55 protein-coding genes and 1 tRNA gene (2 of these 56 only partly in view) are annotated in these 55,705 nt (G+C 64.8%); 41 read left to right on the top strand and 15 right to left on the bottom strand.

The features are described from left to right. Positions 1–340 carry the 3' portion of a CPBP family intramembrane glutamic endopeptidase gene (locus AB7008_RS29525; RefSeq protein ID WP_028150653.1) on the top strand. 425 nt of this gene lie to the left of the window's left edge, so the window shows 340 of its 765 coding nt (coding positions 426–765); its start codon lies beyond the left edge, outside the window; the stop codon is at positions 338–340. Positions 341–513: 173 nt separating this feature from the next. After that, positions 514–1,176 carry a lysostaphin resistance A-like protein gene (locus AB7008_RS29520; RefSeq protein ID WP_441259931.1) on the top strand — a complete coding sequence of 221 codons (663 nt, stop codon included), beginning with the start codon at positions 514–516 and terminating at the stop codon, positions 1,174–1,176. Here AB7008_RS29520 and AB7008_RS29515 read toward each other — a convergent pair. Together AB7008_RS29515 and ruvX are read right to left on the bottom strand one after the other, a co-directional pair. Further along, positions 1,173–2,102 carry an AEC family transporter gene (locus AB7008_RS29515; protein ID WP_441259930.1) on the bottom strand — a complete coding sequence of 310 codons (930 nt, stop codon included), beginning with the start codon at positions 2,100–2,102 and terminating at the stop codon, positions 1,173–1,175. The two genes, AB7008_RS29520 and AB7008_RS29515, sit on opposite strands and share 4 nt — an antisense overlap. Positions 2,103–2,105: 3 nt before the next feature. Beyond that, positions 2,106–2,591, bottom strand: coding sequence for a Holliday junction resolvase RuvX (gene ruvX / locus AB7008_RS29510; RefSeq protein WP_304490136.1), 486 nt, complete (start codon positions 2,589–2,591; stop codon positions 2,106–2,108). Between the two features lie 46 nt (positions 2,592–2,637). On the opposite strand from ruvX, the gene AB7008_RS29505 reads away from it, so the two are divergent. Next, entirely contained in the window at positions 2,638–2,853 is a 216-nt protein-coding gene (locus tag AB7008_RS29505; protein ID WP_028155062.1) for a hypothetical protein, read from the top strand. Between the two features lie 67 nt (positions 2,854–2,920). On the opposite strand, the gene AB7008_RS29500 is transcribed toward AB7008_RS29505, so the two are convergent. Together AB7008_RS29500 and AB7008_RS29495 are read right to left on the bottom strand one after the other, a co-directional pair. Continuing rightward, positions 2,921–3,856: a cyclase family protein gene (locus AB7008_RS29500; protein ID WP_441259929.1), complete on the bottom strand. Its 936-nt coding sequence runs from the start codon at positions 3,854–3,856 to the stop codon at positions 2,921–2,923. A 187-nt stretch (positions 3,857–4,043) separates the two neighbouring features. Continuing rightward, positions 4,044–4,934: a LysR substrate-binding domain-containing protein gene (locus tag AB7008_RS29495; RefSeq protein ID WP_441259928.1), complete on the bottom strand. Its 891-nt coding sequence runs from the start codon at positions 4,932–4,934 to the stop codon at positions 4,044–4,046. A gap of 100 nt (positions 4,935–5,034) precedes the next feature. Between AB7008_RS29495 and AB7008_RS29490 the strand changes: the two genes are divergently transcribed. From AB7008_RS29490 to AB7008_RS29445, 10 genes are all read left to right on the top strand, one after another. Next, positions 5,035–6,009: an NAD(P)H-dependent flavin oxidoreductase gene (locus tag AB7008_RS29490; RefSeq protein ID WP_441259927.1), complete on the top strand. Its 975-nt coding sequence runs from the start codon at positions 5,035–5,037 to the stop codon at positions 6,007–6,009. 195 nt (positions 6,010–6,204) lie between these two features. Beyond that, on the top strand, positions 6,205–7,281 hold the full coding sequence (locus AB7008_RS29485; RefSeq protein WP_441259926.1) for an NAD(P)H-dependent flavin oxidoreductase: 1,077 nt from the start codon (positions 6,205–6,207) through the stop codon (positions 7,279–7,281). 77 nt (positions 7,282–7,358) lie between these two features. Then, entirely contained in the window at positions 7,359–7,646 is a 288-nt protein-coding gene (gene gatC / locus AB7008_RS29480) for an Asp-tRNA(Asn)/Glu-tRNA(Gln) amidotransferase subunit GatC (RefSeq protein WP_014494727.1), read from the top strand. A 79-nt stretch (positions 7,647–7,725) separates the two neighbouring features. Continuing rightward, entirely contained in the window at positions 7,726–7,941 is a 216-nt protein-coding gene (locus tag AB7008_RS29475; RefSeq protein ID WP_014494728.1) for a hypothetical protein, read from the top strand. Beyond that, positions 7,938–9,413, top strand: coding sequence for an Asp-tRNA(Asn)/Glu-tRNA(Gln) amidotransferase subunit GatA (gatA, locus tag AB7008_RS29470; RefSeq protein ID WP_028155068.1), 1,476 nt, complete (start codon positions 7,938–7,940; stop codon positions 9,411–9,413). Before AB7008_RS29475 ends, gatA begins: the two co-directional genes overlap by 4 nt. Next, positions 9,404–9,706, top strand: coding sequence for a hypothetical protein (locus AB7008_RS29465; RefSeq protein ID WP_028155069.1), 303 nt, complete (start codon positions 9,404–9,406; stop codon positions 9,704–9,706). The genes gatA and AB7008_RS29465 overlap by 10 nt, the downstream gene beginning before the upstream one ends. Continuing rightward, complete coding sequence (gene gatB, locus AB7008_RS29460; RefSeq protein WP_441259925.1) at positions 9,703–11,181, top strand: Asp-tRNA(Asn)/Glu-tRNA(Gln) amidotransferase subunit GatB; 1,479 nt, start codon at positions 9,703–9,705, stop codon at positions 11,179–11,181. Before AB7008_RS29465 ends, gatB begins: the two co-directional genes overlap by 4 nt. 1,500 nt (positions 11,182–12,681) lie before the next feature. Next, positions 12,682–12,948 carry a hypothetical protein gene (locus AB7008_RS29455; protein WP_014494734.1) on the top strand — a complete coding sequence of 89 codons (267 nt, stop codon included), beginning with the start codon at positions 12,682–12,684 and terminating at the stop codon, positions 12,946–12,948. Between the two features lie 444 nt (positions 12,949–13,392). Next, positions 13,393–13,486 (top strand) — tRNA-Ser (locus AB7008_RS29450). Between the two features lie 575 nt (positions 13,487–14,061). Next, positions 14,062–15,633, top strand: a complete 1,572-nt coding sequence (locus AB7008_RS29445) for a porin (protein ID WP_248878254.1) — start codon at positions 14,062–14,064, stop codon at positions 15,631–15,633. Positions 15,634–16,119: 486 nt separating this feature from the next. On the opposite strand, the gene AB7008_RS29440 is transcribed toward AB7008_RS29445, so the two are convergent. After that, a complete protein-coding gene (locus AB7008_RS29440; RefSeq protein WP_304490130.1) occupies positions 16,120–18,501 on the bottom strand; it encodes a lytic transglycosylase domain-containing protein in 2,382 nt (793 codons plus the stop codon). A 281-nt stretch (positions 18,502–18,782) separates the two neighbouring features. On the opposite strand from AB7008_RS29440, the gene dapA reads away from it, so the two are divergent. The 4 genes from dapA to AB7008_RS29420 are packed head-to-tail and all read left to right on the top strand — an operon-like array spanning position 18,783 to position 21,270. Next, complete coding sequence (gene dapA / locus AB7008_RS29435) at positions 18,783–19,673, top strand: 4-hydroxy-tetrahydrodipicolinate synthase (protein ID WP_028155073.1); 891 nt, start codon at positions 18,783–18,785, stop codon at positions 19,671–19,673. A gap of 50 nt (positions 19,674–19,723) precedes the next feature. After that, the gene (mscL, locus tag AB7008_RS29430) at positions 19,724–20,140 is read left to right on the top strand and encodes a large conductance mechanosensitive channel protein MscL (protein WP_028155074.1); all 417 of its coding nucleotides are present in this window, start codon (positions 19,724–19,726) and stop codon (positions 20,138–20,140) included. 57 nt (positions 20,141–20,197) lie between these two features. After that, the gene (gene smpB / locus AB7008_RS29425) at positions 20,198–20,671 is read left to right on the top strand and encodes an SsrA-binding protein SmpB (protein WP_008133025.1); all 474 of its coding nucleotides are present in this window, start codon (positions 20,198–20,200) and stop codon (positions 20,669–20,671) included. A 17-nt stretch (positions 20,672–20,688) separates the two neighbouring features. After that, positions 20,689–21,270, top strand: coding sequence for a peroxiredoxin (locus tag AB7008_RS29420; protein WP_304490129.1), 582 nt, complete (start codon positions 20,689–20,691; stop codon positions 21,268–21,270). On the opposite strand, the gene AB7008_RS29415 is transcribed toward AB7008_RS29420, so the two are convergent. Together AB7008_RS29415 and AB7008_RS29410 are read right to left on the bottom strand one after the other, a co-directional pair. Further along, positions 21,267–21,941: a uracil-DNA glycosylase gene (locus AB7008_RS29415; protein WP_304490128.1), complete on the bottom strand. Its 675-nt coding sequence runs from the start codon at positions 21,939–21,941 to the stop codon at positions 21,267–21,269. The two genes, AB7008_RS29420 and AB7008_RS29415, sit on opposite strands and share 4 nt — an antisense overlap. Further along, entirely contained in the window at positions 21,922–22,569 is a 648-nt protein-coding gene (locus tag AB7008_RS29410) for a LabA-like NYN domain-containing protein (protein WP_014494741.1), read from the bottom strand. The genes AB7008_RS29415 and AB7008_RS29410 overlap by 20 nt, the downstream gene beginning before the upstream one ends. Positions 22,570–22,898: 329 nt before the next feature. Here AB7008_RS29410 and rpoZ point away from each other — a divergent pair, with 329 nt between their 5' ends. The 13 genes from rpoZ (at position 22,899) to AB7008_RS29345 (ending at position 37,431) form a co-directional block, all read left to right on the top strand. Next, entirely contained in the window at positions 22,899–23,291 is a 393-nt protein-coding gene (rpoZ, locus tag AB7008_RS29405) for a DNA-directed RNA polymerase subunit omega (RefSeq protein WP_014494742.1), read from the top strand. A 207-nt stretch (positions 23,292–23,498) separates the two neighbouring features. Continuing rightward, positions 23,499–25,784, top strand: a complete 2,286-nt coding sequence (locus AB7008_RS29400) for a RelA/SpoT family protein (RefSeq protein WP_028170219.1) — start codon at positions 23,499–23,501, stop codon at positions 25,782–25,784. A gap of 45 nt (positions 25,785–25,829) precedes the next feature. Beyond that, positions 25,830–26,582 (top strand): pyridoxine 5'-phosphate synthase, encoded by a 753-nt coding sequence (locus AB7008_RS29395; protein ID WP_041959491.1) that lies wholly within the window; start codon positions 25,830–25,832, stop codon positions 26,580–26,582. Further along, positions 26,579–26,998 (top strand): holo-ACP synthase, encoded by a 420-nt coding sequence (acpS, locus tag AB7008_RS29390; protein ID WP_028155079.1) that lies wholly within the window; start codon positions 26,579–26,581, stop codon positions 26,996–26,998. The genes AB7008_RS29395 and acpS overlap by 4 nt, the downstream gene beginning before the upstream one ends. Before the next feature lie 250 nt (positions 26,999–27,248). Continuing rightward, positions 27,249–28,013 (top strand): signal peptidase I, encoded by a 765-nt coding sequence (lepB, locus tag AB7008_RS29385; RefSeq protein WP_014494746.1) that lies wholly within the window; start codon positions 27,249–27,251, stop codon positions 28,011–28,013. Beyond that, positions 28,010–28,912, top strand: a complete 903-nt coding sequence (gene rnc / locus AB7008_RS29380; RefSeq protein WP_304490126.1) for a ribonuclease III — start codon at positions 28,010–28,012, stop codon at positions 28,910–28,912. Before lepB ends, rnc begins: the two co-directional genes overlap by 4 nt. Further along, entirely contained in the window at positions 28,902–29,828 is a 927-nt protein-coding gene (gene era / locus AB7008_RS29375; protein ID WP_014494748.1) for a GTPase Era, read from the top strand. The genes rnc and era overlap by 11 nt, the downstream gene beginning before the upstream one ends. Before the next feature lie 21 nt (positions 29,829–29,849). Beyond that, the gene (locus AB7008_RS29370) at positions 29,850–30,230 is read left to right on the top strand and encodes a hypothetical protein (protein ID WP_014494749.1); all 381 of its coding nucleotides are present in this window, start codon (positions 29,850–29,852) and stop codon (positions 30,228–30,230) included. Between the two features lie 138 nt (positions 30,231–30,368). Continuing rightward, complete coding sequence (gene recO / locus AB7008_RS29365) at positions 30,369–31,121, top strand: DNA repair protein RecO (protein ID WP_248878245.1); 753 nt, start codon at positions 30,369–30,371, stop codon at positions 31,119–31,121. 101 nt (positions 31,122–31,222) lie between these two features. After that, positions 31,223–31,501 carry a hypothetical protein gene (locus AB7008_RS29360; RefSeq protein WP_441259924.1) on the top strand — a complete coding sequence of 93 codons (279 nt, stop codon included), beginning with the start codon at positions 31,223–31,225 and terminating at the stop codon, positions 31,499–31,501. A gap of 60 nt (positions 31,502–31,561) precedes the next feature. Beyond that, entirely contained in the window at positions 31,562–33,820 is a 2,259-nt protein-coding gene (gene parC / locus AB7008_RS29355; protein WP_248878244.1) for a DNA topoisomerase IV subunit A, read from the top strand. A gap of 511 nt (positions 33,821–34,331) precedes the next feature. Next, positions 34,332–35,882 (top strand): ABC transporter substrate-binding protein, encoded by a 1,551-nt coding sequence (locus AB7008_RS29350; RefSeq protein WP_304490125.1) that lies wholly within the window; start codon positions 34,332–34,334, stop codon positions 35,880–35,882. A 4-nt stretch (positions 35,883–35,886) separates the two neighbouring features. Continuing rightward, entirely contained in the window at positions 35,887–37,431 is a 1,545-nt protein-coding gene (locus tag AB7008_RS29345) for a GMC family oxidoreductase (protein WP_441259923.1), read from the top strand. Positions 37,432–37,569: 138 nt separating this feature from the next. Here the strand turns inward: AB7008_RS29345 and chrA are convergent, their stop codons facing one another. Together chrA and AB7008_RS29335 are read right to left on the bottom strand one after the other, a co-directional pair. Then, positions 37,570–38,955, bottom strand: coding sequence for a chromate efflux transporter (chrA, locus tag AB7008_RS29340; protein WP_441259922.1), 1,386 nt, complete (start codon positions 38,953–38,955; stop codon positions 37,570–37,572). Beyond that, the gene (locus tag AB7008_RS29335; RefSeq protein WP_441259921.1) at positions 38,955–39,773 is read right to left on the bottom strand and encodes a chromate resistance protein ChrB domain-containing protein; all 819 of its coding nucleotides are present in this window, start codon (positions 39,771–39,773) and stop codon (positions 38,955–38,957) included. Before AB7008_RS29335 ends, chrA begins: the two co-directional genes overlap by 1 nt. Positions 39,774–39,969: 196 nt before the next feature. Between AB7008_RS29335 and dmeF the strand changes: the two genes are divergently transcribed. From dmeF to AB7008_RS29320, 3 genes are all read left to right on the top strand, one after another. Then, positions 39,970–40,944, top strand: coding sequence for a CDF family Co(II)/Ni(II) efflux transporter DmeF (dmeF, locus tag AB7008_RS29330; protein ID WP_028155087.1), 975 nt, complete (start codon positions 39,970–39,972; stop codon positions 40,942–40,944). 86 nt (positions 40,945–41,030) lie between these two features. Next, complete coding sequence (locus AB7008_RS29325; RefSeq protein WP_441259920.1) at positions 41,031–41,864, top strand: N-acyl homoserine lactonase family protein; 834 nt, start codon at positions 41,031–41,033, stop codon at positions 41,862–41,864. Positions 41,865–41,945: 81 nt separating this feature from the next. Next, entirely contained in the window at positions 41,946–42,824 is an 879-nt protein-coding gene (locus AB7008_RS29320) for a DMT family transporter (protein WP_441259919.1), read from the top strand. On the opposite strand, the gene AB7008_RS29315 is transcribed toward AB7008_RS29320, so the two are convergent. Next, entirely contained in the window at positions 42,821–43,012 is a 192-nt protein-coding gene (locus AB7008_RS29315) for a hypothetical protein (protein WP_304490118.1), read from the bottom strand. The two genes, AB7008_RS29320 and AB7008_RS29315, sit on opposite strands and share 4 nt — an antisense overlap. A gap of 31 nt (positions 43,013–43,043) precedes the next feature. Continuing rightward, positions 43,044–44,201 carry an MFS transporter gene (locus AB7008_RS29310; RefSeq protein ID WP_304490117.1) on the bottom strand — a complete coding sequence of 386 codons (1,158 nt, stop codon included), beginning with the start codon at positions 44,199–44,201 and terminating at the stop codon, positions 43,044–43,046. A gap of 175 nt (positions 44,202–44,376) precedes the next feature. Here AB7008_RS29310 and AB7008_RS29305 point away from each other — a divergent pair, with 175 nt between their 5' ends. Then, complete coding sequence (locus tag AB7008_RS29305; protein ID WP_248878232.1) at positions 44,377–45,636, top strand: adenylate/guanylate cyclase domain-containing protein; 1,260 nt, start codon at positions 44,377–44,379, stop codon at positions 45,634–45,636. 159 nt (positions 45,637–45,795) lie between these two features. On the opposite strand, the gene AB7008_RS29300 is transcribed toward AB7008_RS29305, so the two are convergent. After that, positions 45,796–47,043 (bottom strand): MFS transporter, encoded by a 1,248-nt coding sequence (locus AB7008_RS29300; protein ID WP_441259918.1) that lies wholly within the window; start codon positions 47,041–47,043, stop codon positions 45,796–45,798. Between the two features lie 166 nt (positions 47,044–47,209). On the opposite strand from AB7008_RS29300, the gene AB7008_RS29295 reads away from it, so the two are divergent. Further along, on the top strand, positions 47,210–48,562 hold the full coding sequence (locus AB7008_RS29295) for an Nramp family divalent metal transporter (RefSeq protein ID WP_304490115.1): 1,353 nt from the start codon (positions 47,210–47,212) through the stop codon (positions 48,560–48,562). A 204-nt stretch (positions 48,563–48,766) separates the two neighbouring features. Here the strand turns inward: AB7008_RS29295 and AB7008_RS29290 are convergent, their stop codons facing one another. From AB7008_RS29290 to hemB, 3 genes are all read right to left on the bottom strand, one after another. Next, the gene (locus tag AB7008_RS29290) at positions 48,767–49,543 is read right to left on the bottom strand and encodes an arginyltransferase (RefSeq protein WP_014494765.1); all 777 of its coding nucleotides are present in this window, start codon (positions 49,541–49,543) and stop codon (positions 48,767–48,769) included. Positions 49,544–49,673: 130 nt separating this feature from the next. Next, the gene (locus AB7008_RS29285; RefSeq protein ID WP_441259917.1) at positions 49,674–50,213 is read right to left on the bottom strand and encodes an RDD family protein; all 540 of its coding nucleotides are present in this window, start codon (positions 50,211–50,213) and stop codon (positions 49,674–49,676) included. Positions 50,214–50,462: 249 nt separating this feature from the next. Next, positions 50,463–51,524 (bottom strand): porphobilinogen synthase, encoded by a 1,062-nt coding sequence (gene hemB / locus AB7008_RS29280; protein WP_041959649.1) that lies wholly within the window; start codon positions 51,522–51,524, stop codon positions 50,463–50,465. A 138-nt stretch (positions 51,525–51,662) separates the two neighbouring features. Between hemB and AB7008_RS29275 the strand changes: the two genes are divergently transcribed. The 6 genes from AB7008_RS29275 to nrdR all read left to right on the top strand — a co-directional run. After that, positions 51,663–52,166, top strand: coding sequence for a DUF6163 family protein (locus AB7008_RS29275; RefSeq protein WP_028155097.1), 504 nt, complete (start codon positions 51,663–51,665; stop codon positions 52,164–52,166). A 527-nt stretch (positions 52,167–52,693) separates the two neighbouring features. Further along, entirely contained in the window at positions 52,694–53,212 is a 519-nt protein-coding gene (ldtR, locus tag AB7008_RS29270; RefSeq protein ID WP_011087797.1) for a transcriptional regulator LdtR, read from the top strand. 198 nt (positions 53,213–53,410) lie between these two features. Further along, positions 53,411–53,647: a hypothetical protein gene (locus AB7008_RS29265; protein WP_028155098.1), complete on the top strand. Its 237-nt coding sequence runs from the start codon at positions 53,411–53,413 to the stop codon at positions 53,645–53,647. Between the two features lie 37 nt (positions 53,648–53,684). Further along, positions 53,685–53,906 carry a hypothetical protein gene (locus tag AB7008_RS29260; RefSeq protein ID WP_028155099.1) on the top strand — a complete coding sequence of 74 codons (222 nt, stop codon included), beginning with the start codon at positions 53,685–53,687 and terminating at the stop codon, positions 53,904–53,906. A gap of 276 nt (positions 53,907–54,182) precedes the next feature. Beyond that, on the top strand, positions 54,183–55,481 hold the full coding sequence (glyA, locus tag AB7008_RS29255; RefSeq protein ID WP_014494772.1) for a serine hydroxymethyltransferase: 1,299 nt from the start codon (positions 54,183–54,185) through the stop codon (positions 55,479–55,481). A gap of 16 nt (positions 55,482–55,497) precedes the next feature. Continuing rightward, positions 55,498–55,705, top strand: partial view of a transcriptional regulator NrdR gene (gene nrdR / locus AB7008_RS29250; protein ID WP_007603426.1) — the beginning only. It continues 275 nt past the right edge of the window; 208 of the gene's 483 nt are visible here — the first part of the coding sequence; it begins with the start codon at positions 55,498–55,500; its stop codon lies off the right edge, out of view.

Raw genomic sequence — 55,705 nt, 5'->3', positions numbered from 1 at the left:
CGATCTGTTGAAATCGGGCCGCGACAAGGGCGCGGCTGTGATGCTGCTGTTCGCGTTCAGTGTCGCTGCGCCGATGTCGGAAGAGGTGTTGGCGCGCGGCTTCCTGTTTCGCGGCTGGTCGGCGAGCTTCCTGCGCGTGCCCGGCGCGATCATCCTGTCGTCACTGGTGTGGACCGTCGTGCACCTGCAATACGACATGTACTTCCTCGCCGAGGTCTTCTCCATCGGCCTGTGGTTCGGCTACATGCGCTATCGCGCCAACTCGCTCTGGCTGACGATCGCGCTGCATGCGCTGAACAATCTGACGGCGGTGGTGCTGACGATGTGGCTGGGGAGCTGAGGCGGAATTCGCTTCGAACGGCCAACGCTGATCAACCGTCTAGTTGTCCTGCCGTATTATATGTTAGGTGGAACAAAATCCGATCGTCACGGATAGGTTGTCCACCAATGTCAGAGCTTCAGCATCATCCGTCGGTCGTGGGTTCGCCTCGGCCACCCCGGACATGGGATTTCATGGAGACGCTGCTCGTTGGTCTCATCGCTTATGCGGTTCATACTCTGACATTGAAACTCGCCCTGAACACGATGTGGGACTTGCGCCATGTCGTGGAGCGATTTTCGTTGGCACAAGTCCGGGTGGGTTTTGCCGTTGTTCTGGCGTGCCCGGCGACAGTGGCGGTGTTCTGGATCGCGACGCGCGTGGCCAACCGAAAGTTCACTGACTATCTCGCTTTGAATTGGCCGAAGATAAGCGAGTTTGTGCTTGCGCTCGTTCTCACGTCGATACTTCTCTTGGTGCAATACTTCGCTTGGCCCATTCTCAGCAGATGGGACTTGTCCGCCGATCATTCTTTCGCCGGCTCACCGGACGGATTGCTGATTTATCTGTTGGGCGGGTGCATTGCAGCGCCGATCTCTGAGGAATTGGCGTTCCGCGGCTTTATGTTTCGCGGCTGGTCGCAGTCATTCCTTCACCCGCCGGGAGCCATTGTGCTGACGGCGGCCGCATGGGCAATGCTCCACAATCAATATAATTGGCTAGGCCAGTTTTCGGTGTTCGCCGGCGGACTCCTTCTTGGGTACATTCGCTGGCGCAGCAATTCGACTTGGTTGACCGTGATGGTTCATTCAGGGGTCAACATCCTCATCTTCTCTGCGAGCGGCACCTACGTCTAGCGCGCCGCCACCAGCGCGATCACGACCGGCATCGTGATCGCCGCCAAGATCGTCTGCAGCGTGATGATCTGCGCCAGCAGCGGCGCATCGCCGCCCATCTGGCGGGCCAGCACGTAGGCGCTGGGGGAGGTCGGCACCGCCGCGCAGATCGCGACGATCGCCAGGCTGTCGCCCGAGAGCCCGAACCAGGCGGCGAGCGCCAGCGCGAGCACGGGCATCAGCGCCAGCTTGAACGCCACGCCGATGGTTGCGCTCACGCTCGGGCGGAGCAGGCCCTTGAGCTGCAGGCCGGCGCCGGTGACGAGCAGGCCGATGGCGAGCGAGGACCGGCCGAGCGCGTCCGCAACCTCGTGCCAGATCTTTGGCAGCGGCAGATGAATGACGTTGATGACGAGGCCGATCACGCAAGCCCAGATCAGGGGATTGCGGACCACCGTCATGACGATGGCGCGCGCGGACTGCTTCTCGGGCGATGCATAGTGCGCGAGCACGGCGACGCTGAATACGTTGACCAGCGGAATGATCGCGACCATCGCCACCGACGCCAGCGCCAGTCCGACATCGCCGAACATGTTGGCGGACACCGAGAGCGCCACATAGGTCTGCCAGCGCGTCGCGCCCTGGAAGATCGAGGTGAAGGCGGGACCGTCGACGTCGAACCGCGCGAGCGCCGGGCGGAGCGCGAGACAGAGCAGCGACATCGCGAGCACCGACAGCAGCAGCGCGCCGCCGACGCCGGCGACCGGCACCCTGGAGAGGTCGGCCTTCACCAGCGTCTGGATCAGCAGCATCGGGAACAGCACGAAATAGGTCAGCCGCTCCAGCCCGTGCCACTGCGTGTCGAGCCGCATCAGGGTGCGCCTGAGCACCACGCCGAGCACGATGAGGATGAAGACCGGCAGCAGCGCCGCGATCACGACGGCCATGGATCAGCCCGGCGCCGTGCGAAGATTGGCGAGGCGGTCGAGCGCGCCTTGCAGGATGAAGATCGCGGCGTGCTCGTCGATCACCTCGGCGCGCTTGGCGCGGCTGACGTCCATGCCGATCAGTTCGCGCTCGACCGCGGCGGTCGACAGACGCTCGTCCCAGAGGCCGATCGGGAGTGTGGTCAGCCCGGCAAGGTTGCGCGCGAAGGCGCGGGTCGATTGCGCCCGCGGGCCCTCGCTGCCGTCCATGTTGATGGGGAGGCCGAGCACGAAGCCGACCGCCTTGCGCTCGGCCGCGATCGCGAGCAGCCGGGCGGCATCCTGCTTGAATGCCTTGCGCTGGATCGTCTCGACGCCCGTCGCGAGGCGCCGGTCCGGATTGGACACGGCAACACCAATGGTCTTGGTGCCGAGGTCAAGGCCGACCAACCCGCCGCGTTCGGGCCAGTGGGTTGCAGCATCGATCAGGGGCAGGATAAGAGCCGGCATGGGACTAGCGCTTATCACGCGTCGCGCTGCGGAGTGAACCCGGAACATGGATGCACTGACACTATTCGGCCTGTTTGCCGTGACGGCGATGCTGGTCTGCTATGCCTTGGAGGATCGCAGCCATTGGTTCGTGCTGCTGTTCGCGGTGTCTTGCGCGCTCGGCTCGGCTTACGGCTTCCTGCAAGGCGCCTGGCCGTTTGGCCTCGTCGAAGCCATCTGGGCCTTCGTTGCATTGCGGCGATGGCATCTGAGGCCGCGATGACGGACAGGTCGGGCGAGGGCGCCTGCCGGGCGGCAGGCCGATCCTCGCCCGCTGGGTACGTGGCCGATCAGCGGATCGCGATCGGGTTGATCATCGCCTGCACGCCGCCGGTCCAGCGCGGCTGTCCGAGCACGAACAGGAATTCGTAGCCCTTGTCGCGAGCGAGCGCGGCGGTGTCCATGTTTTCGAGAATGTAGGTCCCGTTCATCGCGAGCAGGATCTGGTGCACTTCGAATACGTTCTTGGACTCGAACGGCAGCACCTCGAGTGCCCAGGTGTCGGCACCGATGGCGACCACGCCCTTGCCGGTCAGGTACTTCGCGCCTTCGACGCCGAGACCGGGCTCGCCGGCCGAATAGCGCTTGTCGTCCTTGCCGATCAGGCTGAGCCAGCCGGTGTGGAAGATGACGACGTCGCCCTGGCGGATCTCGACGTTCTGCTGCTTGGCGGCCTCCTCGATCTCCTTGACGTTGAAGGCGGTGCCTTCTTTCACGATGTCGGTTTTGAAATAGGCGGCCATGTCGAGCAGCACGCCGCGCGTGACCATCGGTGGGACCTTTTCGATACCGAGCTTCTTCAAGCCATTCGGATCGGCGAAATCGGCGAGCTTGTTGCCGTTGTAATAGACGTGCTCGACGCCGAGATGGCCGAGGCCGTCGAGCTGGCTGCCGATGCCGACCCACGTATCAAGGATGTCGTCGTTATAGGTCGCCTTGTTCGGACCGAGACCCGGGCTGCCGGCCTGTCCGGGCTGTACGATGGTGATCTTGAACGTGCGCGGCGGATAGGCCGGCGTCTGGGGCGTGACGGGAATGCCGAGGGCGTAGGTCTTGCCGCTCTTCACCAGCGATGCCGCTTTGACCACGAGCTCGGGCGTCATGTAGTTGGCGGCACCGATCTCGTCGTTCGGTCCCCATTTCGATTTGGTCCAGTCTTGCGCGCTTGCAGTTCCTGATATCGCCGACAACGCGGCGACACAGCACAACACGAGCGTATTGCGCATCGATAGTCCTCCCGATGTTTTGGCTTCGTTATGTTTTCGCGCTGGCCAGCGGCTCATCCTAACGTAGAACGGATGCGTGCTTCAAAGCATTTCGAGGTGCTGCGCTGCGGCGGCTGAACGCAGCGCAGATTGATTCAAGCGCGATGGATTTGTGACGAATTTCGCCGCGTGGAACGCTGCGCCGGCGTCAGGCCGCGATGACGTCGTTGTCTTTCTTCAGGCAGGATACGAAACCTCGAAGCGCGCTGTATTGATGTCCGCCGCCGCGCTGGATGAAGAGCGTCTCGACGCGCGCATGCGAGGGACTGAGTGTGTGGATCGACACGCTGCCGTTCATCGCGCTGCGTTCGACCACGGCGCGCGGCAGCAGCGTCACGCCCATGCCGGCGGCGACACAGCCGATCATGCCGTCGAGCGTGCCGAGCTCGAAGCGTGCCGCCGACGGCCAGCCGAACTCGACAAAGATCTGTTCGAGACGCTGGCGGTAGGTGCAGCCGGTGCGGAATACCAGCGCGGTCGGACCGGACTCCGGCGTGCCGGCGCGCAGTTCGGCGAGCGAGGCCCAGCGCCGCGCGCTGACCAGCACCAGCTCTTCGCGAAACGCACTCGTCGCAGTGAGGTCGGCATGTGCGATGGGGCCCGCGACGAAGGCGCCGTCGAGCGTGCCTTCGAGCACGCCCGCGACGAGGTCGGCGGTGGTCGCGGTGCGCAGGCTCAGCCGTACGGCAGGGAAGTTGCGGTGGAAATCGGCGAGGAGGGACGGCAAGCGCACGGCTGCCGTCGTCTCCATCGAGCCGATCGCGAGCGGTCCCTTCGGCTCGCCGTCGTCACGCGCGGCGAGCACGGCCTCCCGTGATAGCGCGGCCATCCGCTGTGCGTAGGGCAGGAGGCGTTTGCCGGCGCCGGTCAGCGTCATGCCGCGGCTGTGGCGTTCGAACAGCGGTGTGCCGATCTCCGCTTCCAGCGCCTTCACGCGCTGGGTGACGTTGGATTGCACCGTGTTGAGCTCTTCGGCGGCGCGGGTGATGCCGCCGGTGCGGGCGACCGCGGCAAAGGTCTGGATATCGCTGAGTTCCATGGTGGTGTCGTTTCGCTTTTGTGATGGCAGCGTTCGCAACAATTCATTTTTCGAGAATGCTAGTCGCGCCTAGTCTCCCTGTCCAGATTGGGGAGGAGCCATGCCGATTGCGACTTCGCTGAGCACGCTGCTGGAGATTGAGCATCCCATCTTGCTGGCGCCGATGGATATCGTCGCCGGCAGCCGGCTTGTGACGGCCGTGAGCCGTGCCGGCGGTTTCGGCATTCTGGGCGGCGGCTATGGCGAGAAGGTGTGGCTGGAGCAGGAGACTGCGAAGCTTGCGGGCTTGTCGGCGCCATTCGGGATCGGCTTCATCACCTGGAGCCTCGCCAAGCGGCCCGAGCTTCTCGATGTCGCACTCGCCGCAAAACCGTCTGCGATCATGTTGTCGTTCGGCGATCCCGCGCCATTCGCGCCGAAGATCAAGTCCGCAGGCGCACGCCTGATCTGCCAGGTGCAGGATGAAGCCATGGCGCGGCAGGCGCTCGATGCCAGCGCCGACATCCTGGTCGCGCAGGGCACGGAGGCGGGTCACGGCGCCTCCCGCACCACCGTCGATCTCGTGCCTGCAATCGTCGATCTTGCCGCGGGTCACGTGCCTGTCGTCGCGGCCGGCGGCATCGCTGACGGGCGCGGTCTTGCCGCCATGATGATGCTGGGCGCGAGCGGCGTGCTGCTCGGCACGCGCTTCTATGCGAGCCAGGAGGCTGATGGCGCGGAGGAGGCCAAGCGGCGCATCTGCGCAGCGAACAGCGGCACGACCGTGCGCGGCATCATCTTCGATCTCTCGCGCAACAATGTCTGGCCGGCGCCGTTCACGGGAAGATGTCTGGTCAACGACCACGCCAGGCGCTGGATCGGCCATGAGGTCGAGCTGATGCAGAATGTTGCCGCAGTCGCGGCGGACTATGCCGCGGCAAAGGCCGCCGGCAATTTCGATGTCGCGGCCGTGATCGCGGGCGAGGCGGTCGGATTGATTCATGATATTGCACCGGCGGCCGAGATCGTGGAGCGGATTGCGATTGAAGCGGAGCAGCTTCTTGCCGGGCGACGCAACTCGGTAGTCGCGGCGTAGATTTCTTCACCCTCCCCTGGAGGGGGAGGGTCGCTACGCATGTAGCGAAGCGAAATGCGCAGCGGGGTGGGGTGATCTCTCGACTCGGGCAGTGTCTCAATGGAGAGACTGTCACCCCACCCCGCTCGCGCGTCGCGCGATCGACCCACCCCCTCCAGGGGAGGGTAAGAACGAACTAAACGAGAGAGACACACCATGTGGCCTGACCGTCGACTGATCGATCTCTTCAAGACCGAATTCCCCATCGTGCTGGCGCCGATGGCCGGTGTGATGGATGCCGAACTGGTGATCGCCGTGGCAGAGGGCGGCGGGCTCGGCTCGCTGCCGAGCGCGATGCTGTCGCCGGAGAAGGCGCGCGAGCAGGTCAACATCATTCGCCAGCGGGTGAAGGCGCCGGTGAACATGAACTTCTTCTGCCACACGCCGGTTGACCTCACAGTCGAAGCGGAAGCGCGCTGGAAGGAGCGGCTCACGGGCTATTACACCGAGCATGGCCTCGATCCCGCCGCGCCCATCAACGCCGCGAACCGTGCGCCGTTCGACGCCGCCTTCTGCGAGGTGGTCGAGGAGCTGAAGCCGGAGATCGTCAGCTTTCATTTCGGCCTGCCGGAGCAGGCGCTGCTCAAGCGCGTCAAGGCGGCCGGCTGCCTCGTCATCTCGTCCGCCACGACGGTGAAGGAAGCAGTCTGGCTGGAAGAGCGCGGCGTCGATGCCGTCATTGCGCAAGGCGCCGAGGCGGGTGGGCATCGCGGCATGTTTCTGACCGACAAGATCTCCGAGCAGCCCGGCACCTTTGCGCTGGTGCCGCAGGTCGCCGACGCCGTGAAGGTGCCTGTCATTGCGGCCGGTGGTATCGCCGACGGGCGCGGCATCGCCGCAGCCTTTGCGCTCGGCGCCTCCGGCGTGCAGATCGGCAGCGCCTATCTGCGCTGCCCGGAATCCAAGGTCAGCGCGGGCGGGCGCAAGGCGCTGGCTGAAGCGCGGGACGATTCCACCGTCATCACCAATGTCATGACCGGGCGTCCGGCACGCGGCGTCCAGAACCGCCTGATGCGCGAAGCCGGCCCGATCTCGCCCGAGGCGCCGCCGTTTCCCCATGCCGCGACCGCGCTGGGGCCGCTCAAGGCGGCTGCCGAAAAGCAGGGCAGGGTGGATTTCACCAATCTCTGGGCCGGCCAGGCCGTGGCCCTGGGCCGCGAGGTCCCAGCAGCCGAATTGACCCGGGATTTCGCCAAATCGGCGCTGGCGCGGATGAAAGCGCTGGTTGGATAGGCGGGAAGCGCCGGTTGCGGCGCAAAACCGGCCTCTGCTATACGGCAGTTAGATTTTGCCGTGAGAGGCCTTATATAATGTCCGTCGACGACGCTACCGTCCGCCGCATCGCGCATCTGGCGCGCATTGCGGTTTCCGAGGGCGAGGTTCCGCACCTGCAGGGCGAGCTCAACGCCATGCTCGCCTTTGTCGAGCAGCTCTCGGAGGTCAACGTCGAGGGCGTGGAGCCGATGACCTCGGTCACCCCGATGCAGATGAAGAAGCGGCAGGACGCGGTCAATGACGGCGAGATCGCCGACGATATCGTTGCCAACGCGCCCGCGACCGAAGGTCACTTCTTCCTTGTGCCCAAGGTGGTCGAGTGACGTAGCGTTTTCGAGCGAAGTGGAAGCCGGTTCGCGTAAAGAAAACGCGTCAAACTAAAGAGCCTCAGGACCAAGTCCGATGTGCATGCTTTGCGACGATGAGAAGGCCTATCAGGCCTACATGAACTATCTCGACAAGATGGAGCGGCAGGGCAAGGCTGCCGATCCCAACGTCGCCGTCAATGCCGTGCTCGACGAGATCGAGGCCGCCGCGAACGCCGCCGCCAAGAAAAAAGACGACCCGGCCAACGACAAAACCCTGTCTCCGTTCTTCTGCAGCCCGATCAATAAATGACCGATTTGACATCGCTGACGCTCGCCGAGGCCCGCAAGGGCCTCGCGGCAAAAACTTTCACGTCGCTCGAGCTGACCGACGCGCATCTGAACGCGATCGAAGCCGCACGCGTGCTCAATGCCTTCGTGATGGAGACACCCGATCGCGCGCGCGACATGGCGAAGGCCGTGGACGAGAAGATCGCCAAGGGTGAGGGCGGTCCGCTCGCCGGCATCCCGCTCGGCATCAAGGATCTGTTCGCGACCAAGGGCGTGCGGACCACGGCGTGCTCGAAGATCCTCGGCAATTTCGTGCCGACCTATGAGTCCACCGTGACCTCGCAGCTGTGGCGCGATGGCGCGGTGATGCTCGGCAAGCTCAACAATGACGAGTTCGCGATGGGCTCGGCGAACGAGACCTCCTGCTTCGGTCCCGTCGGCAATCCCTGGCGGCGTGAGGGAAGCAACACGACGCTGGTGCCGGGCGGCTCGTCCGGCGGCTCGGCCTCGGCCGTGGCGGCGCTGCTGTGCATGGGCGCGACCGCGACCGACACCGGCGGCTCGATCCGCCAGCCGGCGGCGTTCACCGCGACGGTCGGCATCAAGCCGACCTACGGCCGCTGCTCGCGCTGGGGCATCGTCGCCTTCGCCTCCTCGCTCGATCAGGCCGGCCCGATCGCGCGCAGCGTGCGCGATAGCGCGATGCTGCTGCGCTCGATGGCCGGGCACGATCCGAAGGACACGACGTCGGTCGACATTGCCGTGCCGGACTATGAGGCCGCGATCGGCAAGTCGGTGAAGGGGATCAGGATCGGCATCCCCAAGGAATATCGCCTCGACGGCATGCCGGCCGAGATCGAGAAACTCTGGAGCGAGGGCGCGGCCTGGCTGAAGGCGGCCGGCGCCGAGCTCGTCGAGGTGTCGCTGCCGCACACCAAATACGCGCTGCCGGCCTATTACATCGTGGCGCCGGCCGAGGCGTCCTCCAACCTCGCGCGCTATGACGGCGTCCGCTACGGACTGCGCGAGCAGGGCAAGAACATCATCGAGCTCTACGAGAACACCCGCGCCGAGGGTTTTGGCGCGGAGGTGAAGCGCCGCGTCATGATCGGCACCTATGTGCTCTCGGCCGGCTATTACGACGCCTATTATCTGCGCGCGCAGAAGGTGCGGACGCTGATCAAGAAGGATTTCGAGGACTGCTTCGCCAAGGGCGTCGACGCGATCCTGACGCCGGCGACGCCGTCGGCGGCCTTCGGCATCGGCGAGAAGGGCGGGGCGGATCCTGTCGAGATGTATCTCAACGACATCTTCACGGTGACCGTGAACATGGCGGGCCTGCCGGGCATCGCCGTGCCCGCCGGCAAGGACGCACAAGGCCTGCCGCTCGGCCTGCAACTGATCGGCCGTCCGTTCGACGAGGAGACGCTGTTCTCGCTCGGCGAGGTGATCGAGCAGGCCGCCGGTCGCTTCACGCCCGCGAGGTGGTGGTGAATGTCGCCGCGTTCATCGCGAGCCTCGACGGCGCGGCGCCTGCGCCGGATCTGAGCGCGCCGCTCGCCGGCCTCTGGTGGGCCGCGAAGGGCGACTGGGATCAGGCGCACAAGATCGTTCAGGACGAGAGCAGCCGCGACGCTGCCTGGGTGCACGCCTATCTGCACCGGGTCGAAGGCGATCTCGGCAATGCCGGCTACTGGTATCGCCAGGCCGGCCAACCCGCGGCAAAGGATTCATTGGAGGCGGAGTGGGAGCGGATCGCTGCCACGCTGCTCGGGAGCAGGACATGAGCACGGCCACGCACAAGCTTCTCAAGGGCGCCACCGGTGACTGGGAGATGGTCATCGGCATGGAGATCCATGCCCAGGTGACCTCGAACTCGAAACTGTTCTCGGGCGCCTCGACTACGTTCGGCGGCGAGCCGAACAGCCACGTGTCGCTGGTCGATGCCGCGATGCCGGGCATGCTGCCCGTGATCAACGAGGAATGCGTCAGACAGGCTGTCCGGACCGGGCTCGGGCTGAACGCGCAGATCAATCTGCGTTCGGTGTTCGACCGCAAGAACTATTTCTATCCGGACTTGCCGCAGGGCTACCAGATCAGCCAGTACAAGTCGCCGATCGTCGGCGAAGGTGAGGTCGTGGTCGAACTCGATGGCGGCAAGAGCGCGACCATCGGCATCGAGCGCCTTCATCTCGAGCAGGACGCCGGCAAGTTGCTGCACGATCAGTCGCCGGCCATGTCCTATGTCGATCTCAACCGTTGCGGCGTGGCGCTGATGGAGATCGTCTCCAAGCCCGACATCCGCGACGCCGAGCAGGCCAAGGCCTATGTGACCAAGCTGCGATCGATCCTGCGCTATCTCGGCACCTGCGACGGCGACATGGAGAAGGGATCGTTGCGCGCCGACGTCAACGTCTCCGTGCGCAAGCCGGGCGCGCCGCTCGGCACCCGCTGCGAGATCAAGAACATGAACTCGATCACCTTCATCGGCCAGGCGATCGAGTACGAGGCGCGGCGCCAGATCGAGATCCTCGAAGACGGCGGGGTGATCGACCAGGAAACGCGGCTCTACGACCCCAACAAGGGCGAGACGCGATCGATGCGGTCCAAGGAAGAGGCGCACGACTACCGCTACTTCCCCGATCCCGACCTGCTGCCGCTCGAATTCTCGCAAAGCTTCGTCGACGAGCTGAAGACAGAGCTGCCGGAGCTGCCGGATCAGAAGAAGGCGCGCTTCGTCGCTGATTTCGGCCTGTCGGCTTACGATGCGAGCGTGCTGGTCGCCGAGCGCGAGAGCGCGGTGTTCTACGAGACGGTGCTGGACACGCTCGGCAACCGTGCCCGCGACGGCAAGATGGCGGCGAACTGGGTGATCAACGAGCTGTTCGGCCGTCTCAACAAGGAAGGCCGGGATATTACGGCCTCTCCCGTCAACGCCGAGCAGTTGGCTGCGATCATCGACCTGATCGGCGAGGGCACGATCTCCGGCAAGATCGCCAAGGATCTGTTCGAGATCGTCTGGCAGGAGGGCGGCGATCCGCGCGCGCTGGTCGAAAGCCGCGGCATGAAGCAGGTCACCGATCTCTCGGCGATCGAGAAGGTGGTCGACGACATCATCGCGGCCAATCCCGACAAGGCCGCGCAGGTCAAGGACAAGCCGCAGTCGCTCGGCTGGTTCGTCGGTCAGGTGATGAAGGCGTCCGGCGGCAAGGCCAACCCGCAGAGCGTCAACGACCTCTTGAAGTCGAAGCTCGGCATCTGACGTCACGCATTCGAACGAGGTGACGGATACGCTTCGTCACCTCGTTTCCGGTTCGCGCTGCGACGCTCGCGCGCACCCTCGGCGGCAAACTCCATCCCGACCGACGGCGATGCGGCGGCCGAATCGCCGCCACGCGATTCGCGCAAAACGGCGGCTTCCACACGCGCTGACGATCGTTTGCGCCGTTAAGCATGAAAATATTTTCGTTGCCAAAACTCGCGACTCAGAGTCCGCGAAGCACCCTTGCGCGGTGATCGCGGGATCGACGATGCACATCATCGCATCGCGCATGCGCGATGCGCGCGTGCAGAAAAATACTTGCTGTGTAGTGTTTTTCTGCAATCGCATCTCGCGTAGACGTCGACGATGCGGGCACTCCCCGCGATCGCAAGCACGCGTCATGCAGTGCGCCCGCATCGTGCTCGCCAAGCGCAGGCGCGTTGTGCCGTCAACACTTCTTTAAGCGAGAAGCTGTTTTTTTCGTCGTGTTGGTGTATTCGGGATGAGTGTGCATTCGATCCCCGACTGCATGCAGCGATTAAAGCCATCTCACACATCGGAGGGCAACATGGCCAAGAAAGCGAAGAAGGCGAAGAAGGCGAAGAGCGCAGTGAAGAAGACTGCGAAGAAGACCCGCAAGGTCGCGAAGAAGAAGAAGTAACTTCGACTTCTGAAGTTGCCGGCTCCTAGAGAGCCGGCACGTCATCAGCGCCTTCTAACAGGTTCTGGTCGGCGATAGAGGGTGTCGGCGAGACATCAGGCCAACGGTCGGATCGTTCTCTTTCGCGGGTTCGCTCGCCAAAGTACGGTCAGGCAGAAGAAACAAGTTTTCTTCGTTCGGTGCGGTTCTCCTTCTCAAGGGCTCCGCAATTTCACAAGCGGCCTTCGGGCCAACGTGGAATCTGGTCCTGACGTGTTCGCCGACGCCCTCGTTCTCTTGAGGCCGGGGTATTGCCGGCATTCCCTTTTCCCACATTGCTGATCTGACCGAGACGTGGCCGCGCTGCCGTGGGGCAGACGAGGGCTGCGGCGCACTGTCTTTTGCCGCGACGGTCGCCGCGCAGGTGCAATGCGAAGCCGTCGCTCCGATTCCTGAGTCGCGCACTTCGCGCTGCGCGGCTCGCCGGCCACGAGGTGGCGCCGCCGCGCGAGTGTGGCCTTGCCAGCGCGCGCCTCCCACAACGCGCCCCTCCCATGAATTGTAACCGCAGGGCGCGCGTCACCGCGCGCGATGGTTATCGTTCTCCCAAAATCTCAGGGTAAACCGAATCTGACGAATCGCAGAAGTGCCTGCAAAATGGGGACTTCTTGCATTCGTCGCGTGCGCCCCGTGCGGGTGCGTTTACGTCTGCTTCATCGCGATACTTAAACTGCCATTCAAATTTGCCCGCCATCATCGCCTCCAACAAGCCGGCAAACGGCATGGGGATGAGTTGAACAGTTCTTTGGACGGGAGCCGCGCTCGGGGGAACGAGGCGGCAGAAAAAAAGGGGATGCGTTATGTTTCAGGGTACTTTCGATCTGGAGACGGCGACGCCGATCGACGCGAGCGCGCTGTCGGACGTGCTGTTCGAGCGCGGGATCTATTGGGCGAGCGGCCGCTCCGGCCTCGTCGACCTCGTCGCCGCCCATAAATGGTTCAACCTCGCCGCCCTGAAGGGCCGCAAGGACGCCGTGGCGCTGCGCCAGGAAGTCGCCGGGCAGATGTCGGACGCCGAGATCTCGGCCGCGCAGCGCGAGGCGAGGGCGTGGGTCTCGGCTCACTGAGCCGAGAATCGCATCCACACCCTTGTCTTCACGGGGGCGGATTGCGCTCAATCAAGTTCCTTCGTCGTGTCGCCACATGGACCCGCGCGGCATGACCGAGCCGCCGCCCGACGATTCCGCTCTGGAACCCGGACGGCCGCACAAGACAGGCCTCTTGCCGGGGATATAGAGGTCTTCGGCCTTCCGTCCCGGCGCAGCTCCGGCGTCTGGTTCAATATCTGAGCTGGCGAGGTGGCGCTGAATGCGCCCTCCGCAGTGGCGGATCCGGCAATCCCGCCGCTGGATGCACACATATATAGAGAGCGCGAATCGGCTGCGCGTGCCGCGCTGATCCTTGCGCCAGGCTTTTGCAGCCGTCCGGCGGTCGCTTTCAGGTGAAAGAACGCACAGACCTTGATTCTGCCGCTTGCGGCTCGCCGCCGTGTCGGGCATACCCGGCATATTGGAGACGTGGCCGAGTGGCTGAAGGCGGCGGTTTGCTAAACCGTTATAGGCTTGTAAAGGCCTATCGAGGGTTCGAATCCCTCCGTCTCCGCCAGCCGAGCTGTCCGCTTCGTTTCAATCATCCCCGCCATCGATAAAGAGCCTTCGCAGCGCGCCTCGAGCGCCGCCGTGACCGTGTCTGCGCCTGGTGGAGAGTCGCGGGAAGACCTGTGCGCCTTCTCCTTGAGTCTCCTTCTGATTCCACGATTCGTGCGCGTCAAAGCCTGTTCAGGCCGAGGTTCCGTCCGCAGTGCCTCAGGTGGGGAATTTTGACGGCAAACGGAACCGTCCTAGAAACATAAGTAAAAACAATATGTTGCGAAGGCGCTTCGATCACATCTGCGTGTTATTTGTGCAACACCCTTCGGAAAACAAACGTCATGGGCTCGCTACGGAGCGTTCTGTTGTTGTGTGTGCAAGGACGTTCGGTAATTGTGACTGAGCGACGGAGGGGGGCATCCCGAGGTCGTCCCGTTTTAGGTGGTTCGCTTAAGTCCCTCGCGTTCAGCGGGTGTGTCCGAAGGCGCGAAGCGACTAAGCGGTGAGTTAAGGGACAAGGGAACCAACCTTAGGGTGTCGTCACCCAGCGGATCCGGAACCTTCCCTATAGAGCAAACTTGGAGGTTTAACATGAAGTTGGTTAAGAGCCTTTTGCTCGGTTCAGCGGCAGGTCTGATTGCCGTTGGCGGAGCGCAGGCAGCCGATCTCCCCGTGAAGGCCAAAGCGGTCGAATACGTGAAGATCTGCTCCCTGTATGGTGCCGGATTCTACTACATCCCGGGCACTGACACCTGCATCAAGCTGGGTGGTTACCTGCGTGCTGAAGTCGCGATCAACGCGACCGATTTCAACGGTAACTTCAGCAGCGTTAACGGTTCTCAGAACCGCCTGACGAACTACTACGTCACTCGCGCCCGTTCAGACCTCAACATCGACACCCGCACCGCGACCGAGTACGGCGTGGTTCGTACCTTTGCTGACGTGGTCATGTCCTGGACGACGGACAACTACACGGGCAACGGCACCGGTAACGGCTCCACCGTTTACTCGCAGCTCGGCGCTTCGGGCGTTGGCGGACCCAACAACTCCAACGCAGGCGCAATCGCCGGCGGTACGCTTGGCGTGTACTACGCTTTCATCCAGTTCGCTGGCTTCACGATGGGTAAGGCGGTTGCCCAGTTCGACGCCCCCTGGACCAACTATCCGGGTAACAACTTCGACGGTCTGACTGGTGGCGGCGGCACGGTCACTGGTGTGAACCAGTTCACCTACACCGCTGACTTCGGTCAGGGCATCACGGCCGCGATTTCGGCTGTGGATCCGACCGCCTACTACCAGAGCAACCTGTACAACACCAGCGCTGGCTTCTCGGTCGCGAACTTTGGTACCGGCGGCTACGGTATCAATGCCTTCGGCGGCACGCGGGCTCCTGACATCCAGGGTATGGTCCGCATTGACCAGGCCTGGGGTCTGTTCCAGTTGTCCGCAGCGGCGCATAACAACCACGCCGCTTACTACGCGACCCCTGGTCTTGTCGGGACTGAAGCGGCCGGTCATCCGGGCGACAAGTGGGGCTGGGCTGTGCAAGCGGCTTTGTCCATCAAGAACATTCCGACTGGCGCGGGCGACGTGATCAACGTCCAGGCGGTCTACACTGACGGTGCGACCCGCTACAACTTCCAGAGCTTGGCTTCGCAGAACTACGCGATGTTCGGCGGTACTGGCGTGGCTGGCGCCTATCAGAGCATTGGCCTTGCCGGCGCTGCTGATGGTGTGTTCGCCAACGGAACTGGCATCAGCACGGTTACGAGCTGGGGCTTCCGTGGCGCCTACACCCATAACTGGGATGCGTACTGGAACACGGCAATCTACGGTTCGTACGCTCAGCTGAAGTACGGCAACGGTGGTGCGGCTCTCATTTGCGGCCAGCTCGCTACGCTGGGTGCCGCCACTGCGGGTATCACCTCTTGCAACCCGGACTTCAACCTCGGCACGATCGGTGTGATCACCCGCTGGACGCCGGTGAAGAACCTGACCTTCTCGGTGGACGTGGCTTACACCATGCTCGACCAGAAGTTCGCGGGCACGATCAGCACGCTCGCCGCTGGCCCTGCGTTTGTTGTGGCCAAGCCGGGTGCCGTGTACGAGCTGAAGGATCAGAACACGGTCAGCATGCTGGTCCGCGCTCAGCGCAACTGGTAAGTTTGGTCTAACGACCTGACAGAGAGCCCCGGCGGGAAACCGCCGGGGCTTTTCTTTTGGCGGCAGGGCAGGGCTGTTCTAACGCCGCGGAATGCTGGCGGAGGGCTGGCGTTGCTCCCGTGCTCCATCGTCCGTGACGATCTGGACGAGGCCGTTATGGAGGAGGGGCCTCTGCGCTGCGGGCGTCCCCGCGCAATGTATGCAACGGGCCGACTGCCGTTGACGGCATGGCCTTGCAGCGCCCCATCGTCCTGACGCTGCAGCCGGCGGCAATCGACGCCTTCATCCTCGAGGAGGTGGAACGGCGAGCTTGCCGATCGGACGGCGACCAGGGAGCGCTCGGGGCTCAGTGTGTCGAGCAAGGCTCGCCTGAAGATCGCGCGCGAGCTTCAGCTCTTCTTCAGCGGCTCACGTCCGGACACGTTGCGACGCTCGCCGCCGATGCTCTCGGCGGTAGATCGGGAGCGCATAGGAAGGAGGATGGCTCTATTCCACGCTGCCGGTGCCGCGGCGCAGGTCCGCCTCGATCTGCAACCGTGTGCCGCCGCCGAAGCGGGCGCGGTAGACCTGAAGATTCTCCATGATCCGCTGCACGTAGTTGCGCGTCTCGGAGAACGGAATCAGCTCGACCCAGTCGACCGCGTCGACCTTGGGATCGCGCGGGTCGCCGTAGCGGTCGACCCATTTCTTCACGCTGCCGCGGCCGGCATTGTAGGCCGCAAAGGTCATGATGTAGGACCCGCGGTAGTCCTCGAGCAGTCCGCCGAGCTCGGCGGAGCCGAGCGTGGCGTTGTAGACCGAATCGTTCTTCAGCCGCCCCAGGTCGTAGGTCGCGCCGTGCCGCTTGCAGACGTAACGCGCTGCGTCCGGCGTCACCTGCATCAGGCCGTAAGCCTGCGCGGGCGAGACCACGGAGGGGTTGAACGCGCTTTCCTGCCGCGCGATCGCATAGACGATGCTGCGCTCGACCTCGGGGCCGATCGGCGTGAACTGCGGAATGCCGTTGACGGGATAGGCGTAGAAGTCGAAGGGGAGGCCGCGGTTGAGCGCGGCCTTGCCGAGCAGCAGCATGCCGCGCGCGTCGCTGTAGCGCTGGGTGAGCTCGCCGAGGCCCGCGAGCGCTTCCGGATCGCCGTTCTCGCCCATGTCGGCGAGAACAGGTATCGCCATCTCGCGCTCGTCGAGCTCATAGAGCAGGTGCGCGGCGCGCACGATCTCCAGCCGTTCGGCGCCGCGGCCGCGCGGCTGGCTGTTGAGCTCGATCTGCGGCAGGCCGAGTTTTGCGCGCGCGAGCTGGCCGTAATAGCTGGTGGACTGCTCGGCCGCCCGGGCGTAGGCGTTGCGCGCCTCCTGCTGGCGGCCCGCCGCTTCCGCCGCGCGGCCCTGCCAATAGCCGGCGCGCGCCAGCGTGGTCGGATTGACGCTGCCGACGCCGATGCGGGCGAAATGCTGGGTGGCGGCGGCGGGGTCGTTGAGGAAGCGCAGCGCGATCCAGCCGGCGGTGAACTCTTGCTCGGTCTTGTAGATGTCGCGCGAGGGTAGGGCCGCATCGCGCGCGATCAGATAGGCGCTGCGGAATTCCTCGGTGTCGATCATCTTGCGCGCCAGCAGGCGCCGCTCGATCCACCATTCGTCGAGATTGTAGAGCCGGTTCGGATCCTTCGGCGCCGACAGCATCAGCTGGGCCGCTTCGGCGAACTTCTCCTCGCGGCGCAGGAGCTGGATCCTGCTGAAGATGAAGCCGGGATCGTTGTGCAGCTCGCGCGGCACCGCGTCGAGCAGCGCGCGCGCATTCGGCGCCTTCTTGACGGAGGCGATGCGGGCCTTGGCCAGCGCGACATAGCCGGCGCCCAGGCGCTTTGCGGCGCGGAGCGCGGCTTCGTTCTCGCTGCCGTAGAGCAAGGTGTCCATCCGCGCCTTCTGGTCGCCCGGCGTCAGCAGGGCGCCGAACTGGTCGAGCGCGTTGTTCTCGGTCTCCTCCGACATCGGATCACTGCGCCAGGCCTCGCGCACCAGCCGCTCGGCATTGGCGCGGTCGCCGCGCGCCAGCATCGCCTTGGCGAGCGTGAAGCGGCCCTTGGCGGACACAGGCGATTCATTCTCGAACCACGACCACGCGACCGAATCGTCGCGCCTGTCGTCCCACATCGCGGCCTCGAGGCGCCGGCGCAGGAAGGTCTGCGACGGCCAGCTCGGATTGGCGGAGAGGAAGGCGCGGTAGCGTTCCACGGTCGCGCCATTGTCCTCGCTGCGCAGGATGATCCATTCGGCGAGCTTTCGTGCGACGGGATCCGAGATCGAGGCAGCGTAATTGGTGGCGTCGGCCGCTTTGCGCTTGCGCACGAGCTCGATGACGTTCTCGAGCGTGTCCTTGTCGGCCTGCGACGTCGAGGAGGTCGCAGCGACCGCGGCCGGCGTGACCGGCTTGCGCGGCGTGGCGTGCTGGCGGGTCGCCGGCGCAAGCAGAGGAGCTGCGACGGGTTTGGCGACGGGCGCCGGGGCGGCGGGCCTGACGGTAGCCGTCACGGCCGGCGCGGGTGCGGTCTTCGGGGGCGAGCCATTGGCGGCCGGCTGTGATTTTGGCGCGGCTGCGGGCTTGGGCTTGTCCTTGGCGGGTTCCTTGCCGGCGCTCTTGCCAGCATCCTTGGCGGCGTCCTTGCCAGGTTTCTTCGCGGCATCCTTGGCCGGGGCGCCAGCCGCTCCCTTGCTCGCGCCCTTCGGTGTTTCTTTGGGGGTTTCCTTGCCGGTTCCCTTGGCTGATCCCTTCGCGGCGTCCTTGGCCGCCGGCTTCGCGGTGTCCTTGGCCCCGTCCGCGGTCGTCTCATTGGACTTGGCCAGGGCGGCGCAGCCGACCGACAGCCCTGCCATGAGGCACACGGCCAGACCGGTGGATCGCCATGCGGAACGAGGAAAGGAGGTCACGGCGTTTTGGTCGCCCCGAATCAGTCAGTTGGCTCAAGACCTAGCTGTATTCGCTTGAATATGCGGACAAAATACCAACAGCTGCTTACCTTTGCCCAGTTTGCACCACCACCGCGGCAAAATCGCGGCCTAAACGGTGCGTCACACGGAAGCGGGTCTTTTACCGGCGGGATAGACCCGATATGAATGCAGCTTGCTCAAGAGATAGCCGCGTACGGAGGAAGTCCATGGCAGCCAAGACGAAATTCCGGGGATCGTTCACCGCCTTGGTTACGCCGTTCAAGAACGGCTCGTTGGACGAGGCGGCGTTCCGCTCGCTGGTCAACTGGCAGATATCGGAAGGCACCAACGGCCTGGTCCCGGTCGGCACCACCGGCGAGAGCCCGACGCTCAGCCATGACGAGCACAAGAAGGTCGTCGAATGGTGCATCGCTGAAGCCAAGGGGCGCGTGCCCGTGGTCGCGGGTGCCGGCTCCAATTCGACGAAAGAGGCGATCGAGCTCGCGCAGCACGCCGAGAAGGCCGGCGCGGACGCCGTGTTGGTCGTGACGCCCTATTACAATAAGCCGACCCAGGAAGGGATGTACCAGCACTTCAAGGCGATCAACGATGCGATCGGCATCCCGATCATCATCTACAACATTCCGCCGCGCTCGGTGATCGACATGTCGGTCGACACCATGAAGCGGCTGTGGGAGCTGAAGAACATCGCCGGCGTCAAGGACGCCACCGCCAGCATGGTCCGCGTCTCGCAGCAGCGCGCGGCGATGGGCGAGGATTTCAACCAGCTCTCCGGCGAGGACGCGACCATCCTCGGCTACATGGCGCATGGCGGCCATGGCTGCATCTCGGTGACCTCGAACGTCGCGCCGCGGCTGTGCGCGGAGTTCCAGGCCGCCTGGGCGAAGGGCGACACCAAGGCGGCGCTCGCGATCCACGACAAGCTGATGCCGCTGCACAACAACCTCTTCATCGAGAGCAACCCGGCGCCGATCAAGTATGCGATGTCGCTGCTCGGCAAGCTGGACGAGACGCTGCGGCTGCCGATGGTTCCGGTCACCGAGCCGACGCGCGTTGCCGTGCGCAATGCCATGGTTCATGCTGGGCTGATCAATTGATTTAGCCAACCGGGGAGCCGTTCATGAGCGTCGACGAGAAGGGCAGGAAGATGCTCACGGAGTTCCGTGAGTTCGCCATGAAAGGCAACGTCGTCGACCTCGCCGTCGGCGTCATCATCGGTGCGGCCTTCGGCGCCATCGTTACGTCGCTGGTCGGTGACATCATCATGCCGATCATCGGCGCCGCGACCGGCGGCCTCGACTTCTCGAACTACTTCGCCCCTTTGTCGAAGGCGGTGACCGCCACCAACTTAGCGGATGCGAAAAAGCAAGGTGCAGTACTTGCTTACGGCAGCTTCCTGACGCTGACGATCAACTTCATCATCGTCGCCTTCGTGTTGTTCCTGGTGATCCGCGCCATGAACACGCTGAAGCGCAAGGAAGAGGCAGCACCCGCCGCTCCGCCGAAGCCGTCGGCCGAGGTCGAATTGCTGACCGAGATCCGCGATCTCCTCAAGAAGTCTTGACGCGGGCGCTTCATCCAAACTGTTAGCGTCCTCACGCATCCGATCAGGTTGTCTTCCATGGCCGACAAGAACGAACGTCCAATCAAGGTCATGGCGGAAAATCGCAAGGCCCGCTTCAACTATGCGATCGAAGACACGATCGAGGCGGGCATTGCGCTCACCGGCACCGAGGTCAAATCGATCCGAAACGGCAAGAGCACGATCGCGGAGTCCTACGCCGATTCCAAGGACGGCGAGATCTGGCTGATCAACGCCACCATTCCCGAATATCTCCAGGGCAACCGCTTCAATCATGAGCCCAAGCGGCCGCGAAAGCTGCTTCTGCATCGCAAGCAGATCAACAAGCTGATGGGCGCGGTCGACCGCGAAGGCATGACGCTGATCCCGCTCAAGCTCTATTTCAACGAGCGTGGGCGGGCCAAGCTGCAGCTGGCGGTTGCAAAGGGCAAGAAGCTGCACGACAAGCGCGAGTCCGAGAAGAAGCGCGACTGGAGCCGGGAGAAGGGCCGGCTGTTGCGGGCGAGGGGATAGCGGCAAGAGGTTGGCGGATGACTCAGAAGAACCTGCTCGAGGTCGATTGGAGTCAGATTCCCGCACCCGCCGACGACGGCGGTGCGGCGCATCTCAAGGGCATGACCTTGCCTCCCGTCAGCCTGCTCGCGACCGACGATACGTCGGTGGATCTGTCCGCGCTCTCCGGCCGGACCGTGGTGTTCGCCTATCCGCGCACTGGCGAGCCCGGCAAGATCGGGCTGGTCGACGATTGGGACATGATCCCGGGCGCGCGCGGTTGTACGCCGCAGACGTGCGCGTTTCGTGATCTGTTTGCCGAGCTGAAAGCTGCCGGTGCCGCGCAGGTGTACGGCCTCTCGACCCAGAGCAACGCCTACCAGACCGAGATGGCGTCGCGGCTGCACCTGCCGTTTCCGGTGCTGTCGGACGAGAAGCTGGCGCTGACGCGCGCCCTCAATCTGCCGACCATGGAGGTTGCTGGCCTGACCTTGATCAAGCGGCTTGCGCTGATCATCGACGATGCCGAGGTCACGCATGTGTTCTATCCGGTGTTTCCGCCCGACCGGAACGCCGGCGATGTCCTGGACTGGCTGAAGGCCAATCCAGCCGCGCCCTAGTCCAGGTCGGCCCTCACCTTCGCGAACACGCTCCGGAACATGTCCGCCGTCAGCACGCCGGTGTTCGTGTTGTAGCGCGAGCAATGATAGCTGTCGTAGAGCCTGAATGCGCCGGCCTGATGCACGGCGCCGTGGCCGAAGGGAGCTTGCGAGGCCTTCAGGTTCAGCGGCTTGAGCACCGTGTCGTGCGCAATCCGTCCAAGCGCGACGATGGCGCGCAGCTTCGGCATCGTCGCGAGATTCGCCGCGAGGAACTGGCGGCAGGTGTTGATCTCGATTGGCAGCGGCTTGTTCTGCGGCGGAACGCAATGCACGGCATTGGCGATCCGGCAGTCGACCAGCTTCAGGCCGTCGTCGGGCCGCGCCTGATAGGCGCCCTTGGCGAAGCCGTATTCGAGCAGCGTGGCGTAGAGCAGGTCGCCGGCATAGTCGCCGGTGAAGGGGCGGCCGGTGCGATTGGCGCCCTGCATGCCTGGCGCAAGGCCAACGATCAGCAGGCGCGCCTTGATGTCGCCGAAGGGGGGGACCGGCGCGTTGTGCCACAACGGCTCGCGCGCGCGGTTCGCCTCGCGAAAGGCGACCAAGCGCGGACAAAGCGGACAGTCACGGTCGGGGACGAGGGTGAGAGGCTGGCGGCTTGACCGGGCCGCCTCACTCCTCGAAGTCGTCATCGCCCCTCGGCGCCATCGTGGTCGCGCGCTGGAGGAACTGCGGGGCGTGATGGCGTCCCTCGCCACGCTCGCCGCGGTCACGCGGGGCAGGGCGTTCGGACGGGTCGCGGCCGAGCTTGGATTGCAGCTCGACGAGGTCGGTGAAGACGTCGGCCTGGCGGCGCAGCTCGTCGGCGATCATCGGCGGCTGGCTCGCGATGGTGGAGATCACGGTGACCCGGACGCCGCGGCGCTGGACGGCTTCGACCAGGGAGCGGAAGTCGCCGTCACCGGAGAACAGCACCATCTGGTCGATGTGCTCGGCGAGCTCCATGGCGTCCACGGCGAGCTCGATGTCCATGTTGCCCTTGACCTTGCGGCGGCCAGAGGCGTCGATGAACTCCTTGGTCGCCTTGGTGACGACCGTGTAGCCGTTGTAGTCGAGCCAGTCGATCAGCGGGCGGATCGAGGAGTATTCCTGATCCTCGATGATCGCGGTGTAGTAGAACGCCCGCAACAGCGTCCCGCGGCTCTGAAACTCCTTCAGCAGGCGCTTGTAGTCGATGTCGAAGCCCAGAGTTTTCGCCGTCGCGTAGAGATTGGCCCCATCGATGAAGAGCGCGATCTTGTTAGTGGCAGAAGGTGACATTCAGTTTGCTCGCGTAGCGTTCGTGATTGATCGTTTATTGTTGGCGCGGCGACAGCAAGCCGCGCAGTCTCATGGTGCCGCCGAAACCCGTCGAAACCGCAAATCCGGAGAAGTCGTGGCAATCAAGGTATAGTTATGGCGGACCTGCGTACGCCCGGCGCCACCCTCAACGGCAGCCCGGCAAACCACCCATCCCAGCCCCAATGTGGGGGTAGCAGAGCCGTTTGGCGAGGCCAAATCACAAATTGGCCTTGCGAAATCGCCCTGTCCCCTATAACTAGCCCCAATCATCCACATATTTCGTCCCACCCACAACGGAGCGATAGTCCATGGCTCGCGTCACCGTAGAAGATTGTATCGACAAGGTCGACAACCGGTTTGACCTGGTCCTGCTGGCCGCCCACCGGGCCCGCATGATTTCGTCCGGTTCACAACTAACGGTTGACCGCGATAACGACAAGAACCCCGTTGTGTCTTTGCGCGAAATTGCGGACGAAACCATCTCGCCGGAGGACCTCCGCGAGGAGCTGGTCCACTCGCTCCAGAAATTCGTCGAGGTCGACGAGCCCGAGCCCGATACGGTCCCGCTGATCGGTTCCGCCGGTGCCAGCGTCGACGCCGACGATACCGAAGTTGCCGTTGAGCGCATGACCGAAGAGGAGCTCCTGAAGGGCCTCGAAGGCCTCGCGCCGCCGGAAGAACAGCCCGAGGAGGACGAGTAATCGTCCCGTCGCAGTCGTCGACTTCTTGTGATCTTATCAAAGGCCCGAACCCGTGTTCGGGCCTTTGCTTTTGTTCGCGTTTTCGTGGTTACCATAGCGTTGCCGCATCGCGTTGCTTGCCTGTCACCGAATTGATCGGACGCACGCGCGATCGGGGCTAAGATGTATGCAACGGGCGGCTCATGGTCCGTTTGAAGGCAGGGTGGCATGGTGTATCGGCGCCGGAGACAAACGCAGATGCTGGCCGCAACCGAATCGGTTGCCGTGGCCCCGACTGCGCCGGTGGGGCGCCCGGCCAAGCCTCGCACGCGCATGATGCGTCAATATGACCTCGTCGAGCGCGTCAGGTCCTACAATCCCAATACCAACGAAGACCTGCTAAACCGTGCCTATGTCTACGCCATGAAGGCGCACGGCTCGCAGACCCGTGCCTCGGGCGATCCGTACTTCTCGCACCCGCTGGAAGTGGCGGCGATTCTCACCGATCTGAAGCTCGACGACGCCACCATCGTGGCTGCCCTGCTGCACGACACGATCGAGGACACCGAGGCGACGCGTGCCGAGATCGACCAGATCTTCGGGCCCGAGATCGGCGCGCTGGTCGAGGGCCTGACCAAGCTGAAGCGGCTGGAGCTGGTGTCGCGCGAGGCCAAGCAGGCCGAGAACCTGCGCAAATTGTTGCTGGCCATTGCCGACGATGTCCGCGTTCTGCTGGTCAAGCTCGCCGACCGCCTGCACAACATGCGTACGCTGGACTTCGTGCCGCCGGAGTCGCGACGGCGCATTGCCGAGGAGACGCTCGACATCTATGCGCCGCTGGCCGGCCGCATGGGCATGCAGGAAATGCGCGAGGAGCTGGAGGATTTGTCCTTCCGCACCCTCGATCCGGAAGCCTATTCGGTTGTGATGCAGCGGCTCGACGCGCTCGCCGAGCGCAACCGCAACCTGATCGGCGAAATCGAGGACCAGCTCTCCAACAATCTGCGCCACCGGGGGCTGGGCGCGCGGGTCTACGGCCGCCGCAAGAAGCCGTTCTCGATCTGGACCAAGATGGAACGCAAGTCGGTCGGCTTCGAGCAATTGTCCGACATCTTCGGCTTCCGCCTCGTCGTCAACGACATCGAGGCCTGCTATCGCGCGCTCGGCATCGTCCACACTAACTGGCCGGTCGTGCCGGGGCGGTTCAAGGACTACATCTCGACGCCGAAGCAGAACGACTACCGCTCGATCCACACCACGGTGATCGGCCCCGGCAACCAGCGCGTCGAGCTCCAGATCCGTACCGAGGCGATGGACCAGATCGCCGAGCGCGGCATCGCCGCTCACGTGTTCTACAAGGAAGACGTTGGCTCGCCGACCGAGTTTCTCAAGCGCGAGTCCAATGCGTTCGCCTGGTTGCGCCACACCATCGGCATCCTCTCGGAGAGCGCCAACCCCGAGGAATTCCTCGAGCACACTAAGCTCGAGCTGTTCCACGACCAGGTGTTCTGCTTCACCCCGAAGGGCAAGCTGATCGCGCTGCCGCGCCATGCCAATGTGATCGACTTCGCCTATGCCGTGCATACCGACGTCGGCAACAGCGCCGTCGGCTGCAAGATCAACGGCCAGTTCGCGCCGCTGTCCTCGGAACTCCAGAACGGCGACGAGGTCGAGGTGCTGACCTCGGAGGCGCAAGCGGCGCCGCCCTCGGCCTGGGAAACGCTCGCGGTCACGGGCAAGGCGCGCGCCGCGATCCGCCGCGCGACCAGGACGGCGGTGCGCGACCAATATGTCGGTCTTGGTCGGCGCATCGTCGAGCGCCTGTTCGAGCGCGCCAAGATCGAATACGCCGACGACAAGCTCAAGGGCGCGCTGCCGCGGCTGGCGCGCACCTCGATCGAGGACGTCATGGCGGCGGTCGGCCGCGGCGAGATCAAGGCCTCCCACGTCGCGCGTGCGATGTATCCCGACTACAAGGAGGAGCGCATCGCGCGCTACGGCGTCAAGAAGGGGCTCGCCGCCAAGCTCAGGGAGAAGTCGTCGGAGCCGCCGCGCAGCCCGGTCGCGATCCCGATCCGCGGCATCAATTCGGACCTGCCGGTGAAGTTCGCGCCGAACGGCGGTGCCGTGCCCGGGGACCGCATCGTCGGCATCGTCACGCCGGGCGAGGGGATCACGATCTACCCGATCCAGGCGCCGGCCCTGAAGGATTTCGAGGAGGAGCCGGAGCGCTGGCTCGACGTGCGCTGGGACATCGAGGATTCCGCCCCGCAGCGCTTCCCGGCCCGCATCAAGGTCGAGAACGTCAACGAGCCCGGCGCGCTGGCGCAGATCGCGACCGTGATCGCCGAGCACGATGGCAACATCGACAACATCAGCATGCAGCGCCGCTCGCCCGACTTCACCGAGACGACGATCGATCTCGAAGTCTACGATCTGAAGCATTTGAGCGCGATCCTCGCCCAGTTGCGCGCGAAGGCGGTCGTCGCCCGCGTCGAACGTGTTAATGGATAGACGCCTTTCGCAGGCGTCAGTCCCCCCGATTTCGTGAGTCCTGAAATGCCCGCACTTCCGCTCCGCCTCGGCGTCAATGTCGACCATGTCGCGACCCTGCGTAACGCGCGCGGCGGCCGCAATCCCGATCCGGTGCGCGCCGCGCTGCTTGCGATCGAGGCCGGCGCCGACGGCATCACCGCGCATCTGCGCGAGGATCGCCGCCACATCCGCGACGAGGACATGGCGCGGCTGAAGGCCGAGATCTCCAGGCCGCTCAATTTCGAGATGGCGGCGACCGACGACATGATGCGGATCTCGCTCGCGACCAAGCCGCATGCGGTGTGCCTCGTGCCGGAGCGCCGCCAGGAGGTGACGACCGAAGGCGGCCTCGACGTCGTCGGCCAGCACAACGCGCTCGCGCCCTACATCGCACGGCTGAACGATGCGGGCATCCGGGTCTCGCTGTTCATCGCCGCCGATCCCGCGCAGATCGAGATGGCGGCGCGGCTGCGTGCGCCCGTGATCGAGATCCATACGGGGGCCTGGTGCGACGCTGTCGTCGACGGCCACACCGCGAAGGCCGAGGCGGAATGGCAGCGGATCGTGGCAGGGGTGAAGCTGGCCAAGGAAGCGGGGCTCGAGGTTCATGCGGGCCATGGGCTCGACTATGCGACGGCGGAGACGATCGCGGCCCTGCCGGAGATCATGGAACTCAACATCGGCTACTACATGATCGGCGAGGCGCTGTTCGTCGGGCTCGCCGAGACGGTGCGCAGCATGCGCGCGGCGATGGACCGCGGCCGGAGCCGGGCATGATCATCGGCATCGGCTCCGACCTGATCGACATCACCCGCGTCGGCAAGGTGATCGAGCGCCATGGCGAGCGTTTCCTCGACCGCATCTTCACCGCGGCCGAGCGGGCCAAGGCGGAGCGACGCGCCAAGAGCGAGAAGATGGTGGTCGCGACCTACGCCAAGCGCTTCGCCGCCAAGGAGGCCTGCTCGAAGGCGCTCGGCACCGGCATCCGGAACGGTGTCTGGTGGCGCGACATGGGGGTGGTCAACCTGCCGGGAGGGCGGCCGACCATGCAGTTGACGGGCGGGGCGCTGGCCCGGCTCCAGGCCCTGACGCCCGAGGGGTTCGAGGCGAGAATCGACCTGTCGATCACCGACGACTGGCCGCTGGCGCAGGCCTTCGTGATCATTTCCGCCGTGCCGCTGGCCAAGCCCTGACCGTCAGCGGGCTGTTTTTATAATTCGCATTAAAAATCAATACTTTATACAGTTTTGATGCGATCCTTGATTGCGTGGCCCACGACAACCGTCTAAAAGTCCGCGGACGCAAATCAGGCTGGGCGAATTCGGCTTTACGCCGGAATTGGCCCTCATTATCAGAATCAGGACAATCTCCTTGGGCCGCGAAGCGATGGGCTGTTCGCGTGGGGAGGGCGCTCTGTGACCGCCGGCCGGAATTGAGAGAGCAATGAGCGTGACTTCGGGAACGAAAACTGAAAGCGGCGTCGGCGAAACGATCCGCGTCGTGATCCACGCTCTCCTGATCGCGCTCGTGATCCGCACGTTCCTGTTCCAGCCGTTCAACATTCCGTCCGGCTCGATGAAGGCGACGCTGCTGGTCGGCGACTATCTGTTCGTCTCGAAATATTCCTACGGCTATAGCCACTACTCGATCCCGTTCTCGCCGCCGCTGTTCTCGGGGCGGATCTGGGGCTCGGACCCGAACCGCGGCGACATCGTCGTGTTCCGCCTGCCGAAGGACGACTCCACCGATTACATCAAGCGCGTCATCGGCCTTCCCGGCGACCGCATCCAGATGAAGGATGGGCTGCTCTACATCAACGACACTCCGGTCGAGCGGCAGCGCATGAGCGAATTTGTCGGCGAGGATCCCTGCGGCTCCGAAGGCGGGGGCATCTCTCGGGTGAAGCGCTGGAAGGAAACGCTGCCGAACGGCGTGTCCTATGAGACGCTGGACTGCGCCGATAACGGCTACATGGACAATACCAACGTCTACAACGTGCCGCCGGGCCATTTCTTCATGATGGGCGACAACCGCGACAACTCCACCGACAGCCGCTTCCTCGGCCAGGTCGGCTATGTGCCGCAGGAGAATCTGATCGGCCGCGCCCAGATGATCTTCTTCTCCATCGCCGAAGGCGAGCATGCCTGGATGTTCTGGCGCTGGCCTTGGGCGGTGCGCTGGAACCGTTTCTTCAAAATCGTCCGATGAAAGACGAAGCCAAGGACATCCCGATCCAATCGACCGAGCCCGCGGCGGGCGCCGACGGCGACGGCGAAGCGGCGACCAAGACGCTTGCGACCAAGACGCCTGAAACCAAGACTCCTGAAACCAAGACTCCTGGAACCAAGACTCCTGAGACCAAGACGCCTGCAAAGAAGAAGCGGGTGCGCAGCAGCAAGGCCAAGGCCTCGGATGCGAATGCGGCGCTCGAGGCGCGCATCGGCCACAGCTTTGCCGATCCGAATCTGCTGATGCAGGCGATCACGCATGTCTCGGCGCTGAAGTCGGGGCGCAAGCGCGGCGACAGCTATCAGCGGCTGGAATTCCTGGGCGACCATGTGCTGGGGCTCGTCGTCTCCGACATGCTCTATCACGCCTTCCCGAATGCCGACGAGGGCGAGCTATCCAAGCGACTTGCCGAACTGGTGCGCAAGGAGAGCTGCGCCGACGTTGCCAAGTCGCTCGGTCTGCTCGATGACGTCAAGCTTGGTTCGGTCGGGCCGAGCGCCGATGCCCGCCTGCGCAAGAGCGTGCTCGGCGACATCTGCGAGGCCGTGATCGGCGCCGTCTTCCTCGACGGTGGCTACGCGGCGGCGGCGGAATTCGTCAGGCGCAACTGGACCGAACGCATGCACAAGCCGCGGCGTCCCTTGCGCGATCCCAAGACCGTGCTGCAGGAATGGGCGCAGGGGAAGGGGCTGCCGACGCCGGTTTACCGCGAGGTCGAGCGCACCGGCCCGCATCACGATCCGCAGTTCCGCGTCGCGGTGGATCTGCCGGGATTGGCGCCGGCCGAAGGCATCGGTGGCAGCAAACGTGCAGCGGAGAAGGTGGCGGCTTCAGTGATGATCGAACGTGAAGGTGTTGGCGGCGGCAATGACGGCTGAAGCAAGCGGCGAGGCGCCCTCCGCAACGCGCTGCGGTTTCGTTGCGCTGATCGGCGCGCCGAATGTCGGAAAATCCACGCTGGTCAATGCGCTGGTCGGGGCCAAGGTCACGATCGTCTCGCGCAAGGTGCAGACCACGCGCGCGCTGATCCGCGGCATCGTCATCGAGAACAACGCACAGATCATCCTGGTCGACACGCCCGGCATCTTCCTGCCCAAGCGCCGGCTCGACCGCGCCATGGTCTCGACGGCCTGGAGCGGGGCGCATGATGCCGATCTCGTCTGCGTGCTGCTCGACGCCAAGACCGGGATTGATGAAGAGGCCGAGGCGATCCTCACCAAGGCCGCGAGCGTCAATCACGACAAGATTTTGGTCATCAACAAGGTCGATCTGGTCCAGCGCGAGAAGCTGCTGGCGCTGGCGCAAGCCGCCAACGAGCGCATGGCCTTTGCGAAGACCTTCATGATCGCGGCGATCTCGGGCGACGGCGTCGACGACCTCAGGCATACGCTGGCCGAAATCGTACCGCCGGGCCCGTTCCTCTATCCCGAAGACCAGATGTCGGACGCGCCGATGCGGCAGCTTGCGGCCGAGATCACGCGCGAGAAGATCTATCGCAAGCTGCACCAGGAATTGCCCTACCAATCCACGGTCGAGACCGACAAGTGGGAGGAGCGCAAGGACAAGTCGGTGCGCATCGAGCAGACGATCTTCGTCGAGCGCGAGAGCCAGCGCAAGATCGTGCTCGGCGCAGGCGGCGCCACCATCAAGTCGATCGGCGCGGACTCGCGCAAGGAGATCGGCGAGATCCTGGGCGTGCCGGTGCACCTGTTCCTGTTCGTCAAGGTACGCGAAAACTGGGGTGACGATCCCGATCGCTATCGCGAGATGGGCCTGGAATTTCCTAAAGAATAACCAAGAAAAGATCGGTCACCGATGAGCGTACCCAGCAACGTCCAGCGCTTCGAAGCGCTGCTCTATGCGTCATTGATGCTGGATGCCCTGTCGGTCGCGGTGCAGGACCGCACGCCCAATGCCGAGATGACCGATCAGATGATCATGATGGCGACCCTGCTCGCCGGCGGCATGATCCTGCTGCTGGTCTATTTCGTCTGGTTGGCTGCGCGTTGGCGCAAGAACTGGCCGCGCTGGGTGCTGGCGGCGGCCCTCGTGCTGTCCGTGATCTCGCTCGGCCAGATCATCGGCGAGAAGGGCCTGGAGCTCGACAGCGTCATCGAGATCGTCTCCTGCGTGCTGACCGCGATGGGGCTGTATTTCTCCTTCACCGGTGACGCGCAGGGCTGGTTCAACGCCTAACGTCCCGCGCGATGCCGTAGGGTGGGCAGGCGCGCCCTTGCGCGCGGTGCCCACCATAACCGTGTCGTAAATCAAATTGGTGGGCACGCTTCGCTTTGCCCACCCTACGATCGCTCGAACTGCGCTACACTTCCTTCCATGGAATGGACCGACGAAGGCATCGTGCTGGGCGTGCGGCGGCATGGCGAGAGCAGCGCCATCGTCGAGCTGCTGACGCGTGCGCACGGCCGGCATCTCGGCCTCGTGCGCGGTGGCGCCGGTTCGCGGATGCGGCCGCTCTTGCAGCCCGGCAACAGCGTCAGCGTGGTGTGGCGGGCGCGGCTCGACGAGCATCTCGGCACCTATGCGGTTGAGGGCCTCAAGCTGCGCGCGGCGACGCTGCTGGGATCCTCCCACGGGGTCTATGGCGTCACCCATCTCGCCTCGATTGCGCGGCTGCTGCCGGAGCGCGATCCGCACGAAGACATCTTTGCGATGCTCGAACATTCGCTCGATGATTTCGACGATATCGGCAGTGCCGCCGTGCACCTCATCCATTTCGAGCTGGCGATGCTCGCCGAGCTCGGCTTCGGGCTCGCGCTGGAAAACTGCGCGGTGACCGGCGAGACCACGGACCTGATCTATGTCTCGCCGAAATCCGGCGGCGCGGTGTCGCGCGGGGCCGGCGAACCGTGGCGCGACCGGCTGTTGCGCCTGCCGCCGTTCCTGCGTCGTGGCGAGGCCGCGAGCGACCTCACCGACCAGGATCTCCAGGACGGCTTCCGGCTCACTGGCCTGTTCCTGCTGCGCCATGTGCTGGAGCCGCGTGGCCAAGGCCATTCCGACGCGCGCGCCGGCTTCATCAATGCGCTGACGCGGCAGCAGGCGAAGGCGGCCATTCCAGCACCATGACCTGGGGGCGCCTCTGCCTTGCCTGAGGGCATCATATTCCCCGGAACCAAATCCGCCTGGTTGAATTGGCCCCGCTGGGTTCCACAATGGGGACAGCCTAAATGTTGATCAAGGGATTCGCCTTGTCGGCGGCGCTGCTTGCATTCGCGCCTGACGCGGTGGCTGGCGAGCCGCAACCGGGTATCTTTCGCCGGGCATCCTGCACCGTGGTCCGGTATTACGTGGCGAAATATTCCGCTGCGGCCGCAGAGGCATGGGCGCGGTCCAAGGGGGCAATGGAGGCCGAAATCGAGGTCGCCCGGCGTTGCCTGACCAATGCGCCGGTTACCGCGCAAGCCAAGACCCAGCAGCCAGTGACCGCCGGCTGGGCAGGGCAATAGCCGCCCACAGGGAACCAATCGATCCTTGCCCGATTCGCTTCCACGGTTTAACCGGGCGGCATGGGAAAACGATTGATTCCGCCGGAGGAGCCGGCCGAAATTCACGAGGTGCCGCTGCGTGAGGCGCTGGAAGAGCGCTATCTCGCCTATGCACTCTCCACCATCATGCACCGCGCGCTGCCGGATGCGCGCGACGGCCTGAAGCCGGTGCACCGGCGCATCCTCTACGGCATGCGCCTGCTCAGGCTCGACCCCGGCACGGCCTTCAAGAAGTCCGCAAAGATCGTCGGCGACGTGATGGGCTCGTTCCATCCGCATGGCGACCAGGCGATCTACGACGCCATGGTGCGCCTCGCGCAGGATTTCTCCTCGCGCTATCCGCTGGTCGACGGCCAGGGCAATTTCGGCAATATCGACGGCGATAACCCGGCCGCCTACCGCTACACCGAAGCGCGCATGACCGACGTCGCGCGGCTTCTGCTCGAGGGCATCGACGAGGACGGCGTCGAATTCCGCGCCAATTATGACGGCCAGTCGAAAGAGCCGGTCGTGCTGCCGGGCGGTTTCCCGAATCTGCTTGCCAACGGCGCTCAGGGCATCGCGGTCGGCATGGCGACCTCGATCCCGCCGCACAACGCGGCCGAGCTCTGCGACGCCGCGCTGCACCTGATCGAGAAGCCCGACGCGAAATCCAAGGCGCTGTTGAAGTGGGTGAAGGGTCCGGATTTCCCGACCGGCGGCATCTGCGTCGATTCCAAGCAGGCGATCGCTGAAGCCTATACGACCGGTCGCGGCTCGTTCCGTGTTCGCGCGCGATGGGAGCAGGAAGAGGGTACGCGCGGCACCTGGGTCGTCGTCGTCACCGAGATCCCCTTCCTGGTGCAGAAGTCGCGCCTGATCGAGAAGGTCGCCGAGCTGCTGGACCAGAAGAAGCTGCCGCTGGTCGGCGACATCAGGGACGAGTCGGCCGAAGACGTCCGCATCGTGATCGAGCCGAAGTCGAAGAACGTCGATCCCGCCCTGATGATGGAATCGTTGTTCCGGCTGACTGAGCTCGAAAACAAGATTCCGCTGAACCTCAACGTGCTGATCAAGGGCCGCATCCCCAAGGTCGTGGGGCTCGCGGAGTGCTTGCGCGAATGGCTCGACCATCTGCGCGACGTCCTGATCCGCCGCAGCAATTACCGCAAGGCGCAGATCGAGCATCGGCTGGAGGTCCTCGGCGGCTTCCTGATCGCCTATCTGAACATCGACAAGGTCATCAAGATCATCCGCACCGAGGATGAGCCGAAGCCGGCTTTGATGAAGGAGTTCAAGCTTACCGAGGTGCAGGCCGAGGCCATCCTCAACATGCGCCTGCGCAGCTTGCGCAAGCTCGAGGAGATGGAGATCCGCACCGAGGACAAGAACCTCCGCGCCGAGCTCAAGGGCATCAACGCGGTGCTCGCCTCGGAGCCGGAGCAGTGGAAGAAGGTCGGCGAGCAGGTCGGCAAGGTCCGCGACATGTTTGGACCGAAGACGCCGCTTGGCAAGCGCCGCACCACCTTTGCGGATGCACCCGAGCACGACCTCGCCGCAATGGAAGAAGCCCTCGTCGAGCGCGAGCCGGTGACGGTCGTGGTCTCCGACAAGGGCTGGATCCGCACCATGAAGGGCCATGTCGAGGATCTCTCGGGCCTTGCCTTCAAGCAGGACGACAAGCTCGGTTTTGCCTTCTTCGCGGAGACGACCTCGAAGCTGCTGCTGTTCGCCACCAATGGCAAATTCTACTCGCTCGATGTTGCAAAGCTTCCGGGCGGTCGCGGCCATGGCGAGCCGATCCGTCTGTTCATCGACCTCGAGCAGGAGGCAGCCCCCGTTGCGCTGTTCGTCAACAAGGGCGGGCGCAAATTCCTGGTCGCGAGCCACGAGGGCCAGGGCTTCGTCGTCAACGAGGACGATTGCGTCGGCACGACCAAGAAGGGCAAGCAGGTCCTCAACGTCGACATGCCGAACGAGGCGCGCACGGTCACCGAGGTAATCGGCGACACCGTCGCGGTTATCGGCGAGAACCGCAAGATGCTGGTCTTCCCGCTCGACCAGGTGCCGGAGATGGCCCGCGGTCGCGGCGTGCGCCTGCAGAAGTACAAGGACGGCGGCCTGTCCGACGTCGCCGTCTTCGAGGCCAAGGCGGGCCTGACCTGGAAGGACTCCGCCGGCCGCGAATTCTCCGCGACCATGAAGGAACTCGCGGAGTGGCAAGGCACCCGCGCCGACGCCGGCCGCCTGCCGCCGAAGGGTTTCCCGAAGTCGAACAAGTTCGGCAAGGTGATCGGGTAAGCAGGCTCTTGTCCCGGACGCGCTGCAGCGTGAAACGCTGCTGCGCAGAGCCGGGACGCACAACACAGGTGTCATGCCCCGGCTTGCCCCCTTCGCTGAAGCTTCGGCGGCCGAGCGAGCTCGTGTCCCGGCGTAGCCTTGGCGGAGCCGGGACCGGGGCATCGAGTACGCCGCGGCTTCTCGGTTCGATTACTGACGTCAAAGAGTACTGGATCGCCCGCCCCTGTGCGCAAGTGCGCACTAGGCGGGCGATGACAGCGAATGTGTAGCGCGCATCTGCCTCCCCACCGTCATTGCGAGCGGAGCGAAGCAATCCAGCCTGCCGCCGCGGAAAGACTCTGGATTGCTTCGCTCCGCTCGCAATGACGAGCTGCGATAGCGCCGCTCTCCAACTCAAAAGTGCGCATCCCGCAAACGCGTGGCAGATAGCCACGAGAGCATACGTGCGGGCACGAACATTGCTTTTTCCTGGTGACTGCGAACGTTTCAGTCAAAAGGCAAAAAGGCACCAATGTTCAAACTGAAGGCTTTCATTCCGGCGCTGTTCGGCCTCGCGCTGGTCGCGGCTCCGGCGCATGCAGCGGGCAATCTCGTCGCAGTGCTCGAGGCGGAGATCGTCACGCTCGATCCGCATTTTTCCACGGCCTACATTTCGCGCACGTTTGGCTACATGGTGTTCGACACGCTCTTTGCGAAAGACTCCAAGGGCGACATCAAGCCGCAGATGGTGCAGGACTGGAAAGTCTCATCCGACGGATTGACCTATAAGTTCACACTGCGTGACGGCCTGAAATGGCATGACGGCCAGCCGGTCACGGCGGCCGATTGCGTGGCTTCGCTGCGCCGCTGGGGCACCCGCAGCGCGCTCGGTCGTCGGATCTTCGCGATCACGGCCTCGCTCGAGCCGACGGATGCGAAAACCTTCGTGCTGACGCTGAAGGAGCCGTCCGGCCTCGTGATCGATGCGCTCGGCAATCCCGTCAGCCCGGTCGCTTTCATGATGCCCGAGCGCATCGCGAAAACACCCGGCGACCAGCGCATCACGGAGATCATCGGCTCCGGCCCGTTCGTCTACAGCAAGGCCGATCACCGCACCGGCGATCGCATGATCATGAAGAAATTCGCCGACTATGTGCCGCGCCCCGAGCCCGCCGATTTCCTCGCCGGCGGCAAGCGCGTCGGCATCGACACGCTCGAGATCCGCGTCATCCCTGATGGTGCGACCGCCGCGTCCGCGCTGCAGGCGGGCGAGGTCGACTTCATGCAATATGCGCCGTTCGATCTGTTGCCGCAGCTGGAAAAGAACTCCCGCGTCAAGCTGGTCAACTTCACCGGTGGCAACATGTTCGCCGGCGCCTATCGTCTCAACGCCGCATCGAAGCCGTTCGACGATCCCGAGATTCGCCGCGTGCTGTGGAAGCTGGTCGACCAGCGCGAGGTGCTGGATGCGCTCGGGCTCGATGCCAAATACGCAGCTCCATGCGCGACGTTTTTCACCTGCGGCACCACCTATGAGAGCAAGGCGGGCACGGAAGCCGCCGCGAAGACGTCGATTGAAGCGGCGAAAGCCGCGTTGAAGGCGACCAGATATGCCGGCGAGCCCGTCGTCGTCATGGAAGCCAACGACCTCGAAGCTCCGCGCGTTTCGGCGCAGGTTCTGGCCGAGCGGTTGAAGCAGGCCGGGTTCAACGTCGATCTCCAGGTGATGGACTGGGCGAGCGTGCTGGCGCGCCGCGCCAAGAAGGAGGGCTGGAGCGTCTATGGCGTCCACGCCGGCGGTTTCGATCTCGGCTCGCCGCTGACCAACGTGATGGTCGCCTTCAACTGCGCCGACTTCACCGGCTGGCAATGCGATGCGCGCATCACGCCGCTGATGGAAGCCTTCGCCAAGGCGCCTGCCGAGGAGGATCGCAAGAAGATCGCCGGCGAGATTCAGAGCGTCATGTACGATCAGGCGCCCGCGATCCCGTGGGGCCAGTTCGCGCAGCCGGCGGCCTATCGCGCCACCCTGCGTGGTCTGATACCGTCCGCCATCCCGGTGTTCTGGAACGTTGAGAAGTAACGCGATGTACGATGTCATTGTTGTCGGCGGCGGCTCCGCTGGCGCCGCTGTTGCGGCGCGGCTTTCCGAGGATCCCGCACGGCGTGTCCTGCTGCTCGAGGCGGGGCTGGACTGGCGCGCCGACGAGGCGCCCTGGGAGGTGATGACGCCAAATCCGATCCCGATCATCCACAAGCGCGAGTACCAGGAGAAATGGCAATGGCCTGATCTCCTGACGCGCCGGGTGGCCGGGCAGGAGCCGCGCTTCTACTGGCGTGGCAAGGGGCTTGGTGGCTCATCGATGATGAACGGCCAGATTGCCATCCGCGGCGTCGCCGACGCGTTCGACGAATGGGCAGCCAATGGCTGCACCGGCTGGTCGGCCAAGGACGTGATGCCCCTGTTCTCGGTGATCGAGGATGATCTGGAATTTGGTGACGCCGCGGGCCATGGAAGCGGCGGACCGCTGCCGGTCTATCGCGCGCCGCCCGAGAAGTGGGGCCCGATCGATCGCGGCCTGCGCGATGCGGCGCTGGCGAGCGGCTATCCCTGGTGCGCCGACCTCAACGGTCCTGATGGCGAGGGCGTCGCCTGCTATCCCATCAACAGCCGCGACAGCCGCCGCATCACGACCAACGAGGGCTATCTCGAGCCGGCGCGCGGCCGTGCCAACCTCGAGATTCGCGGGCACGCGCTGGTCGATCGCGTGCTGATCAGCGACGGCCGGGCGACCGGCCTTCGTGTTCACATCGAAGGGCAGGGCACCCACGAGATCAGCGCGCGCCAGATCATGCTCTGCGCCGGCGCCATCCACAGTCCGGCGATCCTGCTGCGTTCGGGCATCGGACCGGCGGATGAGCTGAAGGCGATGGGGATTGCGGTCGAGCGCGATCTGCCGGTCGGCCGCCACTTCTTCGATCACCCGCTGTTCCGGGCCACGATCCAGCTCCATGAAAACCTGCGGCCGACCGATCCGGACACCCGCCACACCAATTGCTGCGTGACCTATTCCTCCGGCCTCGCCGATGGCGGCAAGCGCGACATGATCCTGATCGCCTTCAACCACCGCGGCATCGGCGTACCCGGGGCGATCGGCGCCGGCCTGTTCAACGCCTATTCGCGCGGCACACTCAAGCTGGCTTCGACCGATCCGGCGATCGATCCCATCGTCGAGGAGAACATGCTCGCCGATCCCCGCGACATGCTGCGGATGAAGGACGCGGTGAAACGGCTGGCTGTGATCACCTCGCAGCCGGCGCTTTCAGGCATTGCCGACTGGATCAGGCTGACCGACACCGATCTGACGCTTCCGCAAGCAGCTAGCCTGCCGGATCGCGAGCTCGATGCGCTGCTGCGGCGAGAGACCGGAGACATCCAGCATGCCGCCGGCAGTTGCCGCATGAGTGGCGTTAACGACGCTGACGGCGTGGTCAACCCTGATGGCACGGTAAAAGGCATAAGCGGCCTGCGCGTCGCCGACGCCTCGATCATGCCGTCCGATTGCCGCGCCAACACCCATTTCACGACGGTGGTGATTGGCGAGGCGATTGCGCGGATGATGATGCGGTAGTTGTCGCAATACAGGTGTCATGCCCCGCGAAGGCGGGGCATCCGGTAACCCGCGGGCCATCGATTCAACCACAACCGTCTCGGCGTACTGGATCGCCCGGTCAAGCCGGGCGATGACAGCGAGGATGCAGCCCGTACCTCAGATCACCCCCACCAGCCGCAACGCCACTCCCGCCGCGCAACTGCCCGCCAGCACCGTGAGCATGCCGAGCTTGAAGCGGAAGATCGCGGTTGCGGCCGCGATTGACAGCACGAGCGCCGGGACGTCGATGCTGGTCAGCACCGGCCTGTCGAATGCGAACGGGAAGGCGTGCACCGGAACGGTCTCGCGGAACAACGTGTGCAGCGCGAACCAGATCGAGAGGTTGAGGATCACGCCGACGACGGCGGCGGTGATCGCGCCGAGTGCGCCGGCGAGGCCCGTGTTGCCGCGCAGGCGCTCGATGTAGGGGGCGCCGACGAAGATCCAGAGGAAGCAGGGGGTGAACGTGACCCAGGTCGCAAGCAATCCGCCGAGCGTCGCCGCAAGCATCGGCGACAGGCCGCCTGGATCGCGATAGGCGGCCATGAAGCCGACGAACTGAAGCACCATGATCAGCGGGCCCGGCGTGGTCTCGGCCATGCCGAGACCGTCGAGCATCTCGTGCGGCTTCAGCCAGTGATAATGCTCGACCGCCTGCTGCGCCACATACGCCAGCACGGCATAAGCACCGCCGAACGTGACCAGCGCCATCTTCGAGAAGAACAGCGCGATCTGGCTGAACACGCTGGCCTGACCAAGAATCAAAAGCAGCGCGATCACCGGCACTAGCCAGAGCGCGAGCCAGAGAGCACCGACGCGGATCGCGCGCGCGGTGTTGGGGCGCACATGCTCGGGAACGGCTTCGCCGAGCATGCTGTCGATCACGGCGGTGCTGCCGCCATGGCCGTGGCCGGCCGGGGCAAACTCCGGACGGCCGGCCCGCGCGCCGACATATCCGATCACGCCGGCGGCGATGATGATGATCGGGAAGGGGACCGCGAAGAAGAAGATCGCGACGAAGGCGATTGCGGCGAGCGCAATCATGATGCGGTTCTTCAGCGCGCGCTTGCCGACGCGCACCACGGCCTCGATGACGATGGCGAGCACGGCGGCCTTCAGTCCGAAGAACAGCGCCTCGACGAAGCTGACATTGCCGAAAGCCGCGTAGGTGTAGCTGAGGCCCATGATGGCGATGATGCCGGGCAGGATGAAGAGCCCGCCCGCCATCAGGCCGCCGGCCGTGCGATGCATCAGCCAGCCGACATAGGTGGCCAGCTGCTGCGCCTCCGGTCCGGGCAAGAGCATGCAGTAGTTCAGCGCATGCAGGAATCGGCCTTCGGAGATCCAGTTCTTCTCCTCGACCAGGATACGGTGCATCACCGCGATCTGGCCCGCGGGCCCGCCAAAGCTCAGGCAGGCGACGCGGAGCCAGACGCGGAAGGCCTCCGTGAAGCTGATGCCGTGACCGGCATCAGCTTCCGTTTGATTGGTGCGGATGTCCATCACGCCTTCACCTTGTTGGTCGGCCAGTTGTGGGTCTCGGCCGTGGCGTCGCGGCACCAGCGGTAGAAGGTGTCGTAGAGCAGCATGCCGGCCTCTAACTGTTCGAGATCGTCGTCGTACATCCGCGACAGCCCGAGCGAGGCCGCGAGCAGGCCGGGGGCTTCCGGCGCGAGGTCGGGCCGCGCGGTGTCGGCGCCACGGACCAGCGTGGCAAGCCGCAGCAGGGGCGGTGTTGCAATCCCGAACTCCTCGATCATCACGTCGAAGGTGCAGAGCTCGCCGCGGTGACTCCAGAACACGTTCTCGATGTCGAAGGGCGCCGCGTTGAAACGCTCGCCCACGGCGACGACCTCGGACGGCGCGACATACAGGAACACCGCGTTGGGATCGACGAAGCGGCGGATCAGCCAGGGGCAGGCGATGCGGTCGACTTTCGGCCGCGCCCGCGTCACCCAGACGGTGCGCCCCTTGGCGTCGCGCGGCGGCAGCTTGCGCGTGTCGAGCAGCGGCAGCTTGGCTGCTTTCCAGCCTTCGAAACCGTCTTCCAAGGTCTCCGCGTCAGCACCGAGCTGCCTCAGCCAGGCGGCCGTGCCCTGTGCGAGCTTGGCGCCGCGCAGGCAGGAGACGATGGCGGAACGGCCGGCAAACTCACTGCCCCATTCCGCAACGGTTTCGTGGCTGAGCTTGATGGAGCCGGGGATCAGTCGCCGGTCGGCGGCAAAATCCTCTTCCGTCCGCACGTCGATCAGGACAGGCGCGTTCGCCGTGCCGATAAGCCTTGCCAATTTGTCAGATGATATGGTCGTGAACGTAGACATGATGCGTCCTCGCATAAACCGAACGGGACGCGATACTTGGGCATGTCGCCTCGTGGGGAGATCGCTCAAATCCCCATAGGCCAATTACAGCGAAACTAAACGGAACTGTCAATCCACGGAGCGATTGGGCCTTAGAAAACAGGTCGCCGCCAGTCTATAATGCGCGCCAACAGACCTGAATCTTCTGGAGAATTCGATGCATTCCCACTCCATTGAACAATGGACCCATGACCACGCCTTCCTCGGCGAGAAGCACGACGAGAACGAGCGGCGCACCTGGCTCGTGGTCGTCCTGACGCTGGTCATGATGGTCGGCGAGATCGTGGCCGGCTCGCTGTTCGGCTCGATGGCGCTTTTGGCCGACGGCTGGCACATGGGCACGCATGCGGCGGCGCTCGGGATTGCCGCCTTTGCCTACCGCTTCGCGCGCCGGCATCTGGGGAACTCGCATTTCACTTTCGGCACCGGCAAGTTCGGCGATCTCGCCGCCTTCTCCAGCGCGATCATCCTGGGTCTGATCGCGGTCGAGATTGCCTATGAGAGCGTGCTGCGGCTGTTCACGCCGGTGCCGATCGTCTATGGCGAGGCGATCGCGGTCGCTGTCCTCGGCCTCTGCGTCAACCTCGCCAGCGCGTGGCTGCTGCGCGACAGCCATGATCACCATCATCACGGACATGACCACGGCCATGGGCATGCGCATGATGATCACGACGATCATGACCATGATCACGGTCATCACCACCATCATCACGACAACAATCTTCGTGCGGCCTATGTCCACGTCATGGCCGATGCGGCGACCTCGGTGCTGGCGATCGCAGCGCTGGTGGTCGCGATGTATTCGGGATGGGTCTGGGCCGATCCGGCCGTCGGCCTGATCGGCAGCGCCGTGATCGCGAGCTGGGCGTTCGGCCTGGTCAAGACGTCAGGCGCGGTGCTGCTCGACGTCCGCGCCGACGAGAAGCTCGAACGTACCATCCGCGCCCGCATGGAGGTCGAAGAGGACCGCGTCACCGACTTGCATCTCTGGCAGGTCGGGCCCGGCCATTGCGCCGTGCTGGTCTCGGTGGTGTCGGACAAGCCGGAGCAGCCGGCCGTCTATAAGAAGCGGCTCGCTGGGCTGAAGGGCCTGAGCCACGTCACGGTCGAGGTCGAGACCTGCCCGCATTGATGTGATCCGCAGAAGCGGAATTCGGCGGCGCGGCCGGGGTTGATCCTCGGTCGCAGCCATACAAGCCGCTCCAAGAGGGACCAAGGATGATGCCAGGGATGAAGTTTGCTCTCGCCGTCGCCGCGCTGGCTCTGTCCGGCCACGCGGCCGTTGCGCAGTCCGAGAAATCGGGCGTCGAAAAGCTTTACGTCCTCAATTGCGGGGAGGGCACCGCCGGGGACATCTCGCGCTGGACGCCCGGCCTGAACGAGGGCAAGTCGATGGACTTCGTCGACAGCTGCTATCTCATCAAGCACAGCAATAAGGGCTGGTTCCTGTGGGACACCGGCATCGCTGATGCCGTCGCCGCCATGCCGAATGGCCTTGTCCCCGCCGATCCCAAGGCCGTCACCTGGCGGCGGCCGAAGACGCTTGCCGCCCAGCTCGAACAGCTCGGCCTCAAGCCGGATGACGTTAAGGCGATGGCGGTGTCGCACACCCACCCCGACCACACCGGCAATGTCGAGCTGTTCCCGCAGGCCACGCTCTATGTGCAGAAGGCCGAATATGACTGGCCCGGCGCCAACAACGAGCCGCGCTTCAAGCCATCGCATCCGGTCGAGTTGCTCACGGGTGACAAGGACGTGTTCGGCGACGGCAGCGTGACCATCCTGTCGACGCCCGGCCACACGCCGGGACACCAGTCGCTGCTGGTGAAACTGCCGAAGACCGGCGCCGTGGTGCTGTCGGGCGACGCCGTCCACTTCAAGGACAATTGGGACAATCGCCGCGTCCCCAGCATGAACGCCAACAAGGACCAGAGCGCGGCTTCGATGCAGAAGATCGCGGACACGCTGACCAAGGAGAAGGCGCAGCTCTGGATCAACCACGACAAGGCCCAGCGCGACAGCCAGAAGATGGCGCCTGAGTTTTACGACTAACGTTTGCGCCGAGGCTGCTGCCATGACGCTGGCAGCAGCAGCGTGCTACGGCCCGGGAAAGCTCCGCGACAGGAGATGATCGTGGGAGAGTGGGCCGGGGTTGCGATCGCGCTGGCGTCGAGCAGCCTCGGCGGCACCGCCGCGGCGATCACCCGCTATCTCGTCGGCGGTGCCGATCCGGTTCTGCTGGCAATCCTGCGCTGGGGGATCGGCTTTCTCTGCCTGTTGCCTTGCGCGCTGCTGCTTGGCGTGCGCTGGCCGCAGCGGCCCGACTGGCCGGCGGTAGCGCTGCTCGGCATCTGCTTCTTCGGCCTATTCTTCATCCTCTACAATATCGCGGTGTCCTACACGACCGCCGCGCGCGCCAGTCTCGCGCTGGCGACGCTGCCGCTCCACACCATGGTAGTCGGTGCGATCCTCGGCGTCGAGCGGCTGACGGCGCGCAAGATTATCGGCGTCGGCATCGCCGTGCTCGGTGTGGCGGCGGCGCTGGCCGCGGGGCTCGCCCAGAGCCCGCCCGGCGCGTGGCGCGGGGAGCTGATCATGACCGGCGCCGTGTTCTGCATGGCGTTCTACAACGTGCTGTCACGCCCGCTGATGCAACGTTCCAGCACGCTCGGCTTTCTCACCGTCGGTATGGGCGCGGGCGCTGCCGTGCTGGTGCTGGTGGGACTCGTGAAGAGCAGCTTTGCGGCGCTCGATCACTTCACGACTGCGCAGTGGATTGCCGGCATCTATCTCGGCATCGGCGGCGGCGCGCTCGCCTTCATCCTCTGGGTGATGGCGCTGGCGCGGGCGACGCCGACCCGCGTTGCCAACACCATGACGGTCAATCCGATTGCCGCGACCTTGCTGGCGGCGCTGCTCATCGGCGAGCCGATCACGGCAAACCTTCTGATCGGGCTGGTTGCTGTGTTCGCCGGCATCTGGATCGCGACCAGCCAGGCGAAGCCGGCCTAGCTGCGCGGTGCCGTGACCGGGGGCGGGCTGGCGTCCGGTGTCTTCTTCGGCTTGAGCGTGCCGGCGTAGAACGAGAGCAGCCACACCAGCATGATGGCGAGGAGATAGACGCCCCAGGCCTGTGGCGGCGTGGTTGCCCAGCGCAGCAGGCCTTTGAAGGTGCGGGGCGGGCTGTTGTCTTCGCTCATGGCCCGCTTGTGCGCGAAAGCGGCTGCGCGGTCAATCCGGCCGCCGTTCGGCGCGGATCAGGAACAGCGCCGCCAGCGCCGAGAGGCTGAGCGCGGAGGAGACCATCAGCACCTTGGCGCCCATGACATCGATGAGCAGGCCGAAGGCCAGCGGCGCCACGGCCTGCGCCATCCGTGCCGGCGCGCCGATGATGCCGAGGCGGTAGCCGAAATCCTTCGGGCCGAAGATCGACAGCGGCAGCGTGCCGCGCGCGATCGTGAGAATGCCGTTGCCCGAGCCGTGGAGCAGCGCAAACGCACTCGCAGCGGGCGCGCCGAAGATGGCGACGACGGCGGCGCCGAGCGGGTGGGTGACGCAGGCAAGGCGCGTCGACCACAGCGGATGGAATCGGCTCAGAAAGCCCGCTTCGAGAATGCGCGCGGCCACCTGTGCCGGACCGATCAGCGCGCCGGCCGCGATGGCCTCGACATGGCTCGCGCCTGTGGCCTCCAGCAGGCGCGGGAAATGGACGGCCATCGCGCCGGTGACGGTCCAGACCGCCGCGAAGACGAAGGCGAGCAGCACCATGGTGCGGTCGAGCGGCAAATGCGGCTTCTCGGCCGTCACCGCAGCCTGCCTGGCGCCCTTGATCGCCGGCAGCATGAAGAAGTTCAGGGGCAGGCCGATCAGGATGTTGGCGGCCGCCCAGGCAAAACAGGTCTCGCGCCAGCCGATATGGGACAGGCCCCAGGCGGTGAGGGGCCAGCCGACGGTCGAGGCGAAGCCTGCCATCAGCGTGATGCCGGTGATAGGCCTGCGCGCCTCGGTGCCGTAGATGCGGCTGAGCGCGGCGAAGGCGGCATCGTACAGCCCCATCGCCATGCCGATGCCGAGCACGAGCCAGGCGAACGCCATCACCGCCAATGAGTGCGAGAGGCCGAGCAGGACGAGACCGGCGGCCATCGTCAGGTTCGAGACCGACAGCACCTGCCGGCCCCCGAACAGATCGATCTGTCGCCCGATGCGTGGGCCGAGCATCGCCGAAATCACCAGCGAGGCCGAGAATGCGCCGAAGATCCAGTTGGAGGAGACGCCGAGGTCGTGCGCCATGGGATCGGCGAGCAGCGCCGGCAGATAGTAGCTGGAAGCCCAGGCCAGGGTCTGCGTCGTGCCGAGCGCCAGGATGATCGGAAGCTGGCGCTGGCTCATTTCGGTGCGATTCTGGTCGCGGTGTGCGGCGGTGTCATCGGTTGCATTTGCGGCCCGCGGCGAGAGCGCGTCAACAGCGCCTGCGGCATATTCGACCTGCTGCGGGCGGGAGCCTTGGTTGTGCGGCGTTCGCGCGCGGCCTTTCGCTCGTCACGAATGCACGCCATAATGGCGTATGCAATTGACCTCGCGCCTCGCGCTGATGAACTGGCTGACCGGCCAAGGGCTGACGGGCCTGCCCGAAAACGAGCTGCTTCGCGGCTTCTGCGAGCGCTGCCGCGCCGAAGGGCTGGAACTCTCGCGCGGGCTCGTCGTGATCGACACGCTGCATCCGATCTATGAGGGCCGCGGCTTCCGGTGGAGCGACCGGCAGAGCAACGAGAGCGATGCGTTCGAATATGGTTCGACCGCCGAAGGCGATGCCGCCAAGAGCTGGCGCCGCTCGGTGTTCTTCCACATGCTCGAGCACGGCGAGGACGAGAGGGTGATCGACCTTGCCGACGCGCCGTCGATGGATTTCTCACAGATCGGCGAACTCGCCGAAAAGGGCCACAAGCACTATCTCGCTTTCGTGCATCGTTTTGGCGAGAACGGTGCGCTCGGCCTGATGGATTGCCTCTACTCCTGCTGGACCACGCGCCGCGACAGCGGCTTCTCCGAACCCGAGCTCGAATCTCTGCGCGATCTCGTGCCGGTGCTGGGGCTCGCAATCAAGTCGGCGCAGCAGGTCGATATCGCGCGAACGCTCGGCCGCGTCTATCTCGGCCGCGATGCCTCCGCGCAGGTGCTGGGCGGGCGCATCACGCGCGGCGTCACCGAGCGGATCAACGCCGTGCTGTGGTATTCGGATCTGCGCGGCTCGACCGGAATCAGCGAGAGCATCGGCCCCGACGAGATCATCCCGTTCCTCAACGACTATGCGCAGGCTGTGATCGACGCGATCCACGATGCCGGCGGCGACGTGCTGAAGCTGATCGGCGATGGCGTGCTCGCGATGTTCTGGGGGGAGGACATGTCGGACGCGCGGCGCGCTGCGCTGCGCGCCGAGCATCTGTTCCGCAAGAACGTCGCTGCGCTGAACAAGCGGCGGGAGGCCGATGGCCGCCCCACAACGTCGGCCTATATCGGCCTGCATGTCGGCGAAGTCTTTTACGGCAATATCGGCAGCGCGGACCGGCTCGACTTCACCGTCGTTGGCCCCACCGTCAACGAGGTCAGCCGCATCGCCTCGATGAGCCGCTCGGTCGACCGCGAGCTGCTGGCCTCGGCCGAGTTCTACAAGGGCCTGGACGCCACCGGCCGCCGCTACCTCGTCTCCACCGGACGCTATGCGCTGCGCGGCATCGGCCGCGCGCAGGACCTCTACACGCTCGATCCCGAGGTCGATACGAGCGAGCCGGTGACCGGGAGCTACGAGCGGTATCTGGCGAATTAGGCCGTTGCTGTCGTCCCCGCGAACGCGGGGACCCATACCGCGCGTGATCTTTCGGCAGTGCTTGGTGCGAGTCCCAACGGATGCCTTGCAACTAACAGTCTTCGTCAAACTTCTCCTTGGGGTTATGGGTCCCCGCGTTCGCGGGGACGACAGCTGTGGCTAACACCGCGCCGCCACCGCTTCGTCCCCCACCATGGCCGGCTGCCGATCCAGCGCCACGGCGGGCGAGAGCCAGATCACCAGCGCCTGCGCGCCGAACACGGCGGCTGCGAGATACAGACAGGCCTCCGCGCTCCAGAGGCCGCCGACGATCGCGCCCAGCGCCGAGCCCAGCGGGCGGGCGCCATAGCTCATGATGTTGATGGCGGAGACGCGACCGAGCAGGCGCGGCGGCGTCACGGACTGGCGCAGTGTTGTGGTCGAAATCACCCAGAGGATCGGCCCGACCCCGAGCAGGAAGAAGCTCAAGGCCGCGAGCCAGGGCGAGGGGACCAGCACCGTCAGCGCCATCACCACCGCGGCGACGAAACCCGTGACCGGGCCAAGGCCGACCACCGTGCCGAAGGCGATGCGCTTCATCACGCGCGTGGCGAACAGCGCGCCGATCACCATGCCGATGCCGTACATCGTCAGCACGGTGCCGACGCCTGCGGCCGTCAGGCCGAGATGGCGCACCGCGTAGGGCACGAACACGGCGATCTGGAGGAACCAGCCGGTGTTGAAGATGAACTGGGTGATGAACACCGGCCGCAGCAGTGGATGGTGGAACACGAAGGCCGCGCCCTCGCGGATGTCCTGGAACGGATGGCGCCGCGGCGAGGGCGTCCGGGTGGGCTCGTAGATGCCGGAGAGCAGCACGACGGCGATGGCCGAGAGCGCTGCGGCGAAGCCGAAGGCCGGGCTCGCGCCCCACCAGCCGACCAGCGCGCCGCCGAGCGCCGGCCCGCTTGCAAAGGCGATGGTGCGGGCGAGCTCGATGCGGGCATTTGCCGACGGCAACAGCTCCGCGCTCACCAGCGAGGGCACCAGGGCCGGCGCCGCCACGCTGTAGACGACCGTGCCGCATACGGCGGCAAAGCCGAGCAGAGCCAGCAGCGGCAAATTGAGCGCGCCCAGTGTGAGCAGCAGCACGATGGCCGCCAGCGCGACCGCGCGTAGCGCTTCGGCACCCGCCATCAGCGAGCGGCGGGAGATGCGGTCGGCGAGCAGGCCGGCCGGAATGGCGAACAGCACGAAGGGCAGGGTAAGGGCGGTCTGGAGCAGGCCGGTCTGGCCTTCCGCAACACCCAGCGTGAGCACGGCGACGATCGGGGCCGCGGCGAGCGCGATCTGCTCGGCCGATTGCGCCGCCAGGTTGGACCAGGCGAGGCGGTTGAAGGTGTCGGGGAGGCGAAGCGGGTTTGACATGGCGCATTTCCTGCAAAGTCGTGTTGGCGCCAGTATCCGCCCCCGAGGACGGCCAAACCCACCCGCTTCCCGACAGGACGGCGGATACCGCCCGGCCGGGAACTCATGCGGCTAGATGCAGTTGCAAATGAGTTGCAATAAGCTTCGACTTCGGTATTCTGCTGATATGGATGCCCGCTCCCCCGATTTGACCCAAGATGCCACCGGCTGGCGCAGCGATGCGCCGACCACCAAAAGCCTTGCCGAGGTGAATGCCACGGTCGCCATTCCCGCTGCGGGGCAGTGGTGGCGGCGGCTGCTGGCCTTCGTCGGCCCCGGCTATATGGTCTCGGTCGGCTACATGGACCCCGGCAATTGGGCGACCGACCTCGCCGGCGGTTCCAGGTTCGGCTATACGCTGCTCTCGGTCATCCTCCTTTCAAACCTGATGGCGATCCTGCTGCAGTCGCTGGCGGCACGGCTTGGCATCGTCACCGACCGCGACCTCGCCCAGGCCTGCCGCGCGACCTATTCGCCGGCGGTGAACTTTCTGCTCTGGCTCGCCTGCGAGGCCGCGATCATCGCCTGCGACCTCGCCGAGGTCATCGGCACCGCGATCGCGCTGAAACTGCTGTTCGGCATTCCCCTGATCGGCGGCGCGCTGCTCGCAGCTCTCGACGCCTTCCTGCTGTTGCTTTTGATGAACCGCGGCTTCCGTTTCCTCGAAGCCTTCGTCATGGCGCTGCTGGCCGTGATCGCGGTGTGCTTCGCGGTCCAGGTCGTGGCGGCCGCACCGCCGGTTGCCGAGGTGCTGCACGGCTTCATGCCGAAGACCGAGATCTTCACCAATCCGGAGATGCTCTACATCGCGATCGGCATCATCGGCGCGACCGTGATGCCGCATAACCTCTATCTGCACTCCTCGATCGTGCAGACGCGCGCCTATGAGCGTAACGACACCGGCCGGCGCGAAGCGATCAAATGGGCGACGACGGACTCGACCATCGCCCTGATGCTGGCACTGTTCATCAATGCGGCGATCCTCGTCGTGGCAGCCGCGACCTTCCACAAGAGCGGCCATTCCGACGTCGCCGAGATCGGCCAGGCCTTCGAGCTGTTGTCGCCGCTGCTCGGCCTCGGTATCGCCTCGACGCTGTTTGCGATTGCGCTGCTCGCCTCGGGCCTGAACTCGACGGTGACGGCGACGCTTGCCGGCCAGATCGTGATGGAAGGGTTTCTCGACCTGCGCCTGCCGAGCTGGGCGCGGCGATTGCTCACGCGCGGCATCGCCATCGTTCCCGTGATCGTCGTCACCGCGATCTATGGCGAACGCGGCACGGCGGATCTGCTGGTGTTCAGCCAGGTCGTGCTGTCGATGCAGCTGCCCTTCGCCGTCATCCCGCTGGTGCGCTTCGTCTCGGATCGGCGCAAGATGGGGAAGTTCGCGATACCCACGTCAGTCGCCGCGATCGCGTGGATCGTCGCAGGCGTGATCGTGGTTTTGAACGTGAAACTGCTGGTGGATACGCTGTTCGGGTGAGTGCCGACAAAACATACCGCTGTCGTCGCCCGGCTTGACCGGGCGACCCAGTATTCCAGAGACAGTTGGAGTTGAGTCGAAAGGCCGCGGCGTACTGGATGCCCCGCCTGCGGCCTACACTAAAGCTTCGGCGCCCCTAGACCTCAGCCCCGGCGAAGCCTTGGCGTGGCCGGGTCGCGGGGCATGGCTGAGAGTGCGGGTCGGCTAATCCTGCGGCTCTGATGTCGCGTCGCCTTGCGCGTCGATGCGCAGCCAGCCTGACGGCGCGAGGCGCTGCTGCGGCAGGAAGCGGGCCTTGTAATCCATCTTCTTGGAGCCCTCGATCCAGTAGCCGAGATAGACGTAAGGCAGCCCCTGGCGGCGGGCGCGGGCGATGTGGTCGAGGATCATGAAGGTGCCCATCGACCGGCTGACCTGACTCGGCTCGAAGAACGAATAGACCATCGACAGGCCGTCGCTGAGCACGTCGGTCAGCGCCACCGCGATCAGCTCCTCGCCGCGGCCGGTGATGCCGCTGTCGGGGCCGCGCTTGCGGTATTCGATGATGCGGGTCTCGACATGGCTGTCCTCGACCATCATGGCGTAGTCGAGCACGGTCATGTCGGCCATGCCGCCATGGCGGTGGCGGGAGTCGAGATAGGCGCGGAACACCGAATATTGCTCGGAGGTCGGCACCGCGCTGCGCTGCTCGCCGATGATGTCGGCGTTGCGCGCGATCACTTTGCGGAAGTTTCGGGAGGGGCGGAACTCGTTGGCGACCACCCTGACCGAGACGCAGGCGCGGCACTGGTCACAGGCCGGCCGGTAGGCGATCGACTGGCTGCGACGGAACCCGCCATGGGTCAGGAGGTCGTTGAGGTCGCCTGCGCGCTCCCCCACGAGGTGCGTAAACACCTTGCGCTCATGCCGGCCCGGCAGATACGGGCAGGGAGAGGGCGCCGTGAGGTAAAATTGGGGGGTGTCGCGCGAGTGTTGGGTCAAGGGACGTCGTGGGCCTCCAAAGTGGGCATCAGCATCGCGCTACGAAGCCCCCCGGTCAATCGGTCTACTCGGCAGGTCAGATCAGTCAGTTTAGTCGGTCCCGGTTGATAGGTTCTTGATCACCAGGCTCTCAGTAGGTCCTTGCGGCCTGCGGAACGGGCGCGCGGACGGAATTGTTGATCACGACCGTTCCCAGCACGACATCATGCAGCATTCGCCGCCGGCCGTTGAACAGCCCAACCAGCACCACGAAAGGTGTCAGGAACGAGACCGTCACCCAGAACAGCACGGCATGGGTGGCGCCGAGCACGAAATAGCCGGGTGCGCCGTACCAGGTGCGCAACTCCAGATCCATCAGGCGCATGCCGATCGTCGCGGACGACGGACCGCCGATGCAGGCGCCGTAATAGACGATGGCCCAAACGACGGAGGCCGGCCAGGCCAGCCAGAACAGCGCCCACCCGATGCCGAGCGTGACGATGCCAAACAGCGCGATGAAGATGTAGCCGAGGATCACGGGAACGGAGATCACGACCATGTCGATCAGGAACGCGAACGCCCGCCGCGTCGCCACGCCGCGGAACAATTCGGGGTGCAGATAGGGATCGTAGGCGTGCGGTTGCACAGCGCCGTCATTGCGCCAGGCATTACCCGAGTCCGAATACGACATGGTCCGTTCTCCCAAGGGAAACTCCCGTGGCAGGACATGGGAACAAGTCGTCCCCGTGCCAAGGGCGCGGGCGTCAACAAGCCGAAATATTCCGGCGATTCGGGGGCGATGCTGTTACCGCTGTCGCTCAGGGAAGGTGTCGTAGGGTGGGCAAAGGCGCGTTAGCGCCGTGCCCACCATCGTTCCGCGATCGCTAATTGGCAGGGTGGGCACGCTTCGCTTTGCCCACCCTAAGATTACTGCGATGCCTTACGTTCGGCTCAGCAACTTCTCCGCCACCTTCGGCGCAAAATAGCTGAGCACGCCGTCGGCGCCGGCGCGCTTGAACGCCAGCAGGCTCTCCATCATCGCGCGCTCGCCGTCGAGCCAGCCGTTGTTGGCGGCGGCTGCGATCATCGCGTATTCGCCGGAGACCTGGTAGGCGAAGGTCGGCATCGCAAAGGTGTCCTTCACGCGCCGGACCACGTCGAGATAGGGCATGCCGGGCTTCACCATCACCATGTCGGCGCCCTCGGAGATGTCGAGATCGACCTCGCGCAGCGCCTCGTCGGTATTGGCGCTGTCCATCTGGTAGGTGCGCTTGTCGCCGGTCAGCGTCTTGGCCGAGCCGATGGCGTCGCGGAACGGACCGTAGAAGGCGGAGGCGTATTTGGCCGCATACGCCATGATCTGCACGTCGAGCAGGCCGGAGCGGTCCAGCCCCTCGCGGATCGCGGCGACGCGGCCGTCCATCATGTCGGACGGCGCGATGATGTCGCAGCCGGCTTCGGCCTGGACCAGCGCCTGACGCACCAGCACCGCAACCGTCTCGTCGTTCAAGATCTTGCCGTCGGAGATCAGGCCGTCATGGCCGTGGCTGGTGAAGGGATCGAGCGCGACATCGCAAAGGATGCCGATGTCGGGAAACTCTTTCTTGATCGCGCGCACCGCCTGGCAGACCAGGTTGTTCGGATTGGTCGCCTCGGAGCCCTCCTCGTCGCGCAGGGACGGATCGGTGTAGGGAAACAGCGCAAGGCAGGGGATGGTGAGCTTCATGGCGCGCTCGGCCTCGCGCACGGCCTGGTCGACGCTGAGGCGGTCGACGCCCGGCATCGAGGTGATCTGCTCGCGCTTGTTGTTGCCGTCGATCAGGAACAGCGGCCAGATCAAATCGTCGGTGGTGAGCACGTTCTCGCGCACCATGCGCCGGGCCCATTCGGCCTTGCGGTTGCGGCGCGGGCGGACGGTCAGATCGAGGGCAGGGGAGGCGGCAGCGCCGTCCCGGCGCGAAACCTCGCGCAATTCGATCGGACGTCCGTATTTGATCGCCATCATTCTTCCTCCGGCTGGAATTATTCTTATACCAGCTCGCATGGTTCCCGCCACCGCGGCTTGACCTGCCGCAAGGCAAAATTGAGGTCGCTCGGGCAGCCGATTGATTTTGCGGGGCGAAGCAGCCAGAAGGGGACCATGTCCGAAATCTCCACCCGCGATGCGGCCCGCGACGGCGCCAGTGCCAGGGACGCTGCCAGAGACAACGCCAGAGACAACGCGATGTCGGTGGCGGCGATCTCGTCGGAGCGTCCCGAGTCCGACGACAATGTCTGGACGCGCCGGCTCGTGCTGTTCCTACGCGTGATGGCGCTGCTGTCTATTTTGAAGGGCCTCTATCACTGGGCCCAGGTCACGGGCTTCGTCGGCGGCGAGGACGAGGCGTTCGAGAACCAGTCGATGGCCTGGCAGGCCGCCACCGTCTATTTCGCCGTGATCGAGCTCGTTGCCGCGGTCGGCCTCTGGCTCGCGACGCCCTGGGGCGCGGTGGTGTGGCTGACGACCGTGGTGTCGATGGCGGTGATCGAACTGATGTTCCCGGGCATCTACGGCGGCAGCCTGATCGTCGTCGGTGTCGAAGCCTTCATGCTCGCCGCCTATCTCGCGCTCGCCTGGATGGCCGCGCGCGAGCGGCCGCCGTAGCGCGCTTACGATTTCAACGCACACTCTCTCGTGCCCCCGGACGCAGCGCAGCACGCAGTGATGCGCTGCTGAGCCGGGGCCCAGCTCTCCACGATCTCGGTTGCTGCTTCTGGGGCCCGGCTCTGCGCTCCGCTTCGCTTCGCTGCGCTTGTCCGCGACACGAGAGCGGCATTTCCGAAGTCGTGGATTGGTTGACCGTTGGTTGCCTAAAATTCGAGGTAACTTTTCATTGACTCCGTGCATTCCGCCACAGCTCTTACGCGCCCGTTTCGAAACGGGGCGGCCCTGTACTGGAATGCGACAGAGGTGGCGGACGGAGGGTGAACAGGACCTTGCGAGGGTCAATAGACGGTTGCGAAAAGCCCTTGTGACACAGGCTTAATCCGCAATTCACTGTCTTAAATTCATGATCTCTTTATTCTCTTATTTAAGCCGATCTTCAAACGCCCCCCTTAAGTTGCACCTATCAGACGGAGCACAAGTTTCGTCGAATGAGTGTCGATAAAAACGACAACAGGGGAAGTGTCATGATGAAAGCCGTCGCAACTGCGGCAGATACCGCAGAGCGCGTCTCCGGCCAGCAGGGTTCGGTGCAGTCGCTCTATCTGGAAGCTTTGACTCTGGTGGAGCGGCTGCATCGCCGGCTCCTCGACGTCATCAAGGATGAATTCGATCGCCGCGGCCGTGCGGACATCAACTCGGTCCAGGCGCTCCTGCTCTACAACATCGGCGACAAGGAGCTGACCGCGGGCGAGCTGCGCACGCGCGGTTACTATCTCGGCTCCAACGTCTCCTACAATCTGAAGAAGCTCGTCGAGCTCGGCTTCCTCGATCATCAGCGCTCGCGCGTCGATCGCCGTTCGGTGCGCATCCGCCTGACCCCGCAGGGCCAGGAAGTCCGCCGCATCGTCGACTCCCTCTACCAGAAGCACGTCAAGACGGTGGAGCAGGTCGGCGGTATCTCGGGCGAGGAGTTCTCGACCCTCAACAAGTCGCTGCACCGCCTCGAGCGGTTCTGGACCGACCAGATCCTGTATCGTCTCTGAGTTCTTTACGACGGGATTGGCCAAGCCGGCCCACAACAAGACCGGCAAGCCTCCCGAACGTGCCTGACCTCCCCAAGCGCGCCGGCCCGGCTCTGCCCGGACCGGTGCGTTTTGTCGTTTCGCGACTGCGAAATAATTGTCCAGCCGGGTGGAACCAGTCCCCCGCACCGCAGTTGTTACTGCGGATCGGAGGATGCGATGCTGGTCGAGCGCGGGCTTCAGGCAATGAACGTCGAAGTCGTGAGCGACGCCTATGCCATCGCAGCGAATTACCTCCGCCGCTCCGGCGCGATTCCCGACACGCTGGTCACCAACGAACGCCTGCTCGAGATCATCATCAAGCTGCTCCAGCACGGCGAATTGAACAAGATCAGGCTCGCCAACAAGGCCATTGGCCGGTTCGAGGCCCAGTCCGGGGCCCGCGCGGTTGCCTGATCAAAACTCCCAAAATTCGACAGAGCCAGAGGGTGACATGGAAGCTGCCATCGACCGGATCATGCAGACCTATGACCTGCTCGCCAATCGCTCGGCGGCGGCCAGCGAGGAGGCGCGGGCCAAGGTCACGAACTATCTCAACACCCTGATGGAAGCCGGCGAGAAGGACCCCCACAGGTTGACGGTCTGCGGACTGACCTATCTGCGCCAGCTCGACGGCAGCGTCGATCCCGTGAAGGCGGGGTATACCGGGCTGTAGGGGGGCAGGGCAGGTCCGGCCCGCATCGGCCGGCGCCGGCACGGATTTTAAGGTCCAAATCGGACCCTTCAGGACTGATCGGGGCGGACGGTTCAAGGAGCCGTCCGCTCGCCCAGATCCTTCAATCCCCACCATATCTTGCATAAATATCAGGCCCGACCCGCAAATACTTGGCCGGGGGCGGGTGATGTGGTAGATCGCGCTCGCCGCTTCCGATCGCCACACCAGACCGCCCGTAGCCCGCCAAAAGGCTGCGGCGGTGGAGATATTCGCAAGATGACCTCAGCCAGAACCGCCTCCGCGCCCGACTCGTTTTTCACCGCCTCACTCGACCAGGCCGACCCGGAAATCGCCGCCGCCATCAAGGGCGAGCTCGGCCGGCAGCGCCATGAGGTCGAGCTGATCGCCTCCGAGAACATCGTCAGCCGTGCCGTGCTGGAAGCGCAGGGTTCGGTGATGACCAACAAGTACGCAGAGGGTTATCCGGGCGCGCGCTACTATGGCGGTTGTGAGTGGGTCGACGTCGCCGAGAACCTCGCGATCGATCGCGCCAAGAAGCTGTTCGGCGCCAACTTCGCCAACGTGCAGCCGAACTCCGGCAGCCAGATGAACCAGGCGGTGTTTCTGGCGCTGCTGCAGCCCGGCGACACCTTCATGGGCCTCGACCTCGCGGCCGGCGGCCATCTCACCCACGGCTCGCCCGTCAACATGAGCGGCAAGTGGTTCAAGGCCGCGCACTACACCGTGCGCCGCGAGGACCAGATCATCGACATGGACGCGGTCGCCAAGCAGGCCGAAGAGGTCAAGCCCAAGCTGATCGTCGCCGGCGGCTCGGCCTATTCGCGCGCCTGGGACTTCAAGCGTTTTCGCGAGATTGCGGACAGCGTCGGCGCGTACCTCCTGGTCGACATGGCGCACTTCGCCGGTCTCGTCGCCGGCGGCGTGCATGCCTCGCCCGTGCCGTATGCCCACGTCACCACCACCACCACGCACAAGTCGCTGCGCGGTCCGCGCGGCGGCCTGATCCTCTCGAACGACGAGGTGCTCGCCAAGAAGCTCAACTCGGCGATCTTCCCGGGCCTGCAGGGTGGGCCCCTGATGCATGTGATCGCGGCGAAGGCGGTCGCCTTCGGCGAGGCGCTGCGTCCGGACTTCAAGATCTATGCGAAGAACGTCGTCGAGAACGCCAAGGCACTGGCCGAAGCGATGAAGAGCCACGGGTTCGATATTGTCTCCGGCGGCACTGATAACCATCTGATGCTGGTCGACCTCAGGCCGAAGGGCCTGAAGGGCAACGTTTCGGAGAAGGCGCTGGTCCGCGCCGCCATCACCTGCAACAAGAACGGCATTCCGTTCGACCCCGAAAAGCCCTTCGTCACCTCGGGCCTGCGTCTTGGCACCCCGGCGGCGACGACCCGCGGTTTCGGCGTCGCCGAATTCCAGCAGGTTGGCGGCATGATCGCCGAGGTCCTCAACGCGATCGCGCAGTCCGACGACGGCAAAGCGCCGCTGGTCGAGGCCGCGATCAAGGAGCGGGTCAAGGCGCTCACCGATCGGTTCCCGATCTATCAGTAAGGTCTAGGGTAAACGGATGCGCTGCCCGAACTGCAACAGTCTCGATACGCAGGTAAAGGACTCGCGTCCGACCGAGGACTCTTCCGTGATACGCAGGCGGCGCGTGTGCGTCGCCTGCAATTTCCGATTCACCACTTTCGAGCGCGTGCAGTTGCGGGAGCTCACGGTGATCAAGCGCAACGGCCGCCGCGTGCCGTTCGACCGCGACAAGCTGATGCGCTCGG

This window comes from Bradyrhizobium sp. 521_C7_N1_3, assembly GCF_052075975.1.
Taxonomy (GTDB): Bacteria; Pseudomonadota; Alphaproteobacteria; order Rhizobiales; family Xanthobacteraceae; genus Bradyrhizobium; species Bradyrhizobium japonicum.
This window is presented reverse-complemented; position numbering and strand designations above follow the sequence as displayed.

Excerpts from the sequence above, each read along its gene's own strand:
- AB7008_RS29520 (WP_441259931.1), top strand. The coding sequence starts at position 514 with ATGGAGACGCTGCTCGTTGGTCTCATCGCTTATGCGGTTCATACTCTG.
- AB7008_RS29515 (WP_441259930.1), bottom strand. The coding sequence starts at position 2,102 with ATGGCCGTCGTGATCGCGGCGCTGCTGCCGGTCTTCATCCTCATCGTG.
- ruvX (WP_304490136.1), bottom strand. The coding sequence starts at position 2,591 with ATGCCGGCTCTTATCCTGCCCCTGATCGATGCTGCAACCCACTGGCCC.
- AB7008_RS29505 (WP_028155062.1), top strand. The coding sequence starts at position 2,638 with ATGGATGCACTGACACTATTCGGCCTGTTTGCCGTGACGGCGATGCTG.
- AB7008_RS29500 (WP_441259929.1), bottom strand. The coding sequence starts at position 3,856 with ATGCGCAATACGCTCGTGTTGTGCTGTGTCGCCGCGTTGTCGGCGATA.
- AB7008_RS29495 (WP_441259928.1), bottom strand. The coding sequence starts at position 4,934 with ATGGAACTCAGCGATATCCAGACCTTTGCCGCGGTCGCCCGCACCGGC.
- AB7008_RS29490 (WP_441259927.1), top strand. The coding sequence starts at position 5,035 with ATGCCGATTGCGACTTCGCTGAGCACGCTGCTGGAGATTGAGCATCCC.
- AB7008_RS29485 (WP_441259926.1), top strand. The coding sequence starts at position 6,205 with ATGTGGCCTGACCGTCGACTGATCGATCTCTTCAAGACCGAATTCCCC.
- gatC (WP_014494727.1), top strand. The coding sequence starts at position 7,359 with ATGTCCGTCGACGACGCTACCGTCCGCCGCATCGCGCATCTGGCGCGC.
- AB7008_RS29475 (WP_014494728.1), top strand. The coding sequence starts at position 7,726 with ATGTGCATGCTTTGCGACGATGAGAAGGCCTATCAGGCCTACATGAAC.
- gatA (WP_028155068.1), top strand. The coding sequence starts at position 7,938 with ATGACCGATTTGACATCGCTGACGCTCGCCGAGGCCCGCAAGGGCCTC.
- gatB (WP_441259925.1), top strand. The coding sequence starts at position 9,703 with ATGAGCACGGCCACGCACAAGCTTCTCAAGGGCGCCACCGGTGACTGG.
- AB7008_RS29455 (WP_014494734.1), top strand. The coding sequence starts at position 12,682 with ATGTTTCAGGGTACTTTCGATCTGGAGACGGCGACGCCGATCGACGCG.
- AB7008_RS29445 (WP_248878254.1), top strand. The coding sequence starts at position 14,062 with ATGAAGTTGGTTAAGAGCCTTTTGCTCGGTTCAGCGGCAGGTCTGATT.
- AB7008_RS29440 (WP_304490130.1), bottom strand. The coding sequence starts at position 18,501 with ATGGCAGGGCTGTCGGTCGGCTGCGCCGCCCTGGCCAAGTCCAATGAG.
- dapA (WP_028155073.1), top strand. The coding sequence starts at position 18,783 with ATGGCAGCCAAGACGAAATTCCGGGGATCGTTCACCGCCTTGGTTACG.
- mscL (WP_028155074.1), top strand. The coding sequence starts at position 19,724 with ATGCTCACGGAGTTCCGTGAGTTCGCCATGAAAGGCAACGTCGTCGAC.
- smpB (WP_008133025.1), top strand. The coding sequence starts at position 20,198 with ATGGCCGACAAGAACGAACGTCCAATCAAGGTCATGGCGGAAAATCGC.
- AB7008_RS29420 (WP_304490129.1), top strand. The coding sequence starts at position 20,689 with ATGACTCAGAAGAACCTGCTCGAGGTCGATTGGAGTCAGATTCCCGCA.
- AB7008_RS29415 (WP_304490128.1), bottom strand. The coding sequence starts at position 21,941 with ATGACGACTTCGAGGAGTGAGGCGGCCCGGTCAAGCCGCCAGCCTCTC.
- AB7008_RS29410 (WP_014494741.1), bottom strand. The coding sequence starts at position 22,569 with ATGTCACCTTCTGCCACTAACAAGATCGCGCTCTTCATCGATGGGGCC.
- rpoZ (WP_014494742.1), top strand. The coding sequence starts at position 22,899 with ATGGCTCGCGTCACCGTAGAAGATTGTATCGACAAGGTCGACAACCGG.
- AB7008_RS29400 (WP_028170219.1), top strand. The coding sequence starts at position 23,499 with ATGGTGTATCGGCGCCGGAGACAAACGCAGATGCTGGCCGCAACCGAA.
- AB7008_RS29395 (WP_041959491.1), top strand. The coding sequence starts at position 25,830 with ATGCCCGCACTTCCGCTCCGCCTCGGCGTCAATGTCGACCATGTCGCG.
- acpS (WP_028155079.1), top strand. The coding sequence starts at position 26,579 with ATGATCATCGGCATCGGCTCCGACCTGATCGACATCACCCGCGTCGGC.
- lepB (WP_014494746.1), top strand. The coding sequence starts at position 27,249 with ATGAGCGTGACTTCGGGAACGAAAACTGAAAGCGGCGTCGGCGAAACG.
- rnc (WP_304490126.1), top strand. The coding sequence starts at position 28,010 with ATGAAAGACGAAGCCAAGGACATCCCGATCCAATCGACCGAGCCCGCG.
- era (WP_014494748.1), top strand. The coding sequence starts at position 28,902 with ATGACGGCTGAAGCAAGCGGCGAGGCGCCCTCCGCAACGCGCTGCGGT.
- AB7008_RS29370 (WP_014494749.1), top strand. The coding sequence starts at position 29,850 with ATGAGCGTACCCAGCAACGTCCAGCGCTTCGAAGCGCTGCTCTATGCG.
- recO (WP_248878245.1), top strand. The coding sequence starts at position 30,369 with ATGGAATGGACCGACGAAGGCATCGTGCTGGGCGTGCGGCGGCATGGC.
- AB7008_RS29360 (WP_441259924.1), top strand. The coding sequence starts at position 31,223 with ATGTTGATCAAGGGATTCGCCTTGTCGGCGGCGCTGCTTGCATTCGCG.
- parC (WP_248878244.1), top strand. The coding sequence starts at position 31,562 with ATGGGAAAACGATTGATTCCGCCGGAGGAGCCGGCCGAAATTCACGAG.
- AB7008_RS29350 (WP_304490125.1), top strand. The coding sequence starts at position 34,332 with ATGTTCAAACTGAAGGCTTTCATTCCGGCGCTGTTCGGCCTCGCGCTG.
- AB7008_RS29345 (WP_441259923.1), top strand. The coding sequence starts at position 35,887 with ATGTACGATGTCATTGTTGTCGGCGGCGGCTCCGCTGGCGCCGCTGTT.
- chrA (WP_441259922.1), bottom strand. The coding sequence starts at position 38,955 with ATGGACATCCGCACCAATCAAACGGAAGCTGATGCCGGTCACGGCATC.
- AB7008_RS29335 (WP_441259921.1), bottom strand. The coding sequence starts at position 39,773 with ATGTCTACGTTCACGACCATATCATCTGACAAATTGGCAAGGCTTATC.
- dmeF (WP_028155087.1), top strand. The coding sequence starts at position 39,970 with ATGCATTCCCACTCCATTGAACAATGGACCCATGACCACGCCTTCCTC.
- AB7008_RS29325 (WP_441259920.1), top strand. The coding sequence starts at position 41,031 with ATGATGCCAGGGATGAAGTTTGCTCTCGCCGTCGCCGCGCTGGCTCTG.
- AB7008_RS29315 (WP_304490118.1), bottom strand. The coding sequence starts at position 43,012 with ATGAGCGAAGACAACAGCCCGCCCCGCACCTTCAAAGGCCTGCTGCGC.
- AB7008_RS29310 (WP_304490117.1), bottom strand. The coding sequence starts at position 44,201 with ATGAGCCAGCGCCAGCTTCCGATCATCCTGGCGCTCGGCACGACGCAG.
- AB7008_RS29305 (WP_248878232.1), top strand. The coding sequence starts at position 44,377 with ATGCAATTGACCTCGCGCCTCGCGCTGATGAACTGGCTGACCGGCCAA.
- AB7008_RS29300 (WP_441259918.1), bottom strand. The coding sequence starts at position 47,043 with ATGTCAAACCCGCTTCGCCTCCCCGACACCTTCAACCGCCTCGCCTGG.
- AB7008_RS29295 (WP_304490115.1), top strand. The coding sequence starts at position 47,210 with ATGGATGCCCGCTCCCCCGATTTGACCCAAGATGCCACCGGCTGGCGC.
- AB7008_RS29285 (WP_441259917.1), bottom strand. The coding sequence starts at position 50,213 with ATGTCGTATTCGGACTCGGGTAATGCCTGGCGCAATGACGGCGCTGTG.
- hemB (WP_041959649.1), bottom strand. The coding sequence starts at position 51,524 with ATGGCGATCAAATACGGACGTCCGATCGAATTGCGCGAGGTTTCGCGC.
- AB7008_RS29275 (WP_028155097.1), top strand. The coding sequence starts at position 51,663 with ATGTCCGAAATCTCCACCCGCGATGCGGCCCGCGACGGCGCCAGTGCC.
- ldtR (WP_011087797.1), top strand. The coding sequence starts at position 52,694 with ATGATGAAAGCCGTCGCAACTGCGGCAGATACCGCAGAGCGCGTCTCC.
- AB7008_RS29265 (WP_028155098.1), top strand. The coding sequence starts at position 53,411 with ATGCTGGTCGAGCGCGGGCTTCAGGCAATGAACGTCGAAGTCGTGAGC.
- AB7008_RS29260 (WP_028155099.1), top strand. The coding sequence starts at position 53,685 with ATGGAAGCTGCCATCGACCGGATCATGCAGACCTATGACCTGCTCGCC.
- glyA (WP_014494772.1), top strand. The coding sequence starts at position 54,183 with ATGACCTCAGCCAGAACCGCCTCCGCGCCCGACTCGTTTTTCACCGCC.